Raw genomic sequence first — 57671 nt, 5'->3', positions numbered from 1 at the left:
TTTCGTGTGTACCTGTATCTAGCCATGCAAAACCACGACCAAGCATCTCTACATTGAGTTTACGTTGTTTTAAATACATTTCATTTAAACAGGTGATTTCAAGCTCACCACGGTGCGATGGCTCTACTTGTTTTGCTAAATCAACTACAGAGTTATCATAGAAGTATAAACCTGTTACCGCATAATGTGATTTAGGCTTAGCTGGTTTTTCTTCAATTGAAACTGCCTTTTGGTTTTCATCAAACTCAACTACACCAAAACGTTCAGGGTCTTTTACTTGATAACCAAATACAGTTGCACCATGACCTTCTTTTGCATTTTGTACTGCATGCTTTAATTTAGGAGTAAACCCTTGACCGTAAAAAATGTTATCTCCTAATACAAGGCATACATCATCATTACCAATAAAGTCTTCTCCCAAGATAAACGCTTGCGCTAATCCATCTGGGCTGGGCTGTACAGTGTAACTTAACTCAATACCAAACTGCGAACCATCGCCCAATAAACGTTTAAAAGAATCGCAATCTTCAGGGGTTGTGATAATGAGGATTTCACGAATACCTGCTAGCATTAAAACAGATAGCGGATAATAAACCATCGGCTTATCGTAAATTGGCAATAGCTGTTTTGATACACCCATAGTGATAGGATAAAGACGAGTACCCGAGCCACCGGCTAATATAATTCCTTTCACTCTACTTTCCTTGTGTTTCTGTGTTTATTTCGCCAAGGCGTTCCCGCTGGTATGAACCATCTTGAACGTTTATACACCACTTTTGATTATCTAAATACCATTGCACTGTTTTACGTAAGCCTGTTTCAAACGTTTCTACAGGTGTCCAGCCGAGCTCTTTTTGCATTTTACTCGAATCAATAGCGTAGCGGCGATCATGGCCAGGGCGATCTGTTACATAAGTGATTTGATCTGCATATTTTGTTGCTTTAGGCACTAACTCATCTAAAATGCTGCAAATTGTTTGAACAACTTCAATATTTTGCTTTTCGTTATGACCGCCTATGTTATATGTTTCACCTACTTCGCCTTCGGTCACTATTTTATACAAAGCTCTGGCATGGTCTTCTACATATAACCAATCACGAATTTGGTCACCTTTACCATAAATAGGCAAATCTTTATCATCAAGCGCATTTAAAATAACAAGCGGGATAAGTTTTTCAGGAAAGTGATATGGCCCATAATTATTTGAGCAGTTGGTTATAATTGTAGGAAGTCCATATGTTCTTAACCACGCTCTGACCAAGTGATCACTCGATGCCTTACTCGCTGAATAAGGGCTGCTTGGAGCATATGCAGTTTGTTCAGTAAATAAAGGCAGCTCTTGATTTTCAATACTTCCTTCTTGCTCGCTTGGGTGAGGTAAATCACCATAAACTTCATCAGTAGATATATGATGAAACCTGAAAGCAAGTTTTCCACTATCCGTGAGTGAATTCCAATACCCGCGAGCAGCTTCTAATAGAGTGTAAGTACCTACAATATTAGTTTGAATAAACTCTGCAGGCCCTGTTATCGAACGATCTACATGACTTTCTGCAGCTAAGTGCATAACTCCATCAGGCTTATGCTGTTTGAATATTCGATCAAGCTCTGTGCGATCACAAATATCAACCTGTTCAAATACATAGCGGTCGCTACCTTCAACAGAATCTAGAGACTCTAAGTTACCAGCATAAGTTAACTTATCTAAGTTAATAACAGAGTCATTCGTGTTTTTGATAATATGCCGAATAACTGCTGAGCCGATAAAACCGGCCCCACCTGTAACAATTAATTTCATAGTTAGTTTAATAATCCTTTAAAGTCATAAATAAATTTTTCACTACGAATAGATGTACATATATCAATTAACTCATTATGCCCTACGGCTAATAAAAGTGCGTTAAAACCTTCATCGTTATATTCGTTTATCACGTCGAGATTATACTCGTGTTTTACCTCATCAATATTAGCCCACGGATCCACAATTTGAACTTTTAAACCTAGTTCTGATAATGCCAAATATAAATCATAAACTTTTGTATTACGTATATCTGGACAGTTTTCTTTAAAAGTAAAACCAAGTAACGCTACATTACAGTCTACTGGGTTTATTTTATGTTTAATTAATTGCTTTAAAAAGTCTTGAGCTATATAAGTAGGCATAAAATCGTTGATTTCTCTTGCTTTGCGCATTAAATCAGGCACATAGCCAGAAGTCTGTGATTTATGAAGTAAATAGTATGGGTCAACACCAATACAATGCCCCCCTACAAGTCCTGGCTGTAACTTCATAAAGTTCCATTTTGTACCAGCAGCTTCGATCACTTCTTTTGTATTAATACCCAAGCGTTGAAATATCTGATGTAACTCATTAACCAAGGCTATATTTACATCTCGCTGAACATTTTCAATTACTTTGGAGGCCTCAGCAACTTTAATAGAACTTGCTTTGTGGGTACCTGCGATAATTATTGACTTATAAAGCTGATCAACTAATTCTGCAATTTCAGGGGTTGAGCCGCTTGTAACCTTTAAAATATTTGTAACCCGGCGCTCTTTATCACCCGGATTTATTCGCTCTGGTGAATAACCTGCAAAAAAGTCTTTATTAAAAGTTAAGCCAGATACTTGCTCCACTACTGGTAAACAGGCTTCTTCTGTTGCGCCTGGGTAAACCGTCGACTCATAAATGATAATGTCGCCTTTTTTAACCACTTTACCTAACATTTCACTCGCTTTAACAAGTGGTGTTAAATCAGGTTGTTTATGTTCATCAATTGGTGTTGGTACTGTAACAATATAAACATTACACGATTCTAAATCGGCTACATTATGTGAATAATTTAAACTTGTAGACTCTTTTAATTCTGTATCACTTACCTCAAGTGTTGCATCATGCCCTGCTACCAACTGTGCAACTCGGTTTTGATTAATATCAAATCCTAATGTTTGGTATTTTTTACCAAATTCGACCGCTAATGGGAGACCAACGTAGCCCAAGCCTATTATGCCAATCTTTAGATCCGTTAATGAATCGCGCATTTTAATACTCTCTTAAATTTAAAAAATACTCTATGTCCAGCTAAAACTTGGAATTACTCATTATTAAAATAGAGTAATTAACAAGCCCTATTCAAAAACAATACTGTGAGAAAATTGCTTAGTTACTACCCGATTTATACTCGTAATTGTAATACCCGTAGTAGCCATACGCATTGCTTGCTTTACGTAACACCCCATTAAATACCACGCCTTTAACATCAATACCATTTTGCTCAAAGCGGTTACGCGTTAGCTCTATTTCGCGCGCATGGTTTTGACCAAAACGTGTCACTAGCAATGTTGTACCCGTGTGGGCACTGACTATAGCTGGGTCTGTTACCGCTAAAATTGGAGGGGTATCAATTATTACAATGTCGTATTTGCTTTTAATTTCTTCGACTAGCTTACTAAAGTTACTGTGCATTAATAACTCAGAGGGGTTTGGTGGTATTTGGCCACGTGTAATTACGTCGAGGTCTTGCACTTGCGAGTGCTTTGTTACTTGCTCTAAGTTTAAGCGGCCCGATAGGTAATCACTTAAGCCATCGTCCCACTGCATACCAAACTGGGTTTGCAAATACCCTTTACGCATATCGGCATCGATAATCAGTACCTTTTTACCACTTTGCGCTAATACTGTTGCAAGGTTAACCGATATAAACGACTTACCCACACCTGGGCTTGGGCCCGAAATAGCAATAAGGTTATTTTTAGACTCCATCATAGCAAAGTGCAAACTGGTACGTAGGCTACGTAATGCCTCGATTGATAAGTCAGCTGGGTTATCAACCGCCAGTATGGTTTTAGGCTTGTTACGGCCTTTTTTAGCTTTGCTAAAACCGGTAAGTTTATCTTGGTAGTCTGAATACGGTACGCTTGTATATACAGGCAGGCCTAGTGCCTCAATTTCGTTAGGGTCTTCGACCCCTTTATGTATCGCTTTTTGTATTAATACAATAGCTACGGCTAGCATGCCACCCAGCATAGTTGCCACAACAACAATGAGTGCTTTTTTAGGTTTAACCGGTTTTGAGGTATTAACCTCGGCATAGTCGATTATACGTACATTGCCTACGGTACCTGCACGCACAATATCGAGCTCTTGCGTTTTACTTAGCAGTAGTGTGTAAATTTGGTTGCTTACCTCAACATCGCGCTTTAAACGCAGTAACTCTTGCTGTGTTTCGGGTAGGTTGCCTACTTCGCCCACTAGGTTTTGCTTTTGTTTTTCGACCGCTTCTATTTGTTCAAGCACCCCTTGGTATGTTGGGTGGCTGTCTTTAAATTTACGGCTTAGCTCTAAGCGCTTTAGCTCTAGCTCTTGTAATTTAGTTTCAAGCTCTACTACTTGCTCTAGTACGCCTTGCGTCTCTAAAGTAATGTTGATTGATTGACGCTGAATTTGGTAGTCGTTAAAACGCTGCTCGGCGTATTCAAGCTGCTTTTTAACCTCAGGCAACTGTACTTCTAAAAACTCGAGTGATTTTTGTGCCTCGGCGCTATTGCGCTCTACATTGCGGCGTACATAAATAGCGGCCACTTTATCGAGCACTTTTTCGGCGTAGCCCGCGTTTTCGCTTTGTAAGCTTAAATTAATAATGCCTGAGTCTTTACCTTTTTCGCTTGCACCAATTGCTGCTTGTAAATCTAAAATAGTATTTAAACGATCTTGACGTAAAAGCGTAAACTCGGTGCCAGGGCGGGCGATTAAACTGCGAATTGTTACGTTAAATTTACCATTTGTTAGCTCTTCGCCCACTTTACCTTTTAAAATAACGTCGCCGTCACCATTTAAAAGTGTAAATTGTTTATTATTGCCAGTGCCTTCACCAGCAACTAAGGTAAAACCTGTACCGATTGCTGAACGCGGTACGTCAAACCTAAATACGTTTATGCTCTCGCCACCCCAGGCATAGCTGCTTGCCCCAAAACTAGGCTCCGCTAGGTCACCATTTTCTACTGGAGTAAACTTACGAAACGCTCTGTTACCAATTACAGGAAAGAGCTTTGGTTCGGCAATAATATCGAGCTTTAATGTGTCGACGGCCTCGCCAATAACAGAGCGCGATTTTAGTAACTCTATTTCGGTTACCGCAGCCGAGGTACTTTCGAACATACCGGCCATGTCATCAAAGCCTGGTACCGATGCGCCACCATCTTCAACTTGTATCATGGCCGTTGCTTGGTAAACCGGAGTAGAAAAAACCGCGTAAAACACACCAACAGCCATGAAGGCTGCCGTAATTGCCGCTATAAAGTATTTGCGGTCAATTAATGCACCTAATAACGCCATTAAATCGATTTCTTGGCTTGCTTGTTCTTGTTGGGTTCTATTTTGTTTATTTGCTGCTAATGCAGTGGGCTGAGCATTCATGTACTAGCCTTTCCTTATAAATACTTTTGCCAAGCGCTACACGCGCTATCGATTAATTCGTAAACATGCTTAAAAGCCTCTTGGCTTTGACGGTAAGGATCGGGTATTTCTTTATCGCCTACCCACTTACCAAGCAAAAATGTTTTACCGCGAGCCTGTGGGTAACGCGCGCACAAGTCATTTATGTGGCGCTGTTCCATCACGAGTATTACGCTATTATTTGCAACAAGGTTTGAGGTAATTTGCCTCCCCTGATGCGCGCTCATATCAATATTATGCTCGTTTGCAATTAACTGAGCTTGGGCATCGGCGGGTTTTCCTTCAAGGGCTGTTAACCCCGCCGACGATACAGTTACATTTTTGCCTTGCAGTTTGCTTTTTAATACATATTCGGCGGTTGGGCTGCGGCATATATTGCCGGCACACACAACTAATACAGAATCAAACATACCATTTAACCCTTAGTTTGTGTTTGCTACGTCGTTTACTGCATCTACCGTACTAACAGAAGGCAGTAGTAAGCTTATTACACGGTTCCAACGGGCAAGCGGTGCACTTGTTACATATACTATGTCGTGAGGTTGTAACTTAAACTGCTCGGCCAATACTAAAGCTGCCACATTTTTAGCATGCAGCTGATATACATCGGCAATTACACCGTCGGTTTCTAAATTGCGTTTACGTAGTACAAAAACACCGTTAGCATCTGCCGTGTTTTCGTTTAAACCACCCGCATCACTTAATGCTTGCGCTAAATTTAAACCATAACGATTAACACCCACTGTACCAGCGCGCTTAACATCGCCTAACACAAACACTTTTTGCATATCGTTACGGTTTACGTGGACAATATCGCCATGTTTTAACAAACGATTTTGTGAAATATCACCTTTAGCGTAAAAGTCATCTAATTTAATAACTTCGGTTTTATCACCGCGTGTAAATGTCACTGTTCGCCAATCGGCAGATTCAGTTAAACCACCTGCTTGGTTTAATGCATCAATTAATGTAAGTGGAATTTCGGTTACTGGTAGTACGCCTGGTTTATTTACTTCACCCGTGACATAGGCTTTTTGGCTTCTAAAACCAACTATCTTAATATCGACCTGTGGGTCTTCGATAACGCGGCTTAAGCGCTTAACAAGTTCTGCGTGTACTTCTTGTACTGTTCTGCCAGCCGCTTGAATATTTGGTGCATATGCATACGTAATTGTGCCATCGGCTTGAACACGAAAGCCATCAAATTCGGCAGTACGCTGAACAGCCGCAGGTATTGTAAGCTCTGGGTGATCCCATACACCAATCGTTAGTACATCACCAACGCCTAATCGGTATTGGTAGTCAGAGGTATCAACACCGTCTAAGCTTGTTGGTTTAGTATGTGTAACTTGAGATTGTTTTTGCTGATTAATTAAAGAAGAGTCGATGATTTGAATATTGACTTTATCGAGCTCCTTCTCAAGGTTATCTACTTTTTCACCCGATTCGATTCCTTCAAAATGGCTACCGGGGATGATTGTACAGCCAGTCATTGCAAGTAACGCAAATGACGTCACAATTGTTTTACAGCTAAGCGCCATTGTTATTTCCCAAATAATTTTTTAAAACGTCCAGTTTAAATAAACCCACAACTGTTTATTTTTTTGCTGCCTAATTAAAGCATGGCAACCATTGGTTCGCAAGACTGAGTGTTTAGTAAACGCTCACTTGTGACAGTTTTTTGCAAAATAGTTAATGAATGCATCGAGGTTCTTTTGTACCGATTGCTTTTTCTTTATGTTTAGTGTTCTCGCGCGAAATAAATTTCACGCATACAAAAGACACGCACTACACACGTGGGAGGTGTTTTAACACCGAAAGAGCGAACCTTTTCAGCGACATTAAACAACCAGCTCAATTTAGCTCGTATCTCGCTTCTCGTAACTCGTTGCTATAACCCTTTCACAGCTAAAGCAGTTCCTACAAGTGATACGCTTCACACACATGGGAGGCGTTTTAACGCCGAAAAGGCGAACCCATTCAGCGGTATTAAACAACCAGCTCAATTTAGCTCGTATCTCGCTTTTCGTAACTCGTTACTTATAATCCCTTCACAGCTAAAGCAGTTCCTACAAGTGATATTCATACACCGTAGGGGGGATTAACGCTGAACCACATTTGGCGTTTTCGCGCGAAATAAATTTCACGCCTACAAAAGACACGCACTACACACGTGGGAGGTGCTTTAACACCGAAAGAGCAAACCTTTTCAGCGACATTAAACAACCTGCTCAATTTAGCTCGTATCTCGCTTCTCGTAACTCGTTACTTATAATCCCTTCACAGCTAAAGCAGTTCCTACAAGTGATACGCATCACACACGTGGGAGGCGTTTTAACGCCGAAAAGGCGAACCCATTCAGCGGTATTAAACAACCAGCTCAATTTAGCTCGTATCTCGCTTCTCGTAACTCGTTACTTATAATCCCTTTCACAGCTAAAGCAGTTCCTACATGCGATATTCATACACCGTAGGCGGTGTTTAACGCCGAATTACATTTGGTGTTTTCGCGCGAAATAAATAAGCTCGCATATCGTACTTCGTGGCTCGAAGCTGTTACAAGTCCTTCGGACAGCTTCCGTTCCAGTTCGTCGCAGAGCTCCTCTCGCTCACGCTTGAAAGCAAAACTTTTTGCTTGTCTAGTCCTTCGGACACGCTTCCGCCCCTAGGTTGCAGTTCCTACGTACTGATTTTTTTGCTAATTTTTGTCTTTTTACGCGTTGAAGTATAATGTCTACACAGTAGGAGGCGTTTTAACGCCGAACATTTTTACCCTATTCTCGGCTAAAGCCGTTCCTACGTCACGACTTATAAATTTTTCCACGCCACGCAAGCATCATACCTGCGGCCGTTCCTACAAGATTACTCGTAGAACTTATAAACTAATCTCTTTGTTATCTACACTTACGGTGACTTGTTTGTTCAATAAATTAACTAACAAAATACTGCGCATGTCGCCATCGGGTTCTTGGTATATGGCTTGAACATTTTTAAACGACTCGGTATTTAAATAAACCACATCACCCGTTTTAGGTAAGTCTGATTTTACTTCGCACGCTGTTTCAAAAGAACGGAGTTGAGAAATTAACTGTTCAGGAACAATTTGAAACTTGCTGCCATAAGCTACAAAACCGCTTACGCCCCGCGTATTTTTTACCGCAGAAAAATTACAATTTTGTGTGTTTAACTTAATAAATAAATAGTTCGGAAAAAGAGGAGATGTTTTAATAGAACGGCGTCCCTTTATAATTCGCTCTATTTTATGTTCGGGAAAGAATACCTCAAAACCTTGGTTTTGTAGGTTTGTTTGAGCTCTTAGCTCTTGTTTTGCTTTGCAAAAAAGTAAGTACCAACTTTCCATAGTCACACCTAAAATGCTCATTTTCCTTAAATCCAATCCAAAAGGATTGCTTTTTATGAGTCGGCGATTATACGCATAGAGTTCTGACGTGTCTATTATAATATTTCATGCTTTTTCTGTCATTAACCTAATCATTTCCGAACAGATCTCGTGTATATATTTTTTCTGCAACATCTTGCAACTCTTTAACCATACGATTTGCAATAATTACATCTGCACTTATTTTTAGTTCATTGAGATCTTGTGTCACTTTAGAGTTAAAAAAAGTACTTTCTTGTAGCTCAGGCTCAAATACAATGACTTGAATCCCTTTAGCCTTAATACGCTTCATTACTCCCTGGATAGCAGATGCCCTGAAGTTGTCTGAACCGGTTTTCATAATAAGACGATAAATACCCACAACTTTAGGGTTTTTAGCAATAATTGACTCTGCTATGAAGTCTTTACGTGTTGAGTTTGCATCAACAATCGCACGAATCATGTTATTAGGTACGTTGTGGTAATTAGCTAATAATTGTTTGGTGTCTTTAGGTAAACAATACCCACCATAGCCAAAAGAGGGGTTGTTATAATGACTACCAATGCGTGAATCTAAACACACACCTTCAATTATTTGTTTGGAATTTAACCCATGACTTTCAGCATAACTGTCAAGCTCATTAAAAAAAGCCACACGCATAGCAAGGTAGGTATTCGAAAATAGCTTAATCGCTTCGGCTTCGGTTGAATCGGTAAATAAAATATCAATATTTTCTTTAATGGCCCCTTGAGCTAACAAGTTGGCAAATACCTCGGCACGCTCTGAGCGCTCACCTACAATAATACGCGATGGGTGCAAATTATCGTAAAGCGCTTTTCCTTCACGTAAAAATTCTGGCGAGAAAATAATGTTATCGGTTTTTAGCTTTTGTTTTATGCTTTCGGTAAAGCCAACTGGTACTGTCGACTTTATCACAATAACAGCATGTGGTTTTATAGCTTGCACATCTGCTATAACTGCTTCAACTGACTGGGTATTAAAATAATTAGTTTCAGGGTCGTAGTCTGTCGGTGTTGCTATCACTACAAAATCAGCTGCTTCGTAAGCCAAAAACTTATCTGTTGTTGCCGTAAAGTTTAATTTTTTATTCGCAAGGAAATTTTCTATTTCGGTGTCTGATATGGGTGATTTACTCGCATTCAGTAATGCCACTTTTTCTTCAACAATATCCAAAGCCACTACATTATTGTGCTGAGCCAACAACATAGCATTAGACAAACCAACGTAACCCGTACCCACAATTGTTATGTTCATAATTGCTCGTAAGTAAAAACAACACGCTGCTATATTTACTTACTACGCTAATTTATTTTTGTGACGATTTAATTATCAAGCTACTTTTTTAAAACAACCAGTAAACGTTATTAATTTTAATCGGTAAGTCTATGGTCTTGAAATTGCTGAATGAAACCAGTTTAGAAAAGGTAAAAAGAAAGAAGGTAGATTAAACATTGCGGATTAAGAAAAATGTATTTTACACGCGAGACTTAACTGCGTTCACAACATAACATAGGAAATAATACCAAACACTCAAAGGGCCAACCTTATTACTATTCTTAAGTATCTTAAAGTGCCACGTTGCGGCCTTAAACTTGTTACTTGATAAGCTATTCGTAGCAACTAAGTAATTTGCAACGGGCTCCTCAATACCTATAGAGTCTGTTTTTTCTATTATATTTAACCACATAGCATAGTCTTCATGCCCTATGTGCTGTTGGTAAAATTTACCAAGCAATTTAGCGTTGTATATGCCCGTTAAGTTACCTATACAGTTTTGTTTTAGCATATCCTTAAGAGTTACACGTGACTTTATTTTTTTTATATTAAGAACATCGCCAGACTCGTTTACGCGATAGTATGCACAGTGTGAAGCGTTTACATTATGTATGTTCATCGCTTCAATTTGAGCTTTTAACTTATTAGGTAACCATGTGTCATCACTATCTAAAAAAGCAATGTACTCACCTTGAGCCACTTTTATACTGTTATTTCTAGCTGACCAAGCCCCTGATGCTCCCTTATTCAAGGTATACTTTATACGTTTATCATTGGAGGCAAGCTCTTGTACAATTTTAGCAGTTGAGTCTGTTGAGCTATCATCTGTAACAAGCAGCTCCCAATTTGTATAGGATTGGTTTTGGATTGAGCGAATGCTGTTTTCTATCGTTTTTTCAGCATTAAACGCAGGCATAATAATGGAAACCAACGACATTATTATTTTGCCCCGAAGCCTGTCAGCATAGTTTTTAAAGTCTTGAACACAATATTTACGTCAAGCCAAAAAGACAAATGTTTAATATAATAAAGATCGTAAGCAAGTTTTTCTTTTGTAGAGTCAGTATCATCTGCATAACCATGGACTGTTTGTGCCCACCCAGTAATGCCTGGTTTAACCATATGACGATAACCATAAAATGGGATATCTTGCTCAAATAACCTCACGAAAGACTCTTGCTCGGGTCTTGGACCAATAAGCGCCATATCTCCCTTTAGTACATTAAAAAACTGAGGTAACTCGTCAATTCGAACTTTTCGAATAAATTTTCCAACTTTAGTAATTCGAGCTTGCTCATCCGTTGCAAACTTATCTTTATCACACAACTTTTCAACGGTCATGCTTCGGAACTTATAAATTTTAAAAACTCTACCAGCTTGGCCAACTCGCTCTTGTGTAAATATAATTGGACCGGGACTTTCTAATCTGATCAATATCGCCGTTACTATCATTACAAAAAGTGAAAAAGGCAACGTTAAAATAATAATAGCTGATTCCCATACACGCTTAAAAAGCTGATAAATAGGGTTTGGTTGCAGAGTTCCTATTGAGTTTTCAGAAAGATGATGAACTTGTACTTTCCCCTTGATCATTTCTTTTATACTTTCGGCATGAAAAACTGAGATTTCGTTCAAGCTACAATCTGCAATAAACTTTTCTTGATAAGGCGTTAAGTTCTGGTGTAAATCAACAACTAAACCATGCTTAATCGCAGTTTGATCATAAGGCTCAGATAGTAAGATCGTTTCAATGTTACTATGAGATTCCAAGTCAGAATAATCAAAATTATCAATCACATGCAACATTAACTTTTTATGATTTGTTCTTAAAATCGTTGTTGTAAATAACCAAGCAAAGCTTGATGCAGCACCGACAAAAATTAGAAATAAAGAGTAATCAAAACGCAAAATCAATACTAACGAAAGTGCTATGCTAAACACTGAAAAAATTAACGGGATTATGTAGTATTTTCGATCAACTAAAAGATACTTCGCCACTAAAGGCAAAGTGAAGGCTGTCGCTAGGTAACTTCCCTCAACAAGCATTAAAGAGTTTTTTACAGATTCCGTAGAGTAAGGGAATGCAGAAAAAGCTAACACCAAGCATGCCGTAAACAACAATCCCAGTGTGTGACATACAAATGAATTTGATAATAGTTTATACACGTTACAATCTTTTAGCTTAACTCTGATTACAACCCTCTGAATTAGAGGGACGAAAAGGATGATATTATACTTAGAACCTATATTGAGGGCAATACTGACTCGTAACAATATTGCACGACCAGCAATACCTTTATGCTTTATACATTACTTTTACTTACCTTAACACCATACTTATTGAAAATATCAGATAAAAAAACAGCCATTAATATACAGTTAAAACTAATTACATTTTCAAACATCATTACAAATAAAATTACAAATAACATGTACAATTCTTTTTCTGTAGCTTTTTTAAATGTATTTAATACCAGCATCATAAAAAGCATATACCCCAAAATTCCAAATGAGAAAATGAGATTAAAAAACGCCATATCGACCTTCTCAAAAGTGACTCCTCCAAAAAGTAAGCCTATGAAACTTGTTGCATTAATGTACTCTGTTATCAGAGTCAGCCTACCACTTAAAGCATAATTTAAAAGATCTGTAACTAACTTAAATGATTGAGAGTAAAGCAAACCATACAGAATTAAAGGTATGAGAAGGTACAAGAAAATTAAAAATTTAAATCGGTGCAGCATACCGACAAAGGGAATCAAAACTATAGAAAGAACAGAGGCAAGCATATATGTTCTTGAACCTAACCAAACTGAAAACGCTAAGAAAATTAAAGTTGAAATAAAAAATAATGCTTTTTGATCATACACATAGATTAAAACGGTAATTGAAAGTATGAGCATTGATATAATATTAGGATTTAAGAAACCAAGTGAGTGTTTTATCGAAAAACCATAACTACTAGCCATCATGAAACTTTTAGATTCAATTAACCCATTTAGTGCAAGTAATGAAACTAATACAAACAAAGTTAATAGTATGCATGAAAGAAAAAACAGATTCAGTTTCTTAGACTTCCAGTCGAAAAAGCTTAAAAATAAAGCAAATATAACGACACTCATAACGTCAAAATAAAATAAATTTTTTGTTATTAGTAAATATAAGAGACAAATAAATAAAAAAAGTAAAATTTTTGATATAAACTTTTTCTTTATCAATACATTTGACTTCAATAAAATAAGGAAAGATAAAGCAAAGCAGATAAACCGAATTGCTATAAGAAGGTTTTTGTTATCTTGAAATAAAAGCATGTAACTAAAAAAGTTACTGACGTACATGAAAATGAAAATAAAATATAGCAACATGCTTTCATAGTATTTATTCATTGATTATTTTGCTTTGCCATAGTTCAAGAATGTGTAAATCATCATAGCTTTTTGATGTCTCTAAACCATTACCTATGAGTTCTTTTGCCAGTTTATCATTTTCAGCTATATCAAGCATTGCCCTAGCTAGCTCTTCAATGCTTTGATCTTGAACTAGGATACCATCATAATTATTTGTAATAATATCTGACGGGCCTGTTTTACAGTCAAACGAAATAACTGCAGCACCGCAAACTTGAGCCTCTAAAATCACTAGTCCAAACCCTTCATATCTTGAAGAAAGAATAAATGCTTTGCTCTGTAAGTAATATTTAGATACATCATTTTGAGCACCAAGTAACTCGACTTGACTAGATAAATTAAGCTCAGAAATTTGAGCTTCGAGATTCGCTCTTTCCTTACCTTCACCAATAATTTTAAGCTTCCACTCTGGGCATTTGTGATGTATCAAAGAATATGCTTTTAATAAATTATCGAAACCTTTTTGTGGGTCTAATCTACCGACAGCCAAGAATTGCTTCTGCCTATCCTCATAAGCAGGAATATTTTTCGGCTTAACAAGAGTGATTGGGTTTATTGTCTTTATCGATGTACAAAACTTTTGATATTTCTTTTGATCAGACTCTGTTAAACATAGCACTTTGTGAGCGTATGGATATAACAGTCTTCTTAACACGCGCCACACGATACTCGGCGAGTCAAAGTGAATATGTTCGTAACATATTACTTTTTTTGCTAGAAATAAGGACGCAAGTAATGTGAAACAATTTGTAGATGTCCAATTAGTAACAATGAAGTCTGGGTTTGAGTCTTTAATTATTTTTCTTAATGAAAATAACATCTTAGCATTTGATGAAGAGAAATAGCTTAAACCTGAATTTTCACTGTCATCACTATCAAAACCTAATGAATACCTCTTTACTTCGCTTGGAATTTTAAAGAAATCTTCATCTGGACTTCTAAATGTAACTAGCTCACACTGAATATTTTTATCGTTTAAAAAAATATTTATAAGCTTATTAACTACATTATCAGTACCACCGCAATGCATGGCATGATTAACGAACATAATTTTCATATATTTTCTTCTACTAATGTTGCTAACTCTTCGATTCCTTCAGCTGTTTCTTTATCCGCTAAATTAAGCTTAAATTCGAAGCAAACTTTATGATAGCTAGCGACAAAATTAATATTATAATCTGCCGGCAAGCTATTTTGGGGTCGGCTTTTCATCCACTCTATTGCATCTCTAATCTCACCGAACCCATTCAGTTTTCTTGCTAAGAAATGCTTCTTATAAAATGCATCCCCAAACATCGAAACTGGTTTATTTTTAAGAACCGCCTCATAGCCTACCGTACTAGTTAAAGTGAAGATTCCAGAACATTCATCAATAATCTTTTTTGCATTCAGTTCAGGACGAACCAAAAGAACATTTGGTAAATTAGAGAGCTTTTTATAAAACTGCTTATCCTCAAACGCATGAGCACTTTTATGATCTTTTACTATTAGTAACTCCCCTTTTTTTAAGCTAAAAGCAATATTTTTAATGATATTTAGCTCATCATAAAATCGTCCTAACAAAGAGGTCGACGACTCGGGATGATAATGTAGAGGATATAAAAAGTAAGTTTGGGTATCTAATGGCTCAAATTTAGTAAAATATTTTTTTATTCTATATGAGTTAAGCTTTCTATAAACATTTCGTAATCTATATCGGATTGAAGATACAATAGGCTTACCTAACTGAAACCCTGCACTATTAGACCCCAATGAATATTTGATATGAGTTTTAAGACTGTGTATACCCACTTTTTTTAATGCAGGTAAAGCACTTACTTTGCTTAACCCATTATTCTTCATGTAATCTGGCTCAACTTCGTTAATCTGAGATAAATAATTTTTAGCAAAATCTAAATCATCTGCTCTAAAAGTATTCGATAATAAAGCCTGCTCAATCTTATCTGCTAATTCATTATCATCAGACGAAAAGCAGCACATAGATGGTAATCTTGAAGACGTTAGGCCTAAATATTTACCATTTTCAGATTCGATAGCTTTCCAAGCAATATAAGCAAACCCATTAGACACGTTTTCATAAAAACATGTTGATATTTTATGCTCAAGAATGACTCGTTTAAAAAAGCAATATAATCTTTCGACGACTTGACTTGACTTATGTCCTGAAAACTCGCCAGAAAAACCATAATAGTTGCCTCGGTCAAAATCTGGATGCAAGCACCAAGTATCTAAATTACTTACCAGATCACTGTCTATTGATAGATCATTTTCGAACACCTCAACAGGGATACCACTTTTATCTAGTTGAAATAATTCTTGAGTAAACTTAGAGTCTGTTGCTATGACAACATTGTTGCCTCGCTGTTTAAGCTCAATTGCCAACTTTAGATAGTACTTAGAAAATGCTGCTGTATTAATTAATATTAAAATACTTTTCAAAACCAACTCTTTATTTCAACACTTGGTAACAATAGAAAGCTTTACTCAGGAATGTAATCACTGATGATAAAAGCATAGCCAATACAATATTCATGAACACATTAATATCTGTTGCTACGTAAAGCCCAAAAACACTAACGAAAAAAACTAAAAATTGAAAAAAATGGGTTTTTAGTATCTTTCTGTCTTCATTTGCAGCATAAATTACATAATGGGGTATATATGAAATAACAATGAAAAAATACGCAATAAGCAATCCCCAAAAGTAGTTTATGTAATTCAGGTACTCTTGCTTACCTATATAGCTAAACAAAAACTCTAACAAAACATAGTAACCGGAGATGATCAATATATAAACAAACACTATTGCAACTGCATCTTTCTTCATTTGATTTAAGATTGCGTGCATATTTTTATTTTTAAAATTCTTTATTTGCTTTGGGTAACTAAATTGAAATACAGCAGAATCAGCAAATGTCATAAAAACATTGCATAACCCAACATACACAGCATATATTCCAACTAACTCTTTATGGCCTAAAAGCTCCAGTATCAGTCTATCACCAGTAAAGACAGCCCTAGCTAGCAAAGTGCCAAAAAATAGAATTATAGATATATTTATCCCTCGAAAAATCCACTTTGAATCGATATTGAACTTAAATGGTGCAAGGGAAAATATATCTCTTAAATAATATACACCTATAAAAAGTGCTAACCAACTAGAGAGCAGCCAAAAGCCTAGAATGACTTTTAGAGAAATATAATCTGGGTTAAATACCATTAAGAACACAACAATATATGACCAAAGAGCACTTCGAATAAACAACGTCCAACTTGCTGCAATGACTCTTCCTGATGCAATAAGTAATCTACCTATTTCCTGCCCCAGATATTCGCTAATTACAACCATGCAAAATATAAGCAAAATATCTACTGAGAACACATCTAAAAAGAAAAGCAGTAAGAAAGGAATTGTTACAAGTGATAACGATAATAAATTAAAACTTAACTGCTTAGACGCGATTAAAGCTTGCTCACTTTCACTTTGTATAAAAGCTCGATTCGAAAAAGTATAAAAGTCAAAACCGATCAAATATATTGAATAAGTTACAGAAGCAATAAAAATACCATACTCCCCCATATCTGATAGGGATAGGTATTTCGCAGCAAGAAAAATAAAGAAAAACTTACTTACAAGCACACTCAAGCGTAATGCTATATTTATCACTACCTCTTTATTGCTAATTAATTTTATAAATTGGTTCAAAGCTTTCAAATTTAAAGATCAACCAGTCTATTTGTAAGAGCTGTACCAGACTTAATAGAAGACTTTGCTTGCTTGCCTATTACATCATGTAAATACTTTGGTGCTAAGCCATAGCCTGGCCTAATACTCTTTACATTCTCATGTGTAAACACGTCACCTTCTGCAACATCCTTTACTACATACAATGAACGCCTAAAGATTGCATTCCCTTTCTCGCTCTCTTTTCGCTCATAATTTACTTTTCCTAGCGCCTGCCATGCTATTTTACTATCTCTGCATAACTGCTCTAACTCTGGCTTCTCTAACGAAAAACTATCATCCGGTCCGCCACCATTTCTGTCTAGCGTAACGTGCTTTTCGATTAAACATGCCCCCAACGCGACCGACGTAATAGCTGTTGTATTATCTATTGTGTGGTCAGATAGCCCCGTTAGCACATCAAAACGCGTTGCCATATCTGCAACCGTTGCTAAATTGTAGTCTTCTGCTGGCGCTGGGTAACCGCTCACACAGTGTAAAACAACCAACTCTTTACACCCTGCGTTTCTCGCTGTTTCGACTGCTTCGCGTATTTCTTCTTCGTTTGCCATACCCGTCGAAATTATCATCGGCTTACCCGTTTTCGCCACATACTCGATTAAGGGTAAATCAATGGCTTCGAACGAAGCTATCTTATAAGCTGGCGCACCAAGCTCTTCCAACATATCCACTGCCGTAAAATCAAATGGCGAACTAAAAATTGTAATGCCAAGCTCTTTCGCTTTCTCAAATAAAGGTTTATGCCACTCCCATGGCATGTGCGCCTCTTCATATAGGTCATAAAGCATTTTGCCATCCCATAACCCGCCTTTAATTAAAAACTCAGGGTTATCACTTTTCATCGTGATTGTATCGGGACGGTAAGTTTGCAGCTTAATTGCATCTGCGCCACATTCTTTTGCCATTTCCATTATTTTATAAGCGTTTTCTATGTTGCCATTATGGTTTGCTGACATTTCCGCAATAATATACGGTGCGTAATCTGGGCCTATCTTTCTGTTATCTATCGTAATAAATTTTGTCATTATTCCTCACTCCACAACTGGTCGAGTAAATTGCTCTGAATTGACTCTCTGATACCCTGCGCTACTAAAAAGCGCTTGTGATGCCGCGTTTTCTTTTAATACCGTGGCATTTATTATCACATCAGGGTGTAAGTTATCTATTTGCTGTAAGGCATATTTTCCTATGCCCTTGCCAAAATAATCAGCGTCAATAAAAATTGAAATCGTGTATTGACCTTGCGCGCTATTATCAAGGCGAACCACACCCACAGGTGCCGTTTCTTTGTTATTTTCGTCAACAAGTTCAATAATATAAAAATAGTCGTTGTTTGCTGCGAGCTTCTTTGTCATCCATGCTTGATGCTCTGAAAAACTCGGCACCGCTTTATTTAATGCATATTTTCGTGTTTCTGGCTTACACTGCCACTCGTAAACTTGTTCAATATCTGAGGTGATAGCGGGCCGTAACTTTAACCTAAACTCACTCAGTCGGTTAATGGCTTTCACCACTCGCTGTACTCCCTGTCCATCACACAGCTGTAAATTAATTCTCCGTATCTCTTCATACTGACTGAGTAATTCATGATACGTCGGCACTAAATCTGTCTGTATTCGAGATAGGTCTACTTGTTTTGCAGCACCTACCAATGCCAAATTACGGCTAATTGTTTGCTGATTTTCAGCCAGGGCAATAATAATGCTTGGTAGCCCAACACATGCTCGCTCCCACGAGGTGCTTCCCGGTGCACCTATTGCAAGTGAATGCTCGGCCATTAATGCTGCCATATCACTTACAAAATCAATATGCGTTACCCAATGTGAGTGTTGTAACGAAAATGCCTTTACACTTTCATAATTTGGCGCACGGGGGCTTAATAAAACGGTGACAAGTGGCTTTGTGTCAAGCTGCTGTAAAGCCTGCAGAGCTCGAAGTGTCGCGTTTGGTGCATCAATGCCTCCCATCGAAAGAAGGATGCGAGGCGGCTGTCGCAAAGGCGGCTGTTTTTCTACTTGGCACTGTTGGTGATATGTCGCAAAAACAGGCGCAATTAGTGCGTATTGCGTTCCTGCAAGTACCAATGCATTGGCATTTTTTCGGTTATACTCCGCTGCGTGTCGTTGTAATGTTTGATCGATAATTAATTCAGCGTTATGCGCTCTCACTAAGTCATCAATTACAACCACTTTACAATCATGCGTTTCTTTTACTCGCTTGTGCCATAAAGCACCAATACCATAATGGTCAACAATGACTAAGTCTGTCGATTTAATTAAATCAGCACACTCTGCTGCATCATCAAGCTCTGGGACTTGAAGCCAGCCTTGATAGTCATCTGTACTAACAGGTTCAACTGGGCACGCTAGCGCTGAAAGTGGGCAAACATTGTGACCGCGCTGCTTAATAAATGATATTAAGTCACCAGCTTGTGGACGAGTCAAAAAAACAACTTGGTGGCCATTGATTGACAGCGCATCCGCCAAAACCAAACAGCGCATAACATGACCACTACCAATGTGAATGGATGCGTCAACCCGAAAAGCAATTTTTAGCATTTGATAACCTGAAATAACGCTTCAGCTAAATCCCAATCCTCTGGCGTATCAATATCTTGCACTTGCTTTCGTGGCAAAAGTACAGCTTTTGACTTAACCCCAAATATAGGCCGTTTAGCTTTAAATGCGTCCGCTGTGCCCCAATAAAATTGGCCCGCATCATGGTATGCTTCAATTAAATCTTGCGAACGGGTATTAAAGTGCTCCGGTTGAAACATTTCAACCGTGCCTTCGGCATTCAGTTTTAGCGCTCGCTGAATAGGAAATGCATAACTCGTTGCACTAAATGCATAATCCAACTCACCCGATTGCAATGCTTCATACCCTTGTTTTAGGTTACTTGGCAAAACAAACGGCGCGGTTGCATAAAGACAACAGACATTATCAACAGCATCACCCTGTGCCTCAAGCCATTCAAGCGCATGTTTCATAACATCCAAAGTCGTTGCGTAATCATCCGCAATATCTGCTGGTCGCATAAACGGCACCTGTGCGCCAAACTGCTGTGCAACATCGGCAATTTCAGCATCATCTGTTGACACTATCACCTTGTCAAAACACCCGCTTTTGATAGCCGCTTCTATCGAATAGGCTATCATTGGCTTACCATGAAACAGTTTGATGTTTTTTCGCGGAATGCGCTTACTGCCACCCCTCGCTGGAATGATTGCTATATTCACGACTATTCACTCAAAACAGCTGTTAATTGCTTCACAACGTCATCTTGCTGTTCATGGGTCATCCCGTGAAACATCGGGATAGAAATCGCTTCTGCGTAATAACGCTCAGCTTCTGGGTAGTCACCTACGTTAAAACCCATTCGCTGATAATACGGCTGCAAGTGCACCGGAATATAGTGCAAATTGACTCCGATACCCGCTGCTCTTAGCTCATCAAATACCTGCTTGTGTGATTTGGTGATGGCGCTTAAATTCAAACGGATTACATATAAATGCAAACCAGAATACGTCTCAGGCAACTGATACGGCAAAGTAATCGGTAAATGTGCAAGCTTTTCATTGTAACGATTAGCTAACTGATGGCGAGCAGCGACAAACGACTCTAAGCGTGACATTTGCGACACTCCTAGTGCCGCCTGTAACTCTGTCATACGGTAGTTAAAACCTAGGTCAACTTGCTCATAGTACCAGCCACCGTGTGATGGATTTTCCATCAAGGCTTCATCTCGAGTGATACCATGACTTCTATACAGTGCCATTTTATCGGCCAGCGCTTTATCATTTGTGAGTGCTGCGCCCCCTTCTGCCGTCGTGACAATTTTAACAGGGTGAAAACTAAAGACGGTTATATCACTGTATTCACACGCACCAATCGGTTGTGACTGGTAACGACCACCAATCGCATGCGACGCATCTTCTATTACTTTAAAACCATACTCGCGTGATAGCGCATGGATAGCTTTCATATCACAAGGTTGACCGCACAGGTGAACAGCCACTAACACCTTTGGTAACGTTCCCGAAACTTTAGCGCGTTGTAACTTCGCCTCTAATGCAGTAGGACATAGGTTGTACGTTTGTGGATCAATATCGACAAAATCAACCGTCGCACCACAATAAAGGCCACAATTAGCTGATGCAACAAATGTGACGGGTGTTGTCCAAAGAACATCACCCTGCCCTAGCTCCAAGGCTAAACAGGCAATATGCAATGCTGAGGTGGCACTATTAACTGCTAATGCGTAATGTGCACCGGTGGCATCCATTAACGACTTTTCAAATGCAGGCACTTGTGGCCCTTGAGTTAAAAAGTCTGACTTCAATACCTCAACAACAGCGTTGATATCTTCTGCTGTGATAGATTGCTTTCCGTACGGTATCATTTATGCGTTCTCTTATACTTCAAACGTAGGATCAACGTGCTCTTTGACTAAGTGGCGTAAACTTTCAACGGTTTCCCACTCGGTGTTTGTACCTGAGTTGTATTTGAAACCAAAAGGAACTTTCTTCGCTTTATGGTGCTCAAGAAATTGCGCTTCAGTGTACATGTAAGAAACTGACGGTAGAATCGCGTACTTGTCACCTAAATCAATGGTATTAATTGAGTCGGTTTCAGTGAGCATTTCTTCATGTAACTTTTCACCAGGGCGAATACCAACAACTTCAGTCTTACACTCTGGAGCCACGGCTGTAGCAACATCTAAAATTTTGTATGAAGGAATTTTAGGAATAAAGATTTCACCACCTAAATGATGGCCAATCGCAAACATAACCAAATCTACGCCATCTTGAAGGGAAATATTAAAACGTGTCATTTCTTCGTGCGTAATAGGTAGAATACCGTCTTGACGCTTATTCAAGAAAAATGGAATAACCGAGCCACGTGACCCCATAACATTACCATAACGAACAACGCTAAATTTAATGTCTTTTGAGCCTTTAATATTGTTCGCCGCTGCAAATAACTTATCTGATGCAAGTTTTGTTGCTCCGTATAAGTTAATTGGGGCACATGCTTTGTCTGTTGACAATGCAACAACGTCTTTAACGCCGCATTCTAGTGCCGCATGAATCACATTCTCTGCGCCATCTACATTAGTACGAATACATTCTGTTGGGTTATATTCTGCTGTATCTACTTGCTTAATTGCAGCAGCATGAATAATCACGTCAACACCTTCACACGCTTGCTTTACACGCTCTTTATCACGTACATCACCAATAAAAAAGCGTAACTGGGGAAACTGTTGTGGCGGATAGCTCATACGAAGCTCTGATTGCTTCAATTCGTCACGAGAAAAAACAATAATCTTTTTCACGTCAGGGTAACGCGCTAAAATTGTCTCTATAAATTTCTTACCGAATGAACCCGTGCCACCCGTGATTAATACTGTTTTGTTATTTAACATTTTGTTCTCTCTAAAGTGATTTGGTTAAGTATGGATAGTTAAATAACATTACTTAACCTCAAAGTGTCTAGGGGAAACTGAGTTACCTCTTCTAAGAATGTAGTTCAAGAAAACGAGTGCGACTCCCACTACACCGCCAATTAAAGTCATAAAAATACAGATCAATGCTCTTTTTGGCTTAAACTTTTCTTCTGGTATTACAGCGGGATCAATAGTCCTGAATACATATTCATCTCTAACTTCAGAAAACATTATAGTCTTACTCTGCTCTTCAATGAGTTTATAAAGGATCGCCCGCATGTCAGCTACATTCGTTTGCTCGATCTGTTGCTTAAGGTATTCAATATTTTTAACAGAGCTACTAAGATCTCGTTGTTTCATTTTTTTATTGATATCTTGCACTAGCCATCTAACCCACTTTTCAGCAACATATGGGGAGTAATGCTCTACAGAAAGAGTGATCATTCCTGTTTCTTCTGACACATTTATAGACACAATTTTTGTATACTCTTTGTAAGCTTCTTGCATTGATGGTTTTGCTTTTAATGGCCACTCAACCTTACGAACCCACTTTTGAGTATCTTTATCGTATAGATCCTCATTGTATAAAACTTTATTGCTGGCACTATCCCAAGACTCTGCTGCCATTAAATCAGCTAAAAGCTCATGTGAATTAATAAACTCACTAGCAAACTGCCTCGACTTAATAATCTCAATAGCTAATTGTACCTTATCGCCGCCTTTATTGGCATTAAGGTTAATACCTGCAAAACTAGCGAGACCACTAAATTGGCCTGTTAAAGCTGATAACCCACTTGCTGTATCATTATCAGCTGCAGGAGCTAAAACTGCATATGACTTATATACATTTGGTAATAGGAGTGAAATTAGCACTCCTGATAATGCAAACAAGATTGTTATTATCAATACTTTCAACCGACCTTGCCAAATAATAAGTACAAACTCACTAATATTGAGATACTCATCATCTCGTGGGCTCAATTTTTTTTCTGTCACACTATTGCTACCTAATGTTTTTCTTTCAGTGAAATATCAAACTGCACAAGAGCTTAATTTAAATACTACTAATCGCTGCTACGGCTACACCAAGCTGATAAACAATCTGCGTTGCGGTGCTCCACAAGGTTAAGTTGTCCATGTAATCAGCATTCATTGGTACAACGATAGTGTCGCCCGCTTCTAAGAGCTGTGAATCATTAACTGCAAACCAGCTGCCGCTATTTGGAATTTTTACTGAACCATTTGCTTTAATGATATAGATTCGATCATCAGCGGCACGCTCTTTTAAACCACCACTGAGGCTGATGTAATCTTCAACGTCAATACCGGGTTTAAACAAGTGAGAAGTCGCGTAGTTTACTTCTCCAATAACGCTTATTGAGTCACGTTTGCTTGGGACATAAAGCGTGTCGCCATTTTGTAAAACTAGTTTTTGTTTGTTATCTGCAATAAGAGGTAAATCAATAACTAAACGTCCTACAGCTTCAACATTTGCCAAATCAATAAGTAACTTGTTCATTTCTTCATAAGAAAGGGTGTTACTACTTACGGATTTTTCAAAGCTTTTTGTGGCAATGTCTCGACGTAAGTCTTCTGATAGTTTTGCTAACTGTTGTTGTTCTTGTTTTCGGATTGACTCACGAGTAAAGATAGCAGCATCGGGTTCTGCAAAGTCAGAAAAACCCCCAGCTCTTTCAAGCAGGTTAGTAAGGGTTTCTCCACGTCGAATGGTGTATACACCAGGAAACTTCACTTCACCTTTTAGCTCAACTTTTACGTTTTCTTGCCAATTAGGAATAGAGAAAATATTAATACTATCTTTACTACGCAATATTTTATTTTCAGCTTTTTCACCTAGCATAGCTGCATGTAGGTCAAACTTGATGTGTTCAACTTTTGACGCATCACCCGCAACAATCCGAGTGATTTCAGCTTGTTCTGTATAAGCTGACTCAAGTAAGCCACCGGCTGCTGCAATAAGTTCGTTTACTTCGCTGCCAACCGTTAACGGGTAAACGCCTGGGTACGTAACATGACCATTAATTTCAACAAGTTGCATTGCTGTTGTAACAGAGGCTTGCTGTTTAAGCTTTGCTATAATTGGTTTTAATAAGTTATAGCGACTAAAGACTGCGTAATCTTCAGGTTCTAACTCCTGCTCTTCTTCTTTTGCTTTACGCTTCGATATTTCTGCGATGGTGAGTACTTTTTCTTCCTCAAGCTTGAAAGGGTCTTCTTCTTTTAAAACACCAATATAGCGTTCAAACTCTTTATTTTGATATTCGTGCCATTGCTTCACTTTAAATTGCTGTTGCTGTTGCTCTTCGCTTAACGCCATATTTGCAAGTGCAATTTCTTCAGCTTCTCTTTCTTGATAACGGCTAAAAACAAACAGTTTATCGTTTGCTTTTAACTCTAAATCATGACCTTGAGCTTTCACGATAGCTTGGGCAATATCAAATTGGAAAACCTCAATATCACCGGCAACGTTTATTTCACGTACCAGTAAGCCATAACCAAGATCGGCCTGTGGCAGTAAGTCGCCACGCACTGAAGTGAAAATATCTGAAATGCGTTTACCTTGATGCCATTGGTAATGACCAGGACGCGCAACAGCACCAATTAAGCTAACACTATTTTGATACTGTAAACTGATAGGGTTAAAACGAATACGGTCACCATCACGCGGAATATAGCTAATTTTATTTGAGCTAAAATCAACAGATAATACTTCTTTCATGTTGTGATTGTTAAAGCGCTCAACCAACGCTTTTTTAGCATATGCTTGTGGCTTTAAACCGCCAGCCATTTTTAAAAGCTGCTCTGCCGTTTCGCCTTTTTTTAACTCAAAAATTGCTGGGCGTTTTACAAGTCCCTCAACAGCAACTTGCGAACCAACAGGCGGGATAAAAACAACATCACCTGGCTTTAATATAATATCGTTACTGCTATCACCCTTAATAAGCAGATCGTACAAGTCAAAATTCGCAACAACTTTACCGGCACGTTTAACTTGTATGTTTCGTAATGAGGCTATTTCTGACACCCCGCCGCTCACAAACAAAGCATGCGATACTGTAGTCAGTGATGACACACTGTAACTACCCGGTTTATAAGCTTCACCTAACACTAAAATACGAATACTACGTAGTTTACCGACCGATACAAACGCTTTAATGCCAATAACTTCCTGTTCAACTTTGGCTTTAATGAGCTCTTTTACTTCTGCAAATGTAAGCCCTGCAACTTGGACTGGGCTAAGATTTGGGATACTTATACGGCCTTCACGATCAACCATCACATCGTAGCTTTCACTTTCTTTACCATAAAAGTTAATAGTAAGCTCATCACCACGGCCAATTAGATAAGTATCTGGGACTGCGGCATTTTCGCTGGGCATAAATGTGGTTGGCTCACCAGCAAATAGGTCATAACCAAAAGGTTTTACTTCATCGACTTTCGGCGCAAAACGTTCATCGTCTGTAAGTTCTTCTTGTTCTTTTTCAAAGCGAGGTTGAATTGTTGACTCTTGTTCAACAGATTCTTTATTAGAGGTTTTGCCTGTTATGGTGGATAAATCGACACCATATTGCTTAGCAAGCGCTTCTTGCTGAGCTTTAGGAAGCTTTTTAAATTGCTCAATTTGAGCTGCTGTAGGGGTAAATGCCAATACTGATGCAGAAGTTAATAGCAAAAAAGTAATAAAGAGTCTTTTAAATAACATCACAAGTAGGGATTTCCATAGTTCTACAGTCAAAAAGATTGTCTATTCTACCTGAAATGACAAAAAATAAAAAAGGGACTTTCGTCCCTTTCTGTCATAAAAACATCAATATTCCGGTTTATTTAGTTAAAAACTGTAAACCAACGTTAATGACGTTTCAGTATCTGTATTTTCTTTGTCGTCAGCGACATCAGAGTTGTGAGTAATGTTGTACGCCACTTTCATTTGCAGTGAACCATTAATTTTGGCAAGAATGGCTGATTCAGAACGTGTTTTGGTGTTGGTATCACCGTATTCCACAGAAACGAGCTGAGTGAAACGCGCACTGTCTGAAATTTGCCAATTGTAGTCAAGTTTACCTAACGCAATTACTTCACCTTCGCGTTCACCCGCAAGTGAGTTACCGTTTTCGTCAACTTCTGTGCTTGTATCTGGGTATTGGAAGTATTTATAACCTGGACCCACTTCTGCATTTAACCACATATCAGAACGGTCGATTAGTCGTAAACCATAACCCGCTGAAACTACGGTCTCATTACGGTAAGCACCAAAGTAATCAGATACGTGCGAACCGTAAATGAATAGGTGTGAGTGCTTTTCGTTTAGCTTGTAGTTACCCTGTGCAGAAAAAGAGTACTTTTCGTTAGTACGTTGTGTTTCTTTAACACCGGCATCATTTTCGATCTCGTCTTCTTTATAAAGACCATCAAGCTTATATTCGTTATTCCAGCTCTCAAGGTTATGTAATACCTTTATGCCACCTTTTAGAGTGGTTGTTTCTGTATTACCGCTGGTTATGATGGCACCTAACTCACTCGTAACGTCCCACGTTTTCGTTTCATCGGCTGCGAATGCGCTAGTTGCAGCAGATGCTGCAACTAGAATTGATAAAGCTTTTAATTTCATTAAAAAATAACCTTTACTACTTTTAATTAGACAATTTAGTCTTCTTTGTGCAAATGAACGTCCATTTGCGGGAATGGAATAGTGATGTTTGCATCATCAAGTGCAATCTTAATGTTTTCCATTAAGTCGAAATATGTTGGCCAATAGTCAGCAGAGTTAACCCATGGACGAACCACAAAGTTTACGCTTGAATCGGCAAGTTCAGATACAGCTACTGTGTATGCAGGATCTTTTAATAAACGTGTTTCTTTGTCTAGTACTGACTTAAGCACTGCTTTTGCTTCTTTAAGATCAGCGTCGTAACCAACACCAATTACTAAGTCGATACGACGTGTAGACTCACGTGAATAGTTAACAATTGCATCGCCCATGATTTTTGAGTTAGGCATTACAATTACTTTGTTGTCTGGTGTGCGCATTTCTGTAGAGAAAATTTCAATTTTCTTAACCGTACCCGCTTTACCGCCAGCTTCAACATAGTCACCTGATTTGAACGGACGAAGTAAAATAATTAATACGCCAGAAGCAAAGTTAGATAATGAACCCTGAAGTGCTAAACCAACAGCTAAGCCCGCAGCACCTAAGATAGCAATGAATGATGTTGTCTCGATACCTAGTTGAGATAGAGCCATTAAGATTGTTGCAGCAAAAACGATTGCATAAACAATGCTCGCTACAAATGAACCTACCGCTTTATCTACTTTTTTCTTATCAAATGCTTTTTCAGTTAACCCTTCGCAGAATTTGGCGATGCGGCTACCAATAAAGAAGATAATTAGCGCCAGAACAGCCTGAACGGCGTAATGTATTATTAAATCTGAATTCTCATTGATCCAGTTCATTATTGTATCCATGTTCTCTCCTGAAGTTCATTTTTAGCGTAACGCTGTTGAAATTATATATGATCTTTGGTTAAAAAATCATTAAATAACATGCAGATTAATCAATGAGTGATTGCTTAATTGCAAAAGCGAGAGTCTAGCCCCCGAAACTGAACGCCAGCTGACCAGTGTTAAGTTTCTGAAATTTCTTACTCTTTCAACTTTTTTATCTTTTTTTTATATTTAGGGGTTCACAAGCCCACGTTAATTATGTAATATGCGCGCCACACCAAACATGGTGTATCTCAGTGGCGGCTGTAGCTCAGTTGGTAGAGCCCCGGATTGTGATTCCGGTTGTCGTGGGTTCAAGCCCCATCAGTCGCCCCACTCCCCCCCTTTTGTATTTCTTTTGTTGTTCCTTTATAGATTTGTTCTTAGCTTAGTTACCCTAGCATTATTTTATTTCAATTTTTAGCCTTTGTTTTTAACTCTCTGTTTTTATTCAGCACATCTTATACATTTCACCTTGCTTATTTTTAACCATAAAGCTATTTAAAAAGTTGCTGCGCAAACGCGCCATGCAAGCATAACGCCTACGGTTTAATGTAGGCGTGAAATTTATTTCGCGCGAAGAGGTTATAAGCAACGAGCATCGAAAAGCGAGATACGAGCTAGTACAGCTAAACCGAGGTGGGTGTTTAATGTCGCTGAATAGGTTTGCTTTTCGGCGTTAAAACGCCTCCTACGTGTGTCGTGTGCATTTTTTGTAGGAAGGGCTTTAGCCGTGAAAGGGTTTTAAGCTACGAAGTACGAGCAGCGAGGTGCGAGCTAAATCGAGGTGGGTGTTTAATGTTGCTGAACAGGTTTGCTTTTCGGCGTTAAAACGCCTCCTACGTGGGTCGTGTGCATCTTTTGTAGGAGGGGCTTTAGTCGTGAAGAGGTTATAAGCAACGAGGTACTAGATGCGGGGTGCGAGTTACGAGCTAAATCGAGGTGGTTGTTTAATGTCGCTGAATAGGTTTGCTTTTTCGGCGTTAAAACGCCTCCCACGAGTGTCGTGTGCATCTTTTGTAGGAAGGGCTTTAGCCGTGAAAGGGTTATAAGTAACGAGCATCGAAAAGCGAGATACGAGCTAGCACAGCTAAACCGAGATGGTTGTTTAATGTTGCTGAACAGGTTTGCTTTTCAGCGTTAAAAAGCCCCCCACGTGTGTCGTGTGCATCTTTTGTAGGAGGGGCTTTAGCCGTGAAAGGGTTTTAAGCTACGAAGTACGAGCAGCGAGATGCGAGCTAAACCGAGATGGTTGTTTAATGTTGCTGAACAGGTTTGCTTTTCAGCGTTAAAAAGCCCCCTACGTGTGTCGTGTGCATTTTTTGTAGGAAGGGCTTTAGCCGTGAAAGGGTTTTAAGCAACGAAGTACGAGCAGCGAGGTGCGAGCTAAATCGAGGTGGGTGTTTAATGTTGCTGAACAGGTTTGCTTTTCGGCGTTAAAACGCCTCCTACGTGTGTGATGTGCATCTTTTGTAGGAGGGGCTTTAGCCGCGAAAGGGTTATAAGTAACGAGCATCGAAAAGCGAGATACGAGCTAGTACAGCTAAACCGAGATGGTTGTTTAATGTTGCTGAACAGGTTTGCTTTTTCGGCGTTAAAACGCCTCCTACGTGTGTCGTGTGCATTTTTTGTAGGAAGGCTTTAGCCGTGAAAGGGTTTTAAGCTACGAAGTACGAGCAGCGAGGTGCGAGCTAAATCGAGGTGGGTGTTTAATGTTGCTGAACAGGTTTGCTTTTCGGCGTTAAAACGCCTCCTACGTGTGTCGTGTGCATCTTTTCTAGGAAGGGCTTTAGCCGCGAAAGGGTTATAAGTAACGAGCATCGAAAAGCGAGATACGAGCTAGCACAGCTAAATCGAGGTGGTTGTTTATTGCTGAATAGGTTTGCTTTTTCGGCGTTAAAACGCCTCCCACGAGTGTCGTGTGCATCTTTTGTAGGAAGGGCTTTAGCCGTGAAAGGGTTTTAAGCTACGAAGTACGAGAAGCGAGATGCGAGCTAAACCGAGATGGTTGTTTAATGTTGCTGAACAGGTTTGCTTTTCGGCGTTAAAACGCCTCCTACGTGTGTCGTGTGCATTTTTTGTAGGAAGGGCTTTAGCCGTGAATTTTTAAAGGTAAGTTGCTGCGCAAACGCGCGATGCAAGCATAACGCCAACGGTTTAAATAAGACAAAAAAATGCCACCTTTCGGTGGCATTACACACGGGATTATTTCTATTTACTAGAAATGCTTTACATCAAGTGCAAGGCCGACGATTTACTCGTCTTTACCTCACGCTTTTTAATTACTTCCAACTTTTCATTTTATGCCCTTTCACAGCATAGAAAAGTATGAATAAATAACAAGGCAACATCACAATATAAGCCATTTGTTGCGCCTCGGCACTTTTAACGCCGCCACTTGCCAGGCCCCAAAATAACGGACCAAATGCACCGCCGGCAATACCCATAACAAGCAAGCCCGATCCCACACTGGTAAGCTTACCTAAGCCCGAAAGCGCTAGCGGCCAAACTGCTGGCCAAACAATTGCATTGGCAAAGCCTAGCACAGCAATCAGCAATAAGGTATCAGGAAGTACCGATTTTAGGCCAAGCAATGTAGAAATAAAGACCGATTCATTACTGCCTGTTACTATTGCAAGCGTTAACACACAGCCTAACAGCGCTGAAATAGTCAGTGCTGCCTGCTGAGACAACACACGTGGAATCAATAAGATACCTAAAAAGTAACCAAGTACCATACAACCCATGGTGTATGATGTCATCACACTGTATTGCTCAACACCCAATGACAGAGCAAAGCTACCAATGGTGTCACCAGCAATTACCTCGACAGCCACATACACAAACAACGCCACAATCCCTAACGCAAGGCTCGGATGTGCCAATGCTTTTTTAACTTGCCCAGGCTGCTGTTCATCAGCATCATCAATTAGTTCCGGTAACGGCATTTTGGTCACTGCGAAGCCAAGTATACCAATAAAAAGTGCCATCCCTAAATACGGTAATATTAAGCCATTGGCCATGGCATCGATGTCAGCTTGGCTGAGCTCTTTACCAACAAACCCTTTAAAATCACTCAATATGAGTGCGGTAAACACAATCGGGGCTACAACCCCTGCACCTTTATTTAAAATACCCATAACACTTACGCGGGCTGCGGCTGATTCCTCGGGACCAATTCTTACCACATACGGGTTCACCGCTGTTTGTAGTAATGTTTGACCCGCGCCCATAACGAGTTGCGCAAATAAAAACAGTGCAAACACTTGTGTTTTTGCAGCAGGAATAAATAACAACCCTGCAACCATCATGGTTGCCATGCCAAGGGCCATACCATTTTTGTAACCCACCTTACGAATAATCATCGCTGATGGAATCGCAGTGAATGTTACCGCGATATAAAACGAGAAAATAATCAACGACGCCTGAAACGGCGAAAGCTGCAAAACTTGCTGCAGGAAAGGCATTAAAGAGCCATTTAACCAAGTAGCAAAGCCTAAGATAAAAAACAGCGTGGCAACGATAGCCATAGGTATTAGGCTGCTTTGTTTATTCGTTTCTGACATGGTAATTCCCATTCATAGCATTGACTCAATTTATCAACGCTATTTGTTCAAGATGATTATAAATACGTTTGATGAAATATTTATAACACTAACGCAACAAAAATGACAGCGCTGCCATTAAACTGACATCAAATTGTAGTCATAATACGATGCCTTTCGTTAAAAGCAAGATAATAAAAAAGGGCCAAAGGCCCTTTTAGTTTGCTTGTAATCTATTAATTTACATAGGTTATTCGGCTTGTTTGCTGCGAATTTAAACGGCTACGCAAGGCTACATTCGCATCATTTTCAACACTGATCGGATCAGCATAAAGCTGCCAATTTTTTCCATTATCTAGGCTGTATTCAATGCTTAAATAGTTAAACGCTGTGTTGGCTTTTAACGTCCCATTTTCAATAACAGCTCCCGGCACAGGTAAATGCAAATTGATACCATCTTGGGCCAGCTTTTCGAGCTCTTTTAAACCCACAGCGCTTGAGAATTCAGCCCAGTCTTTCGCTTGCTTTTTGGTATCGACATTTTCACCTTCCCACTCAGCTTTGTGCCACGCACGTTCTGCAACTGACAAAATACGCGGAAAAATCATCGCTAACACCTGATCTTCAGTGCGGATAGTTTCAGACCACACCTGACCTTGCATACCCAGAATATTTTCAGGTTTCTCAAGCTTAGGTAACGGGCGACCAACCAAGGCTTCTAAATTAACAATTGGCTCGCGAGTACGGGTATAGTCTGCGTTCGCGTATACATCGTCTGGCATGTAGTTAAAGGTTTTTTTAGTATCGGTGTAACGGGTTGCCCAATAATAACCACGCTCTTCTGGGCTGGCTTCATAGGGATGATCGAAATATAAGTGCGTACCATGTGATAACACCACTTGGTAGCCGGCATTTGCTAACCGATATGCTCTGTCTGCAACGCCCCACTCCCAAATATTATCCCATGTATTAACCGTAAAGGTTTTATTTGGGAATTCATCACGTTTAAATGAATTCTCACGGTCATACATGATGCCGTCTTCCCAAATTCCCGGGGAAATACCACGCTTTTCTAATAGTGTCGCGACGCGTTGCGTGAAATATGGTTTAAGATCAGCGGGGCCCGACACGCCATTACTCGGCTCGGCAAATAACGCCTGACAAACAGGTGAGCCAATCCATGAACCAGCCCCCACTTCATCACCACCAATGTGTAGGTTTTTCAGCTGTACGCCCGCTTCGCGGTACATTTGTTGTAATTCATACGTTACTTTATCTAAAAATGCATAGGTTGAATCCATACAGACATTCATCGAATTATCTTTGTAATTTTGTACCGTCATATACACTGAGGTATCTTTCGGATCGGTCAGTAGATACTGTGTTGCAGGACCCATATCCACTTGTTGTATTTCTTGCTTGGCCGAGCCAGTTTTTATATTGTTTTTAGCTGCTTTTTCGGCTTGTTCGAGCATATTATGATAACGTGCCTCCATCGCTTTTATTGATGCACGCGCATGCCCGGGTCCCTCTACTTCAGGGATGATCTGAATATGGCGATCTTTTGCGTATTTTAACAGTTCAACAAATTCTTCGCGTTTTAAGTAACCATTGCCCGAACCTGTTTTAAATGGTCCCGTACCTAGCTGCGTTAATAAACAGGTGCGCTCTTCTAAATCAAAACAACGGTATCCACCTACCTCGGTAAGCTCCGGTAGGCCAGGTATTTCGAGTCGCCAGCCTTCATCTTCAGAAAAATGCCAATGTAGCTTATTCATTTTATAGCGCGCCATTTGCTCAACGAGCTTAAACATGGCTTCTTTACCGTGAAAGTTACGGCCATTATCGTAATGCATACCACGCCAGCCATAGCGAGGTGAGTCTTCTAATTCAAGCTGAGGTAAGCTTGCTGAGCCTTGGGTTGCTGCTGGCATCAAATTAAGCACACTTTGCATCGCATAAAACACACCTGCATTATCACTGCCGACGATGTTAATGACTTCATCATCAATTTCGAGGGTGTAGCTTTCAGCTTTACCGGCATTCAGTGCAGGGTCGACTTTAAGACGAATAAGTTTCTCTTTACCAAGGTTAATATGGTCAGGCTGCGCTTTAAGGCTAATACCATAGTCATCTTGTAAGTCTTGCATAAACACCATTACTTCGTGCTTGAGCTGACCTTGATAACTAATTTGCCAATCATTATTGATGGTTGTTGTACCCCGGTTAAAGTCAACTTTGCGTGGTTTTGGAATAATGCGTTTTAGTGCTTCTTCTTTACTTACAGCAACGTTATCGGCATTGTTTCTTTCAAAGCGTACTTTAGGCGTTGCAAGCACAGATAAATCTTTCGGCTCGTTATAGCGGTATAATTGGTTATCGCGCGTAAACGGCATTACAAATTGTTTAAAGTCTTCGGTATCTGTATTTGCAAATACCGCTGGCTTATTTTTTCCTGAAACAAAAAATGCACGCGGCATAAAATCGCTGTAAGCAACAACCCATACTTGTGCATCAAAAGGCAGTTCTAGGCTTTCACCCGCTGCTAACCCTTTAAAGCTGCTCGTTGGTACTATACGGTGTAAGTCACCATTAACATGTTCAATATTTAAGCCTGCGACATGTTCGGTCGAAATTTTACGAACAGAGTGAATATAAAGCTGCCAATCACTTTCACCCGCAGGCAAAGCCACGTCAGAGCGATTATTAAGCGTAATTTGACCTAAGAAACCCGCGTCTTTATTACGGAAATTATCTTCTACCGAAAATAGTAATTCAGTGTCTTTAGCAAAGTGATTAACCTGTGATTGCGTCAGTGTCGCATGTGCGACTACAGGTGATGCTACCAGTATCGCGGCGAGTATTGACCTCTTAAAATCCATTACTTTCTCCTCGTTTAAGCCCTGAGTTTACGGTATTTATTCCGTAATATTTGTCATTTTTGTTTATTATTCATACCTATCATATAAAAACTAAAATGACAGCGCTATCATTTTATTAAAAATAAGCGGGTAGCTTCATCGTAGGAAGCGTTTTAACGCTAATTTTATTAAATAGATGTTGCTGCGCAAACGCGCCATGCAAGCATAACGCCTACGGTTTGTTGTAGGCGTGAAATTTATTTCGCGCGAAGAGGTTGTAAGCAACGAGGTGCGAGATGCGAGATAAATAAGCTTCGAGATACGAGTTGCGAGGTGCGAGCTAAACCGAGAGGGGTGCTTAATGCCAGTTAATAGGTTTGCTTTTCGGCGTTAAAACGCCTCCTACGTGTATCGTGTGCATCTTTTGTATGAGTGGCTTTAGCCGTGAAAGGGTTATAAGCTTCGAGAAGCGAGGTGCGAGATGCGAGCTAATACAGCTAAATCGAGAAGGTTGTTTAATACCACTGAACAGGTTTGCTTTTTCGGCGTTAAAACGCCTCCTACGTGTGTGATGTGCATCTTTTGTAGGAGGGGCTTTAGCCGTGGTTTTATAAAAGAGATGTTGCTGCGCAAACACGCCATGCAAGCATAACGCCTACGGTTTGTTGTAGGCGTTAAATTTATTTCGCGCGAAGAGGTTGTAAGTTACGAGGTGCGAGGTGCGAGCTAAATCGAGATGGCTGTTTAATGCCAGTTAATAGGTTTGCTTTTCGGCGTTAAAACGCCTCCTACGTGTATCGTGTGCATCTTTTGTATGAGTGGCTTTAGCCGCGAAAGGGTTATAAGCAACGAGTTACGAAAAGCGAGATGCGAGCTAATACAGTTATACTGAGAAGGTTGTTTAATGCCAGTTAATAGGTTTGCTTTTCGGCGTTAAAACGCCTCCTACGTGTGTCGTGTGCATCTTTTGTAGGAGGGGCTTTAGCCGCGAAAGGGTTATAAGCTTCGAGAAGCGAGGTGCGAGCTAATACAGCTAAATCGAGAAGGTTGTTTAATACCACTGAACAGGTTTGCTTTTTCGGCGTTAAAACGCCTCCTACGTGTGTGATGTATGTCACTTGTAGGAGTGGCTTTAGCCGTGAATCTTATAAAGGTGTTGCTGCGCAAACGCGCCATGCAAGCATAACGCCTACGGTTTAATGTAGGCGTGAAATTTATTTCGCGCGAAGAGGTTGTAAGCAACGAGATGCGAGATAAATAAGCTTCGAGAAGCGAGGTGCGAGATGCGAGCTAAACCGAGAGGGGTGCTTAATGCCACCGAAAAGGTTTGCTTTTCGGCGTTAAAACGCCTCCTACGTGTGTGATGTGCATCTTTTGTATGAGTTGCTTTTTGTAGGAGGGGCTTTAGCCGCGAATTTTAAAAGAGATGTTGCTGCCTAAATGCGCCATGCAAACATAACGCCTACGGTTTGTTGTAGGCGTTAAATTGATTTCGCGCGCAGAGGTTAAAGCGGCTTTTAAATCTTCATACAAAGATACTTCTCTTCTAGATACTCATCTAAGCCTTGATGACCACCTTCACGACCCAGGCCCGACTGTTTCACACCACCAAATGGGGCAACTGGGTTTGAGATAAGCCCTTCGTTGATGCCTATCATGCCGTATTCAAGTGCTTCACTTACGCGATAAATCTGTTTGATGTTGTCACTGTAAAAATAAGCAGCTAAGCCATAAGGCACATCATTGGCAAGTTTCAGTAGTTCTTGTTCGTTATCAAAGGCAATAATGCTGATTACAGGACCAAACACTTCATCATGGTAAATATCCATCTCTGGGGTGACATCAGTCAAAATGAGTGGCGCTTGAAAACTGCCCTCAAGCTCCTTATTATCGCCAATTAAAGAAGCCCCTTTGTTCACCGCATCTTCGACTAAGCTTTGTACTTTCTCTTTTGCTTTTGGGTAAATTAATGGGCCAATATCCACCCCTTCATCAAGACCATTGCCTACCTTTAACTCTGCTACTTTGTCAGTGAGTTTTTCAAGTACGGTTTCAAGCACTGAGCGCTCTACAAAAATACGGTTTGCGGCGACACAGGTTTGCCCTGCGTTTCTAAACTTCGCGCCCATGAGCCCTGTAACGGCGTCATCTAAATTGGCATTTTCAAAAATAATAAAGGGAGCATTACCACCGAGCTCCATCGATGTGTTCTTAATTGTAGAAGCACACTGAGCGAGTAATTGCTTACCGACCCCAGTTGAACCTGTGAAAGTAAATTTACGTACGCGCTCAGACTCTGTCATGATTTCGCCGACCATTTTTGCGTTTTCAGATACCACCACATTTAAGGCACCTTTCACGAAACCGGCTTTATCAGCGAGATATGCAAGTGCAATTGCACACAATGGCGTATGCTCAGAAGGTTTAATAACAAAGCTACAGCCTGCCGCATATGCGGGGGCAACTTTACGCGTGATCATGGCAATCGGGAAATTCCACGGTGTAATACCTGCCACCACACCCACGGGCTGTTTTATTGTTGATAAACGATGCTGACTATCCGTCGCAGGAATACTATCGCCGTAACTGCGTTTGGCTTCTTCGCTAAACCATTTAATAAACCCGGCGCCGTACTCCACTTCACCCAATGCTTCTTTTAAAGGTTTACCTTGCTCTTTGGTCATTAACTCAGCAAGTTGTTGTTTATGCTCAATGACTAAGTCGTACCAACGTCGCAACGTTTCACTGCGCTCAGTCGCCGTTGTTTGCTTTAGTTTGCTAAAGGCTTCGTCGGCACTTTTTATAGCCAGTTCAACCCCGGCTTTATCAATATTAGAGACATGGGTAATCGCCTCTGCGGTTGCGGGATTATCGACACTAAAACGCTGGCTTGTAGAATAAAAGTCACCGTCGATAAATGAATCAGAAAAAACCAAATCAGACATAGAACCTCCAAGTTAAAGACACTAGAAATCAGAAATCTGACGACTATCATCTGAAATCTACTATCTGACAGCTAAAAAACAAAAAACCGCTGTAGAGACCAAGCAACTACAGCGGTTTTTAGGTATTCAAAGCCGTTAAGAATTAATGCTCTTCATTAACGATATTGAGATTATACTTTGGAATTTCAACCACAAGATCTTCATCTTTAATGATTGCTTGGCAACCAAGACGTGACTCTGGTTCAAGTCCCCATGCTTTATCTAACATGTCGTCTTCTAGCTCATCACTTTCGTCTAAAGAGTCAAACCCTTCGCGAATAATTAAATGACATGTCGTACACGCGCATGATTTTTCACAGGCATGTGGGATGCTAATGCCATTTTTAAGCGCAACATCTAATACAGTTTCGCCTGCAGGTGCTTCAATTGCTGCGCCTTCTGGGCATAACTCTTCGTGTGGAAGAAAAATAATTTGTGGCATACCTTACCTCGTTAAACTTCGTCTACTGACTGCCCTTGCAGCGCTTTTTTAATTGATGCGTCCATTCTACGCGCAGCAAACTCGCTACTTGCATTATCTACAGCTTCAATCGCTGCTTTAATTTCTGCCGGTGTTGTGGCACTTTCGCGTACCGCAATAAGTTTAGCAATTTCTGCTTTTAACACACTTAATTCTTGTTCATCAAGCAATTGGCTATCGGTTGCAAGTGAAGCTTCAAGTGCTTCAACAACACGTAATGCTTCAACTTGCTGCTCTTTGAGCATTCGCGCTTCCATGTCGTCTTTGGCATTTGTCATCGACTCTTTCAGCATATTAGCAACTTGATCATCCGATAAGCCAAATGAAGGTTTTACCTGTATTTCAGCTTGCACACCGGTTGATTTTTCCATTGCTGATACGCTCAATAGACCATCGGCATCAACTTTAAAAGTAACACGAATATGCGCAGCACCTGCCGCCATAGCCGGAATGCCCTTTAAGCTAAATTTAGCCAGCGATCGACAATCATCTACTAATTCACGCTCGCCTTGCAGCACGTGTAATGACATCGCCGTTTGACCATCTTTAAAGGTGGTGAACTCTTGTGCACGTGCCACCGGGATTGTGGTGTTACGTGGAATGATTTTCTCGACCAAACCGCCCATGGTTTCAAGACCAAGCGAAAGTGGTAGTACATCGAGCAATAACATGTCAGAATCAGGCTTATTACCCACTAACACATCTGCTTGCAGTGCAGCACCAAGGGCCACAACACGATCGGGGTCAATTGAGGTCAGTGGTTCTTTATCAAAAAATGCCGCAACTTGAGAGCGTACAATCGGCATGCGGGTAGACCCACCCACCATAACAACTTGCAGTACTTCTTGGTTTTCGATGCCGGCATCTTTTACCGCACGTCGGCACGAACGAAGCGTTTTCTTTACAAGTCCTAGCGCCAATTCATCAAAGGTTTCGCGCGTTACTTCAACTGTGTAGCTTTGGCCATCAAACTCTAAACCAACGTTCACTGTTTGGTATTGGCTTAATGCTTCTTTACAGGCTTTTGCTTTATTGATGAATAAACGTAAAACCGATGCCGATAACTCGTTAACACCCGTTTGCTGCTTAAAGTAGTCAACCAGTAATGAGTCGAAATCGTCACCACCTAGGCTCGAATCACCGCCTGTCGCCATGACTTCGAATACCCCTTGATGCAGGCGTAAAATAGAGATATCGAAAGTACCGCCGCCCAAGTCATAAACGGCAATAATGCCTTCTTGACCTGAGTCTAGGCCATAGGCTACTGCCGCCGCTGTTGGCTCGTTGAGTAAGCGTAAAACATTAATACCCGCAAGTTCAGCTGCGTCTTTAGTGCTTTGACGCTGTGCATCATCAAAGTACGCTGGCACAGTGATCACGGCGCCCATAATATCTTGGCCGGCAAAGCTTTCTTCAGCACGTTGTTTTAAGGTTTTTAATATTTCACTTGATGCCGACACCGGGCTGATTGCGCCAGCAACAGTGCTAATGGCAAGTGAGCCATTATGTTCACAAAACTGATACGGTAATTGACCGTAACTTTGCTCAATTTCGGTTTGTGTTTTGCCTAAGAAGCGCTTCACTGAAATGAGTGTATTTGCTGGGTCTTGTGTAGCCGCTGCAGCCGCTTGTTCACCCACTAATATGCTGTCTGCTTGGTACTGAACAACCGACGGCAGCATTGCATTACCTGCAAGGTCTGTTAGTGTGCGAGCTTCGCCACTTTGGACAGTCGCAACAAGTGAATTTGTTGTACCTAGGTCAATACCCACTGCCAATTTGTGCTCATGTGGTGCCGCGCTTTGCCCCGGCTCAGCAATTTGCAATAATGCCATAATGCTCTTTTAAACTCTTAAATAGCTGTTAAGTTACAACTAACGATTAATCATCAAATAAACTGTCTTCAATTCGCTCAAGTTCTTCGCGTAGCTTATAAACAAACTTTAACTTACGAATATTATCCGCCGCTGCCTGCCATTGCTGTTCATCATTGCTTGCTAGCTGATCAGCCAGTTCGTTGCTGTATTGCGTGTCTAACTGTTTAATTTGCGTTTCAAACTGGGCAATTGCTGCATCAGGATCTGCGGCATTTTCAAGCTCTTCAAGCTCTTCTCGAAGCTCCATTTGCTGCATTAAGAATAGCGGATCTTGTAATGTTTGTTGTTCAGCACGAATATCAACGCCCAACTCACTAAGCATGTATTCAGCACGCTTTACCGGGTGTTTTAACGTTTGTAATGCATCATTGATTTCAGCCGCGTTTTGCACAGCAAGTAGTTTGTCGCGGCTACTAGCACTGGCATGACGATCTGGATGAACTGCACGTTGCAGCTCGAGGTAGTGTTTATTAATAGTCGCTAAATCAATGTTATAGTCTACTGGAATCGCAAATAACTCAAAGTAACGCATTACATAATCCAACTCGGTAAACAGAAAAAGAACAAAGCCCTACACAGGTAGGGCTTCAAGCAAGGAAAACGTGCTAGCTTAAACGGTAAAGCTTTCGCCGCAACCACACTCATCGGCCTGATTCGGGTTATTAAACTTAAACCCTTCGTTCAAACCTTCTTTAGTGTAATCAAGTTCAGTGCCGTCTATGTACACTAAGCTTTTTGCATCAACGATTACTTTCACACCGCGACATTCAAAAACTTCGTCGCCATCTGCTAACTCATCAACAAATTCAAGAACATAAGCAAGACCTGAACAGCCCGTCGTTTTAATGCCTACGCGAAGGCCAATGCCTTTACCGCGATTTGCTAAAAATGATTCTACGCGGTTTGCTGCCGCATCTGTCAATGTCACTGCCATGAATTTATCTCTTACTTCGCTTGTTTGCTTTTGTAATCAGCAATCGCTGCTTGAATCGCGTCTTCTGCTAAAATTGAACAGTGAATTTTCACTGGTGGTAATTCAAGCTCTGCACTGATATCAGTGTTTTTGATTGTTGAAGCTTCGTCTAATGTTTTACCTTTCACCCACTCTGTTACAAGTGAAGAAGAGGCGATTGCGCTACCACAACCATATGTTTTAAATTTTGCATCTTCAATAACACCTTCTGGTGATACTTTAATTTGCAATTTCATTACGTCACCACACGCAGGTGCACCCACCATACCTGTTGCAACAGATGGATCATTTTTGTCTAAAGAACCCACGTTACGTGGATTTTCAACATGATCGATTACTTTATCACTATAAGCCATAATACTATCCTCACTACCTGCTAGCGGCGGCGATCACTGATTAGTGATGCGCCCACTCAACTGAATCTAAATCAATACCTTCTTGATGCATTTCCCATAAAGGAGACATCTCACGTAAACGGCCAATCGAGTTTTTGATTAGTTCGACGGTATAATCAATCTCTTCTTCAGTCGTAAAGCGGCCAATGCTGAAACGAATTGAGCTGTGTGCTAATTCGTCGTTACGGCCTAACGCACGTAGTACATAAGAAGGCTCTAAGCTTGCTGAGGTACAGGCTGAACCTGATGAAACAGCAATGTCTTTAACAGCCATTAATAACGACTCACCTTCAACAAAGTTGAAGCTGATGTTTACAATACCCGGAACTGACTGACTTGGTTCACCATTAAAGTAAACTTCGTCCATATCAGCCATAATGCCATCAACCAAACGCTTACGAAGTGCGCTGATATGTGCATGGTCTTTTTCGAAATCTTCTTTTGCGATTCTAAATGCCGCACCCATACCCACTAATTGGTGAGTAGCCAGTGTGCCTGAACGCATACCACGCTCATGACCACCACCGTGCATTTGTGCTTCTAAACGAGCACGTGGCTTACGACGAACATACAATGCGCCAACACCTTTCGGGCCATAGACTTTGTGGCCAGAGAACGACATAAAATCAACTTTTAACTGTTGCACGTCGATAAGTACTTTACCTGCACTTTGTGCCGCATCAACGTGGAACATAATTTTGCGCTCACGGCACATTTCGCCGATGGTCGCGATATCTTGGATAACACCTAGCTCGTTGTTAACGTGCATGACACTAACAAGTACCGTGTCATCACGCATAGCGGCTTCAAGCTTTTTAAGGTCAAGTAAACCGTTTTCTTCAACGTCCATATAGGTTACTTCGAAACCTTGACGCTCTAATTCACGACATGTATCAAGCACTGCTTTGTGCTCTGTTTTAACCGTGATGACGTGCTTGCCTTTCTTTTTATAGAACTGTGCAGCACCTTTAATGGCGAGGTTATTTGATTCTGTAGCACCTGAAGTGAAAACAATTTCACGTGGATCAGCGTTAATCAGATCAGCAATGTCTGTACGCGCTTGATCAACCGCTTCTTCTGCTTGCCAACCAAAACGGTGTGAGCGTGATGCAGGATTACCAAAATTACCGTCCATAGTCAGGCATTGCATCATTTCTTTTGCCACACGTTCATCAACAGGCGTGGTTGCTGCGTAATCTAAATAAATCGGTAACTTCATTTCTCTCTCCGCTTTCGTCAAGCTACAGTTGACAGCTTACTTGAATGTTTTCCAGTTGCTTAATTGCAGTGTTGATGCTGTTATCTTGGCGCGATGCGACTTCTTTCACATCTGATTTTTCTACCAATTCAGCAAGGGTAATACTATTTAAAAAATCTTCGATACGCGCGCTTAAATCTGACCACAATGTATGAGTCAAACAGCGCATGCCACTTTGGCAGCCACCCGTTGCACCATGGCAGCGAGTTGCATCAACAGACTCATCAACGGCATTGATAACATCGCCAACAGAAATTTCATTCGCGCCACGTCCTAATAAATATCCACCACCTGGGCCACGCACAGAAGTCACAAGGCCATTTTTACGTAAACGGGCGAATAATTGTTCGAGGTAAGACAACGAAATTTCTTGTCGCTCAGAAATATCGGCAAGGGGCACTGCACCCACATTTGTATGGAGTGCAACATCCAACATGGCGGTTACTGCGTATCTGCCTTTTGATGTTAACTTCATGGAGCCCCCGATGTTACTGCACGCTAAGGTGTGCAAATTTTAATTACCAGACCAAAATAGTCAAGTATTATCACGTGATAAAAATTGATACTTGCCATTGATAAAACCGAATACCCGACTAAATTGGTCAAGTACTATGTCTATTGTAATTACCTGAGTAATTTAGTCAAGTATTATGCTTATAACCTGTGATTATTTTATAGACTTATTAATTGAAGTCAGAATGCCGCGTAAGATATTCATTTCGGCTTCTTCTGGGCGCGCACGATTAAACAAACGACGTAATTTAGTCATCACCATACCTGGGTGCTGTTTGATGATAAACCCGGTGTCGTTTAATGTTTGCTCTAAATGCTCATAGAACAACTCAGTTTGTTTTGCGTTAGGGTAAGTAACGTCGTCTTGTTCTTGCTGTTTTGGCTGGGTGTTTAAATACGCCATACGTGTTTCATAGCACAGGGTTTGTACTGCCATAGCAAGGTTTAATGAGCTGTATTCTGGGTTCGCAGGAATGCACACATGATAGTTACACTGTTGTAACTCTTCATTGGTTAAACCGCTATTTTCACGACCAAACACGAGTGCAACCGGGCCATTCGCCGCTTCTGCCACTAATTTTTCACCACATTCACGTGGCTCAACCATCGGCCAAGACAAGGTGCGCGAACGAGCACTGGTGCCAATCGTTAAACTACAATCAGCAATCGCATCAGCAAGGGTATCAACAACCACGGCTTTGCCTAAAACATCGGTTGCACCTGCAGCAAGCGCACTGGCATGACTATCAATTTCACATGCAGGGTCAACAAGATAAAGGTTTGATAAGCCCATCGTTTTCATAGCACGTGCTGCTGAGCCAATATTACCAGAATGAGATGTGTTAACTAATACGATACGAATATCATCAAGTGTCATTGCGTTGTTACTTACTGAATGTCAAAAATTGCGCGAATTCTACCATGAAAGCTATTCTGGAGGCTATACAGATCACGCGATCAATCAGTATTGATCACAGATCATGGGCGGTGCTAGGGGTTTTTCTTTTACTAGTACATCCTTATTTTTAGTATCAGATTTATGTATGAAACGCCCCGTATAATTTTTAGCTTTTAAAAATAGTCAGATAGAAATTTAATTTAAAATCAGTTCAGTACAAAAAACAACCAAAAGTATTTCCGCTTTGTTGTTTACTTTGCAGTAAAAACCGCTAGAATACGCCGGCTTAAATATATTCGTTCTTTTACAACCCAAAGGTAATGCTATGCATCCAATGTTAAACATTGCGGTTCGCGCTGCGCGTAACGCAGGCAAAATTTTACTTCGCGCAAGTGAAGACTTATCAAAAGTTGATGTACAACAAAAAGGCACTAACGATTTAGTGACTAACATCGATAAAGAAGCTGAAGCCGCAATCCGTGACACTATTTTAAGATCTTACCCTGATCACTGTATCGTTGGTGAAGAACTAGGTGAGCACAAAGGCAAAGATGCAGATTACCAATGGATTGTTGACCCACTTGATGGCACAACAAACTTCATCAAGGGTATCCCTCATTACGCAGTATCAATCGCACTTAAAGTAAAAGGTCGTTTAGACCAAGCTGTTATCTATGATCCAATTCGTGGTGAATTATTCACAGCGTCTCGCGGTCAAGGCGCACAGCTTAACAGCAAGCGTTTACGTGTATCAAAAACTAACGAGTTAGCAGGTTCTATTCTTGCTACAGGTTTCCCGTTTAAACAAAAGCATCACTTAGACGCATACTCTGAGGCATTCAAAGCTTTATTTATTCACACGGCTGATATTCGTCGTGCAGGTTCTGCTGCTCTTGATATGGCGTATGTTGCAGCTGGCCGTGTTGATGGCTTTTTCGAAATTGGCCTTAAGCCTTGGGATACAGCCGCTGGTGAGCTTTTAGTTAAAGAAGCGGGCGGTATGGTTGTTGATTTCGCAGGCGGTATTAACTACAACCAAAGCGGCAACATTATCTGTGGCGCGCCAAAATTAACACAAGCAATCATTCGTGAAATTCGTCCAGTATTAACTGAGTCACTACTTCGCTAATGACCCATTAATTCTAACGCGTGATTAGCATGACAAAAAGGAGCTACGGCTCCTTTTTTTGTGGCTGAAAATAGTCATTCTCCAACTTTATTTCTATGGCACTCTTTTCTGTAAACGGCAGACCGGCTAAGTCTTCAGCAAAGTAACTGTTGAACAGCTGATCAAACTCACCTGAGCTTTTCATCGCGTTTAAGCCTATTAATAATACCTCGGCTAGCTCTGGCTTGTTATTGCTAACAAAAAAATAAAAAGCGCTCGGGTAGCTAATATAGACATTGGGCACAATCGCCAGTTGCTCACTATTTATTTGCTTAAGCTCTGAAGTCACCTCGATAAATGAACGCGGGAAGTAATCAACCCGGCCACTTATAACTAAGTTAAACATTGCTTGATAATTCGCCAGTGGCCGAACCGCTAAGCCATTTTGCGCCAATATTTTTGTATCAGGCCAGTCATGACCTTGTATAGCGGTAAACGCCATTAAGTCTTGTTTAGTTTTTACCTCTTTAAACCGCGGTAAAAATTCACGTTTTGTAAGCAGTGCGCGTTTACCGATAAACCCTTTAAATAAAGGGACTGGAACAGCAATCGCTAGATGCTCTCGCTCTGGGCTGGTCATACTCCAATAGACATCGGCTTGGTTTTCGTCGAGCATGAGTAATGTGCGCTGTTGATGAGGGTGCACCAGTACTTCGTTTATAACGGTGGGATACTTTGCGGCACGAAACGCTGCAGCTAACAGCGCGTGTAAATAATGATCGCGCTGATACAAGGGACGTTGCTCTATGGCTAAGTTCACCACATTTTTGGCATCAATAGGCAGGCTGCATCCTAGGCTTAGCACAACAAGGATTGCACTACATAGTCGCTTCATTATTATTATTCTTAACGTGTTTTTTTTAACCTACACTGGCTTAGAGTGAGACACAAGTGAAATTGGCCGAACTCAAATTTTCTTCATAACCCGATTTGCAGGGTGTCATCGCTGGCGACACTTAGCCTCACCACTGCCGGGGCCGGACAACGACGCTTACAAACAAATAAGTGACTCGTTTTAAAGCGTTTGGCCTCTTTTTTCGCATCGGTTGCGAGTGCTGCAACTTGGTGGCTATTAATGCATTGCTCAAGGTCAGGTTTAACGAGACCAATCGACAGCGTTAGCAAAGGTACAAACTGTTTTTTACCTTCGCGGTTACTCGCCCAATACCCACCTTGCGAGATGTGTTCTGGGGTAAAAAAGGCGCGTGATTTTTCTTCAAATTCTGAAATGATCGCATGGCACCTATGCTCTGCATCGTCTTTATCGAATACCACCATAAAATCATCGCCACCAATGTGACCAACAAAGCCTTTGCTTTTGCTACAAACATCAACGATCACTTCAGCTAATAATTTGATCACACTGTCGCCACTGGCGTATCCATATAAATCATTAAATTGCTTAAAGTGATTTAAATCGACATACGCTAACGAAAACGCATAACTGTTGCGCAGCCTTAATTCGATAGCTTCATTTATTGCCACATTACCGGGTAGCATGGTCAATGGATTTGCGTGTTGAGCGTGGCGTATTTTTTCTTCGGTGATGTGTTTGAGAATATTACGCAAAGGTGCCAATCCTAAGTAGTCGCCGTTGCGTGTTATGACGATATGGCGGCGAATATCGAATTCAAATTCGGTGATTTGTTGACTAACCGTATCAAGCAATTCGTTTTCATCGACCACTAGCGGTTGCTTATCCATTAGTGCGGTAACAGGCTGCTTATCATAAAGCGCGTGACCATAAGGAGCTGCAAACACCTCGGTAAGTTGATCTCTGTGTAATAAGCCTACGGGACTATTTTGTTCAAGGACAGCAAGACTAGTGAGTGTTTTATCTTGCTCAAAAATACTGTGCGCATCTTTACAACGGGTATTCGCCTCAATACTGGCATGCTCAACAGCAAGCCAACCGATAGCCATTGATTGTTCAAAGCTGCTGCTGTTGTCTGATGATTCAAGGTGTTTTAAGCAATGCAGATTAATTTGGTAACTGGGCTGTAAACTCGGTCTTTCTAATAAAAAGCCCTGTGCATGCTGCACTCCTAAACTTTCGAGTAAACGTAACTCTTCTACGCGCTCGATACCTTCGGCAATCACTTGGGTATTCGTGGCTTTAGCCAATACAATGATTGATTTTAGAAACTCTTTTTTCACCACACTTTGGTCACAGTGATCAATAAAGTATCGGTCAATCTTTACAAACTCAGGGCATAACTCAGACCACTGCTTTAACCCCGAATAACCTGCCCCTAAATCATCAATGGCAATTGAAAAGCCTAATTGACGATAATGCGCGATGGTCTTTAACAGTAAACATCCGTCGTCTACTTTTTCTTGTTCAGTTACTTCAATGACAACGCGATTAGCCGCCAGCCCAAAATGTTCAACTAGGTGTAATGTTTCGCCTTTAGGATGACATGGGTCGAGCAGTGTTTTAGGGCTGACATTTAAGAACAACTTACCTTGCAGGTTGAGCTTAACAAAGTTTTCAATGGCTTTACTGCGACACAAAAGCTCAAGTTCTGAAATTTTATTGCAGGCAATTGCAGCAGAAAATAAAGCGCTGGGCATCTCAAGTTCAGAGCTTTTTGGCCCCCGACTTAAAGCCTCGTAACCCAAAATATGTTGATTAGAAACATCAAAGATGGGCTGAAACAGCGTTTTAATGTCACTGTTTTCTAATATTCGCTGTAGTTGTGCACTCACCTTTCACCTAGTTTCTGTCATACAAATAGATGGCTAAATTAGCAATCTAGTATGACAATTTTATGGCAAGCGCTGCGCTTCATTCACCTCTTGTTCATTTATTCCCACTAATTCCAATTGCTTAATGCGCGCTAAGCTATCGATCATTTTTAGTTCAGCCTGTTCAATATCAACATGATTCATTTGTTGTTGTGTCGTCATCGCCAAAACGGCTAACGGATTAAGTAACAGCTGTTGTATGTGATAACAGTTAGGCCCTGTAAAATCGGGTAACTCAGGTTGTAAATTAAGGGGCTCATTGTCACTAGAGATTGCCGTAAGCGGTGTGCTTTCAACATATTCAGTAATAGCGTCTAATGTCTGCTTACACTCTGGAAACACCTGATTAAACGCTAAAAATAATCCCTGTGATGAATGAACCAACGACAACAGCATGGATTTAACTTGCTGCGTATCTGACTGCCCTTGCAGTGCTGTCACAACCTGCCACGCCAAACTTTGGTACTCACCTAATTGTTGTTCTGGCGTTATTGTGGGTGGCTTTGGTGCTGACTCAGCTTGCTTGGCAACCTGTTGCTCTTTGCAACCGAGCAGTAAAAAAATAATAAATACATTACTTATTAGATACTTCATAATTTCTTCCATAAAAAAACCGCCCAAACAGGGCGGTTCTTTTTTAAGCATGGCTTATTAAGGCATAGGATCGAGATCCGCACCTTCTTTTTCGATTACTTCTGGAATTAAGTCTTCTTTACTTACACCCATTGCAATCGCCACTGCTGATGCAACATACACAGATGAGTAAGTACCGATAAACACACCAAATAGTAATGCTGTCGCAAAGCCGTGAATAGTTTGACCACCCCATACAAACAACGCAATCAATACTAAAATTGTGGTGATTGATGTTACAAGGGTACGATTCAATGTTTGCGTAAGTGAAATATCAATGATTTCTATGGTGTCATCGATACGCACTTTACGGAAGTTTTCACGAATACGGTCAGATACAACGATGGTATCGTTGAGTGAGTAACCTATCACCGCCAAAATCGCTGCTAAAATCGTTAAGTCAAACTCAAGATCCAGTATTGAGAATAAACCTAATGTGATAATAACATCGTGTAATAGTGCTGATACCGCGCCAACCGCAAAACGCCATTCAAAGCGAAATGCCACGTAGATCAAGATACAAATAAGTGCAGTTAACATGGCCAAGCCACCCTGCTCTTTTAAATCTTCACCTACACTTGGGCCCACAAACTCAATACGGCGCATTTCAACACTTGAATCAGTTTGTTTTAAGGCATCAATGATTTGGTTACCAATGACTTCTGCTTTCACGCCATCACCTTGCGGTGCAAGGCGCACAAGAATTTCTTTACTTGAGCCAAATAGCTGAACAGAGAAATCTTCAAAGCCACTTGCCGTAATTGCTTCACGTACTTTTTTCAGATCTGCAGGTTGTGCAAAGCCAACTTCAACCGCTGTACCACCGGTAAAGTCTAAACCGAAGTTTAAGCCTTTTGTAAAAAACGATACGAAAGAAGCCAAAATCAACAACGTTGATAATGTCATGGCAAACTTGCGGAACTTCATAAACGGGAGTGTTTTACCACCGAGTTTTAAGATTTGCATGCTGACTCCTAAATCGACAACTTATCAATACGCTTACCGCCAATAAACAAGTTGATTACCGCACGGGTACCAACAATGGCTGTAAACATAGAGGTGATAATACCAATCGCAAGTGTCACGGCGAAACCAGCAATTGGACCCGTGCCCACTGCAAACAGAATCACTGCTGCGATTAACGTGGTGATATTTGCATCGAAAATTGTGCTAAATGCGCTGTCGTAACCGAAATGAACGGCTTGTTGCGGACTACGGCCGTCGGCAAGCTCTTCGCGGATACGCTCAAATATAAGCACGTTTGCATCAACGGCCATACCCACGGTCAGTACGATACCTGCAATACCCGGTAAGGTTAATGCCGCACCTGGAATTAATGACATAACACCCACGATTAATACTAAGTTCGCACCAAGGGCAATATTTGCCACCATGCCAAACCCTTTGTAATAAACCAGCATAAATACAAGCACAAATGCAAAGCCTAGTACCACTGCCGTCATACCTGCTTCGATATTTTCTTGACCTAGGCTTGGGCCTACCGTGCGCTCTTCTACAATTTGAATAGGAGCAACAAGTGCACCTGCACGTAGTAATAAGCTCAGATTATGGGCTTCAGCAGGGTTATCAATACCCGTGATTCGGAACGAACGGTCAAGACGTGCTTGAATTGTCGCCACGTTAATCACTTCTTCTACCTTAATTGGAGGAAGTGCTTTACCGTTTTCATCTGTTTTACCCGATGGCTTGTACTCAATGAATACAGTTGCCATACGCTTACCAATCGCGCGCTTAGTGAACGCATTCATTTTTGCGCCACCTTTGCTATCAAGGCTAATGCTTACTTGCGGACGTTGATACTCATCCATTCCTGATTGCGCACCAGTGATGTGGCTACCTTCAAGAATAATGCGTTTTTTTAGTACCACAGGGTAACCGTCACGTGCCATGATCACTTCGGTGCCTGGTGGTACACGCCCTTGTAAGGCTGCACTTGGGTCAGCATCTTCGTCTACTTCACGGAACTCAAGCGTTGCTGTAGCCCCTAAAATTTCTTTGGCACGGGCTGTGTCTTGTACACCAGGAAGCTGTACGATGATACGCTCAGCACCTTGACGCTGAACGTTTGGCTCAGCAACACCGATTTGGTTGATACGGTTACGGATAATCGTTTCGTTTTGCTTGATAGCGTAATCACGAATTTCTTTAAGCTTTTGTTCGCTCATACTGGCGTAAAAAGCGTTATCACTGCTGCTATCATCAATGTACACATTGAGCGGGTAACGGGTTGATAAAAAGCGCTCTGCTGCGTCTTTATCTTCTTCGTTACGCATTTCAACACGTAAACGCTCGCTGCCAGCTACACGACGAATCGTGCGGTAACGCAGCTTTTCTTCACGTAAATCACTTTTAAAATCTTGTTCCATTTGCTCAAGCTGTGTATCAACCGCCGTCGCCATGTCGATTTCCATAGTAAAGTGAACACCACCACTTAAATCCAGACCCAGCTTCATCGGGTTACCACCCAATGCTTTTAACCACTCAGGTTGTGCTGGAGCCATGTTGATGGCAGAGATGTAATCTTCACTAAGGGAATCACGCAGTAGGTCTTGCGCTTTAAGTTGATCTTCAACATTCTTAAAACGTACAAGGATTTGTCCGTCTTCAAGTTTGCTTGATTTAACAGTAACGTTATGTTCTTTGAGGGTCGCATTTACTTTATCGAGTACGCTTAGGTCAGCATCAGTACCTTTAGTGCCCGATACTTGTATGGCCGGGTCACGACCATACAAGTTAGGAGAGGCATATAAAATACCAACGACTAACACAACAAGAACAAGTAAATACTTCCATAATGGAAACTTGTTTAACACGTGTGAGTCCTTATTTTTATTGTTATAGCGACTTCATAGTGCCTTTTGGCAATACTGCAGAAACAGCTGATTTTTGTACTGTTACTTCTGCTTGGTCGTTTAATGAGATAACGATGAAGTCTTTGTCATCAGCGATTTTAGCAATTTTACCAACTAAACCACCTTGCGTAAGCACTTCGTCACCTTTTGCCATCGCGCTCATAAGGGCTTTATGCTCTTTTACACGCTTAGCTTGCGGACGGTAAATTAAGAAATAAAATACCAGACCAAAAATACCCAACATGATTAGCATTTCCATGCCACCACCTGCTGGTGCTGCACCTGCCGCACTTGCGTGCGCGTTTGAGATGAATAAACTCATTACACTTCCTCTTTAATTTTTCTAAAAATTTAATCTGATGTATCTGCAAGCTCTGGCACTTCTTGGCCGCGGCGTGCATAAAAATCTGCAACAAATTCGTCTAGTTTGCCATGACTAATGGCATTACGTAAGCCTTCCATTACACGTTGATAATAACGTAAGTTATGAATCGTGTTTAGACGTGCGCCTAAGATTTCATTACATTTATCAAGATGATGCAAGTACGCACGTGAATAGTTTTTACATGTATGGCAATCACACTCTGGATCAAGTGGACCGGTGTCTGTTTTATGTACTGCGTTACGGATTTTAACAATGCCACCTGTCACGAATAAGTGACCATTACGTGCATTACGGGTTGGCATTACACAGTCGAACATATCGATACCACGACGCACCGCTTCAACCAAGTCTTCTGGTTTACCAACGCCCATTAAGTAACGTGGTTTGTCGGCTGGCATTTTATACGCACAATGATCAAGAATATTGATCATTTCGTTTTTAGGTTCACCCACTGATAAACCGCCCAGTGCATAACCATCAAAACCAATGTCTTCTAGGCCTTTTTGTGATTGTGCACGAAGCTCAGGGTACATACCCCCTTGGATAATACCAAACAGTGCTGCTGGATTATCACCATGCCCTTCTTTTGAACGTTTAGCCCAACGCAGCGAGAGCTCCATTGAGTCTTTGGCTTCTTTTTCAGTGGCAGGATATGGCGTACATTCGTCGAAAATCATCACAATATCAGAGCCTAAGTCGCGCTGAACTTGCATGGCTTTTTCTGGTGAAAGCATGATTTTTTCACCATTCACAGGCGAGCTAAACATGACGCCCTCTTCGGTGATTTTACGCATTGCACCTAAGCTGAATACTTGGAAACCGCCTGAATCAGTTAAGATAGGACGATCCCAATTCATGAAGTCGTGTAAATCACCGTGTTGCTTAATGATTTCTGTGCCAGGACGCAGCATAAGGTGAAAAGTATTACCAAGGCAGATTTGTGCCCCCGTGTCTTTTACTTCATCGGGAGTCATCCCTTTTACCGTGCCGTAAGTACCTACAGGCATAAATGCAGGCGTTTCTATAACACCACGCTCAAAAATCAAGCGGCCGCGGCGCGCTTTACCGTCAGTGCGGTCTAATTCAAATTTCATATTATCCTCTAGTGTCGGAAAAACAGTCCAACAAGCTATAATTTAACCGCTCGATTCTAACCTGTTTGCGCATTTATTACTATTAATTGGGCTAAATTCAAAAATAAAAAGCCCGCTAGCTAAACTCTCCCCACCATGCAGAATTCAGCGTTGCACAGAGGCTTCATATCAACGCATAGCTTAGTAAGAATGGCTGAAAATAAAAAACCCAGTGAAATGCTGGGCTTTTTACGGGGTGATATAAAAGATGACTAACGCTTATTTACGCGTTAAGAACATGGCATCACCATAACTGAAAAAGCGATACTGTTGCTCAATCGCTGTGTGATAAGCACCCATAATATTTTCTTGGCCTGCGAACGCGCTCACCAACATAATCAACGTTGATTCAGGTAAGTGGAAGTTAGTGACCATGGCATCCACCACATTGAACTGATAACCCGGGTAAATAAAGATGTCAGTATCACCAAAGTAAGTATCAAGCTTGCCACCATGTACTTTTGCAGCCGACTCTAAAGAACGTACTGAAGTGGTGCCCACCGCAACAACACGCCCGCCTTTTGCTTTGGTTTCGGCTACGGCTTTTACAACCTCATCAGGAACTTCGATATATTCTGAGTGCATAACATGTTCATCAACTGAATCAACACGCACAGGTTGGAATGTACCCGCACCCACGTGCAAAGTAACAAACGCCATGTTAATGCCTTTGTCTTTTAAAGCCGCCATTAATTTATCGTCAAAGTGAAGCCCTGCTGTTGGCGCTGCAACAGCACCGGGTTTCTCACCATACACCGTTTGATAACGCTCACGATCAGCCTCATTATCTGGGCGGTCTATGTATGGCGGTAATGGCATGTGGCCAATATCGTTTAAGATATCTAATACATTTTCGTCTTTAGCAAACTCAAGTTCAAATAGCTCACCGTGACGCGCTACCATGGTTGCTTCGGCTTTGCCTTCAAGGATAATTTTAGAGCCCGGTTTTGGTGATTTACTCGCACGTACGTGAGCCAGTACACGGTGCTCGTCCAATACGCGCTCAACGAGTACTTCAAGCTTACCACCAGACTCTTTTTGGCCAAACATGCGTGCTGGTATCACTTTCGTGTTATTAAACACTAATAAGTCATTTTCATTTACCAGAGATAAAATATCACTAAACACTTTGTGTTCAACCTGCCCTGTTGGGCCGTCGAGCGTTAATAAACGACTGCTTGTTCGATCTGCTTTTGGAAAACGAGCAATTAATTCATCAGGAAGGTCAAAGCTAAAATCAGCCACGCGCATAGAGCATATCTCTCATTAATAAAAACGCGCCAAGTTTACTCTGATACGCTTGCCACCTCAAGCAAAGCACCTCGGTTCAAGAACAAACAACCTAACCGTGTAAGCTGGTACAGGCTAATAACCGTTTTTAGGTAAAGTTTGCTTGTAGAATAATAGAAATGTCATTATTCTAACCCATTCACTAAGCATGGGTTCAGTTAAGAGGTAGTAGCGCCATGGCAAAGCAGTTGCAACTGCTAATTTTAAACGCTAGCGTTGCTGAGCGTGAAACAATTAAGTTAACACTCAACAAACTTAATGTTTTTACGTTTATTGAAGCCAACGACTCGCAAGAGGCGTTAAAAATACTTAAAAGCCAGCCGGTGGATATTATTATTACGGGCCTTGAAGTCGGCAAAATTGACGGCTGGCGCTTCTCGCGCATGATTCGCTCGGGGTTATTAAAAACCCCAAAAAATACACCTATACTGCTAACTCCCCCTATTTATTGTGAGCGTATCGCTGAAACAACAGCCCGCAGTTATGGTATTGATGCTGTTTTGCCTTTTGAACGCCAAGATATGCTGCCGCAAGTCCTTGCTAATGTCCTGTCGACACACCTAGAAAAAAGCAGCCGCCTTAATTTACTCCTGCTTGAAACGAATAACAGCAAAGCAAATAACATCAACGAACAACTCAAACTCAGTTTTGCTGTTACACACACGACATCGACAAAAGCAGCACTGGCGACGTATCTACAACAAAAGTTTGCAATTGTATTGATTGATGCAACGCAATCGCAATCAGATCCCGCAGGCGCGCTGATTAGCGAAATATTGCAGCATAATCCTAAACAAGCCATTGTTACCATCATTGATAACAACGATGCTGATTATGCCGAGCAACTGTTGCTCTCTGGTGTCACCGATTTTATACGCGCCCCTTATGATCAGTCTTTACTGAGCAAAGTATGTGACCATGCAGCACGCCGTGAAGATTTTATGGTGAGTTATGCAGAGTTTGCACAAAAAGTTGAGCAACTAAGCCAAAGCCAAAGCCGCTATAAAGAACTGTTTTCGGCTCACCAACGTATTTTATTGCATTTAAACACCGTGGTATTGGAGTTTGATCAGCAAGGAAATATTCGCTTTATTAACCCTGCATGGGAAAACCTCACGGGATACGGCATTAAATCAAGTTTATCTAAGTCGTTAACTGATTTTTGTTTGCCTGAGTGTCAGCCCAAGTTACAAGATACGATTCAAAGTATTTTGCACGGGGGGGAGCTACAACAGCAAGTTGAGATACAACTGAGTCATAAAAACGGCAATGCCATTTGGGTTGAATGCCGAATGCAGCTAATAAAAAACAGCCGTAACTCTGCAACGATTACAGCCACTATCGATAACATTCACGAACGTAAGCAAGCTGAGTTACAGCTTCGTCATTTAGCATTGCATGACACGCTAACTGAATTACATAACCGCTATTATTTTGATCAACAATTGCAACGTATTTGCCAAGCCAAATACACCAATGGCGATATAGAACATGCGCTTATTTATATCGATTTAGATCATTTTAAAATCATCAATGACAGTAAAGGTCATCAACAAGGTGATATTGTGCTTAAAGAAGTCGCTCAACTCTTTACTGCCAATATTAGCGACGAGCACTTAATTTGCCGTATTGGCGGTGATGAATTTGCGGTTATTCTGAAAAACACCAATTTGCTTGATGCCCATTTAGTCGCAGAAAGTATTTGTATGGCCATTGAAAAACATCAATTTCATTCTGAAGGCCAAGAATATTCAATTAGCTGCTCAATTGGCCTAACACAAATTACCGCACAAAATAATGATCCCAACGAATGCCTTAAGCAAGCTGATATTGCGCTGTATGTTGCAAAAAGCTTAGGCCGTAATCTGGTTCATTGTTATTCAAAAGAAGACACTCACCACAATAGCCTACAAGCAGGGTTAGAGTGGGGCCACAGCATTCGCCAAGCGCTGCAACACGATGCAATTGAATTACATTACCAACCAATTTGGGACTTTAAACGTGGCCATGTGGCTTACTTTGAAACCTTACTGCGTTTAAAGCTTGATAATGAGCTCATTTACCCGAATCAATTTATTCCCGCATTAGAATTACTAAACGACACATACCTGATGGACCAATGTGTTATTCGTAATGCGATTAAAAGTGTTGCTGATTTTCCTGAGCTCAACCAAGTGGCTATTAATTTATCGGCACAGTCATTTTTAGATGAACGATTATTACCGCATATAGAATCGAGCCTACAAGAGTATAACGTTGAACCCACGCGTATTATTTTTGAAATAACCGAGTCAGCCAGTATCAATAATTTAGTGGCCACCCGCGCAATGATAGAGCGCCTCAATGGCTTAGGCTGCCATTTCTCGATTGACGACTTTGGCACTGGCTTTAGTACATTTAACTACCTTAAACAGCTGCCAGCACAACATGTAAAAATTGATGGCTCGTTTGTTCGCGATATGTTGAACGACCCTATCGACCTTGCGCTCGTGAAGGCGATAAACGATATTAGCCGCTCTTTAGACAAGCGTTCTGTTGCTGAATACGTTGAAAATAAAGAAATATTTTTAGCACTAAAAGAGATAGGCGTCGATTACGGGCAAGGTTACTTTATTGCACGCCCCATGCCTGTTGAAAAAATTAGCAGTGAGCTTGAAAGAATCTCTAACAATAAACTTTTTAGCTAACAACTGACTAGCTAATTCGCCCCGAATATTGATACATTTTTAAACAATTTTATTAACTTTTTATCTACCATCCTGAGAATACTCATCTATAATTAATTCACGCCAAGAGATAATGTCGCGTATTTATAGTGATAATCTAAAAAAAACATGACATTACCTTTTACATTATACATACTGAAAATGACTTAACATCTATACGTTTTTGTATGAGCGGTATTTAGGAGAAAAGTGATGACACAACTAATCGTATTGTTACTGATCGTTAATCTAGGGATAGCATATCAATGTTACCGTAATGCGACCTACAAAGGGTACCCGGTAAAAGTATTTACAGGGTTGGGCTTAGTGCCTTATTTTAATCTGGTTGTTTGGGTTTACTTATTGTTTTTACCCAGCTTAAAGCCTTTTTCAATGGATGAAAAGCAGCCCTTATAGGCTAATGCCGATCAGTTAAGACTTTAATCGGCGGATCAGTTGAATGATCCCCTCTATATGTAAAAATCCGATAGACCCTGTTTATCGGATTTTTTTATGCACGTATCTCAAGCCCTCAACATTATTAACAGTTACAAACCAAATCAAGTTGAAACACTCGCAGACCTTTTGCCCATTGAACTTATCAATAGTGCTTACGAACTCACTGATACGGTTACTCTAAGAAAGCGAAAGCTCACTTTAGAGTCGATGGCATGGCTACTGGTTGGAATGGCAATCTATAACGATAAGTCCATGGCT

General features: G+C 40.7%; 46 protein-coding genes and 1 tRNA gene (1 of these 47 running past the window's edge). 5 read left to right on the top strand and 42 right to left on the bottom strand.

Annotated features, from left to right (window positions below):
- From rfbA to BWD47_RS10185, 23 genes are all read right to left on the bottom strand, one after another.
- On the bottom strand, nucleotides 1-694 hold the 5' portion of the coding sequence (gene rfbA / locus BWD47_RS10295) for a glucose-1-phosphate thymidylyltransferase RfbA (RefSeq protein ID WP_075593925.1). Its footprint begins 182 nt before the window's first position; 694 of the gene's 876 nt are visible here — the first part of the coding sequence; it begins with the start codon at nucleotides 692-694; its stop codon lies off the left edge, out of view.
- A gap of 1 nt (nucleotide 695) precedes the next feature.
- Nucleotides 696-1799 (bottom strand): dTDP-glucose 4,6-dehydratase, encoded by a 1104-nt coding sequence (rfbB, locus tag BWD47_RS10290; protein WP_075593924.1) that lies wholly within the window; start codon nucleotides 1797-1799, stop codon nucleotides 696-698.
- 2 nt (nucleotides 1800-1801) lie between these two features.
- Nucleotides 1802-3043: a nucleotide sugar dehydrogenase gene (locus BWD47_RS10285; RefSeq protein WP_075593923.1), complete on the bottom strand. Its 1242-nt coding sequence runs from the start codon at nucleotides 3041-3043 to the stop codon at nucleotides 1802-1804.
- Nucleotides 3044-3161: 118 nt separating this feature from the next.
- The gene (locus BWD47_RS10280) at nucleotides 3162-5417 is read right to left on the bottom strand and encodes a polysaccharide biosynthesis tyrosine autokinase (RefSeq protein ID WP_075593922.1); all 2256 of its coding nucleotides are present in this window, start codon (nucleotides 5415-5417) and stop codon (nucleotides 3162-3164) included.
- 14 nt (nucleotides 5418-5431) lie between these two features.
- The gene (locus BWD47_RS10275; RefSeq protein ID WP_075593921.1) at nucleotides 5432-5866 is read right to left on the bottom strand and encodes a low molecular weight protein-tyrosine-phosphatase; all 435 of its coding nucleotides are present in this window, start codon (nucleotides 5864-5866) and stop codon (nucleotides 5432-5434) included.
- A gap of 12 nt (nucleotides 5867-5878) precedes the next feature.
- Complete coding sequence (locus BWD47_RS10270) at nucleotides 5879-6997, bottom strand: polysaccharide export protein (protein ID WP_075593920.1); 1119 nt, start codon at nucleotides 6995-6997, stop codon at nucleotides 5879-5881.
- A 1334-nt stretch (nucleotides 6998-8331) separates the two neighbouring features.
- A complete protein-coding gene (rfaH, locus tag BWD47_RS10265) occupies nucleotides 8332-8817 on the bottom strand; it encodes a transcription/translation regulatory transformer protein RfaH (protein WP_075593919.1) in 486 nt (161 codons plus the stop codon).
- A gap of 127 nt (nucleotides 8818-8944) precedes the next feature.
- On the bottom strand, nucleotides 8945-10111 hold the full coding sequence (locus BWD47_RS10260) for a nucleotide sugar dehydrogenase (protein ID WP_075593918.1): 1167 nt from the start codon (nucleotides 10109-10111) through the stop codon (nucleotides 8945-8947).
- Nucleotides 10112-10331: 220 nt separating this feature from the next.
- On the bottom strand, nucleotides 10332-11069 hold the full coding sequence (locus BWD47_RS10255; RefSeq protein ID WP_075593917.1) for a glycosyltransferase family 2 protein: 738 nt from the start codon (nucleotides 11067-11069) through the stop codon (nucleotides 10332-10334).
- A 2-nt stretch (nucleotides 11070-11071) separates the two neighbouring features.
- Nucleotides 11072-12298: an exopolysaccharide biosynthesis polyprenyl glycosylphosphotransferase gene (locus BWD47_RS10250; protein ID WP_075593916.1), complete on the bottom strand. Its 1227-nt coding sequence runs from the start codon at nucleotides 12296-12298 to the stop codon at nucleotides 11072-11074.
- Between the two features lie 137 nt (nucleotides 12299-12435).
- A complete protein-coding gene (locus tag BWD47_RS20025; RefSeq protein ID WP_143474487.1) occupies nucleotides 12436-13104 on the bottom strand; it encodes a hypothetical protein in 669 nt (222 codons plus the stop codon).
- Nucleotides 13105-13510: 406 nt separating this feature from the next.
- Nucleotides 13511-14596: a glycosyltransferase family 4 protein gene (locus BWD47_RS10240; RefSeq protein WP_075593914.1), complete on the bottom strand. Its 1086-nt coding sequence runs from the start codon at nucleotides 14594-14596 to the stop codon at nucleotides 13511-13513.
- Nucleotides 14593-15978, bottom strand: a complete 1386-nt coding sequence (locus tag BWD47_RS10235) for a hypothetical protein (protein WP_075593913.1) — start codon at nucleotides 15976-15978, stop codon at nucleotides 14593-14595. Before BWD47_RS10235 ends, BWD47_RS10240 begins: the two co-directional genes overlap by 4 nt.
- Nucleotides 15979-15988: 10 nt before the next feature.
- Nucleotides 15989-17206 carry a lipopolysaccharide biosynthesis protein gene (locus BWD47_RS10230; protein WP_143474486.1) on the bottom strand — a complete coding sequence of 406 codons (1218 nt, stop codon included), beginning with the start codon at nucleotides 17204-17206 and terminating at the stop codon, nucleotides 15989-15991.
- A gap of 50 nt (nucleotides 17207-17256) precedes the next feature.
- A complete protein-coding gene (pseI, locus tag BWD47_RS10225; protein WP_075593911.1) occupies nucleotides 17257-18309 on the bottom strand; it encodes a pseudaminic acid synthase in 1053 nt (350 codons plus the stop codon).
- A 6-nt stretch (nucleotides 18310-18315) separates the two neighbouring features.
- Nucleotides 18316-19842: a UDP-2,4-diacetamido-2,4,6-trideoxy-beta-L-altropyranose hydrolase gene (pseG, locus tag BWD47_RS10220; protein WP_075593910.1), complete on the bottom strand. Its 1527-nt coding sequence runs from the start codon at nucleotides 19840-19842 to the stop codon at nucleotides 18316-18318.
- Nucleotides 19836-20522, bottom strand: coding sequence for a pseudaminic acid cytidylyltransferase (pseF, locus tag BWD47_RS10215; protein ID WP_075593909.1), 687 nt, complete (start codon nucleotides 20520-20522; stop codon nucleotides 19836-19838). Before pseF ends, pseG begins: the two co-directional genes overlap by 7 nt.
- A gap of 2 nt (nucleotides 20523-20524) precedes the next feature.
- Complete coding sequence (pseC, locus tag BWD47_RS10210) at nucleotides 20525-21685, bottom strand: UDP-4-amino-4,6-dideoxy-N-acetyl-beta-L-altrosamine transaminase (RefSeq protein WP_075593908.1); 1161 nt, start codon at nucleotides 21683-21685, stop codon at nucleotides 20525-20527.
- 12 nt (nucleotides 21686-21697) lie between these two features.
- Nucleotides 21698-22711, bottom strand: a complete 1014-nt coding sequence (gene pseB / locus BWD47_RS10205) for a UDP-N-acetylglucosamine 4,6-dehydratase (inverting) (protein ID WP_075593907.1) — start codon at nucleotides 22709-22711, stop codon at nucleotides 21698-21700.
- A 48-nt stretch (nucleotides 22712-22759) separates the two neighbouring features.
- A complete protein-coding gene (locus BWD47_RS10200; protein ID WP_075593906.1) occupies nucleotides 22760-23728 on the bottom strand; it encodes a Wzz/FepE/Etk N-terminal domain-containing protein in 969 nt (322 codons plus the stop codon).
- A 58-nt stretch (nucleotides 23729-23786) separates the two neighbouring features.
- On the bottom strand, nucleotides 23787-26456 hold the full coding sequence (locus BWD47_RS10195) for an SLBB domain-containing protein (protein ID WP_143474488.1): 2670 nt from the start codon (nucleotides 26454-26456) through the stop codon (nucleotides 23787-23789).
- A gap of 126 nt (nucleotides 26457-26582) precedes the next feature.
- On the bottom strand, nucleotides 26583-27362 hold the full coding sequence (locus tag BWD47_RS10190; RefSeq protein ID WP_036973284.1) for a YdiY family protein: 780 nt from the start codon (nucleotides 27360-27362) through the stop codon (nucleotides 26583-26585).
- 35 nt (nucleotides 27363-27397) lie between these two features.
- A complete protein-coding gene (locus BWD47_RS10185) occupies nucleotides 27398-28216 on the bottom strand; it encodes a mechanosensitive ion channel family protein (protein ID WP_036973285.1) in 819 nt (272 codons plus the stop codon).
- A 278-nt stretch (nucleotides 28217-28494) separates the two neighbouring features.
- Here BWD47_RS10185 and BWD47_RS10180 point away from each other — a divergent pair.
- Nucleotides 28495-28570 (top strand) — tRNA-His (locus tag BWD47_RS10180).
- Nucleotides 28571-30516: 1946 nt separating this feature from the next.
- Here the strand turns inward: BWD47_RS10180 and nagP are convergent.
- The 11 genes from nagP to trmJ all read right to left on the bottom strand — a co-directional run bounded on the left by nagP (nucleotide 30517) and on the right by trmJ (nucleotide 43998).
- Entirely contained in the window at nucleotides 30517-31800 is a 1284-nt protein-coding gene (gene nagP / locus BWD47_RS10175) for an N-acetylglucosamine MFS transporter NagP (protein WP_371915643.1), read from the bottom strand.
- Nucleotides 31801-32015: 215 nt separating this feature from the next.
- The gene (locus tag BWD47_RS10170; RefSeq protein ID WP_075593904.1) at nucleotides 32016-34661 is read right to left on the bottom strand and encodes a family 20 glycosylhydrolase; all 2646 of its coding nucleotides are present in this window, start codon (nucleotides 34659-34661) and stop codon (nucleotides 32016-32018) included.
- Between the two features lie 1496 nt (nucleotides 34662-36157).
- Nucleotides 36158-37585: an NAD-dependent succinate-semialdehyde dehydrogenase gene (locus BWD47_RS10165; protein ID WP_075593903.1), complete on the bottom strand. Its 1428-nt coding sequence runs from the start codon at nucleotides 37583-37585 to the stop codon at nucleotides 36158-36160.
- Between the two features lie 142 nt (nucleotides 37586-37727).
- Complete coding sequence (fdx, locus tag BWD47_RS10160) at nucleotides 37728-38066, bottom strand: ISC system 2Fe-2S type ferredoxin (RefSeq protein WP_036973288.1); 339 nt, start codon at nucleotides 38064-38066, stop codon at nucleotides 37728-37730.
- A gap of 11 nt (nucleotides 38067-38077) precedes the next feature.
- The gene (gene hscA / locus BWD47_RS10155) at nucleotides 38078-39940 is read right to left on the bottom strand and encodes a Fe-S protein assembly chaperone HscA (protein WP_036973289.1); all 1863 of its coding nucleotides are present in this window, start codon (nucleotides 39938-39940) and stop codon (nucleotides 38078-38080) included.
- Nucleotides 39941-39986: 46 nt separating this feature from the next.
- Entirely contained in the window at nucleotides 39987-40514 is a 528-nt protein-coding gene (gene hscB / locus BWD47_RS10150; RefSeq protein ID WP_075593902.1) for a co-chaperone HscB, read from the bottom strand.
- 78 nt (nucleotides 40515-40592) lie between these two features.
- A complete protein-coding gene (gene iscA / locus BWD47_RS10145; RefSeq protein WP_036973291.1) occupies nucleotides 40593-40916 on the bottom strand; it encodes an iron-sulfur cluster assembly protein IscA in 324 nt (107 codons plus the stop codon).
- Nucleotides 40917-40927: 11 nt separating this feature from the next.
- A complete protein-coding gene (gene iscU / locus BWD47_RS10140; protein WP_036973292.1) occupies nucleotides 40928-41311 on the bottom strand; it encodes a Fe-S cluster assembly scaffold IscU in 384 nt (127 codons plus the stop codon).
- A 40-nt stretch (nucleotides 41312-41351) separates the two neighbouring features.
- The gene (locus tag BWD47_RS10135) at nucleotides 41352-42569 is read right to left on the bottom strand and encodes an IscS subfamily cysteine desulfurase (protein WP_036973293.1); all 1218 of its coding nucleotides are present in this window, start codon (nucleotides 42567-42569) and stop codon (nucleotides 41352-41354) included.
- A 22-nt stretch (nucleotides 42570-42591) separates the two neighbouring features.
- The gene (iscR, locus tag BWD47_RS10130; RefSeq protein WP_036973294.1) at nucleotides 42592-43083 is read right to left on the bottom strand and encodes a Fe-S cluster assembly transcriptional regulator IscR; all 492 of its coding nucleotides are present in this window, start codon (nucleotides 43081-43083) and stop codon (nucleotides 42592-42594) included.
- A 192-nt stretch (nucleotides 43084-43275) separates the two neighbouring features.
- The gene (trmJ, locus tag BWD47_RS10125) at nucleotides 43276-43998 is read right to left on the bottom strand and encodes a tRNA (cytosine(32)/uridine(32)-2'-O)-methyltransferase TrmJ (RefSeq protein WP_074989227.1); all 723 of its coding nucleotides are present in this window, start codon (nucleotides 43996-43998) and stop codon (nucleotides 43276-43278) included.
- Nucleotides 43999-44344: 346 nt separating this feature from the next.
- Between trmJ and suhB the strand changes: the two genes are divergently transcribed.
- A complete protein-coding gene (suhB, locus tag BWD47_RS10120; RefSeq protein WP_036973296.1) occupies nucleotides 44345-45148 on the top strand; it encodes an inositol-1-monophosphatase in 804 nt (267 codons plus the stop codon).
- A 43-nt stretch (nucleotides 45149-45191) separates the two neighbouring features.
- Here suhB and BWD47_RS10115 read toward each other — a convergent pair whose 3' ends face one another.
- From BWD47_RS10115 to queA, 8 genes are all read right to left on the bottom strand, one after another.
- Nucleotides 45192-46022 carry an ABC transporter substrate-binding protein gene (locus tag BWD47_RS10115; protein ID WP_074989226.1) on the bottom strand — a complete coding sequence of 277 codons (831 nt, stop codon included), beginning with the start codon at nucleotides 46020-46022 and terminating at the stop codon, nucleotides 45192-45194.
- Nucleotides 46023-46105: 83 nt separating this feature from the next.
- Nucleotides 46106-47896: a bifunctional diguanylate cyclase/phosphodiesterase gene (locus tag BWD47_RS10110; protein WP_036973298.1), complete on the bottom strand. Its 1791-nt coding sequence runs from the start codon at nucleotides 47894-47896 to the stop codon at nucleotides 46106-46108.
- Between the two features lie 60 nt (nucleotides 47897-47956).
- On the bottom strand, nucleotides 47957-48529 hold the full coding sequence (locus tag BWD47_RS10105; protein WP_141687265.1) for a hypothetical protein: 573 nt from the start codon (nucleotides 48527-48529) through the stop codon (nucleotides 47957-47959).
- Nucleotides 48530-48586: 57 nt separating this feature from the next.
- Complete coding sequence (secF, locus tag BWD47_RS10100; protein ID WP_036973300.1) at nucleotides 48587-49534, bottom strand: protein translocase subunit SecF; 948 nt, start codon at nucleotides 49532-49534, stop codon at nucleotides 48587-48589.
- Nucleotides 49535-49542: 8 nt separating this feature from the next.
- Nucleotides 49543-51402, bottom strand: coding sequence for a protein translocase subunit SecD (gene secD / locus BWD47_RS10095; protein ID WP_036973301.1), 1860 nt, complete (start codon nucleotides 51400-51402; stop codon nucleotides 49543-49545).
- Nucleotides 51403-51424: 22 nt separating this feature from the next.
- Entirely contained in the window at nucleotides 51425-51763 is a 339-nt protein-coding gene (gene yajC / locus BWD47_RS10090) for a preprotein translocase subunit YajC (RefSeq protein ID WP_036973302.1), read from the bottom strand.
- A 29-nt stretch (nucleotides 51764-51792) separates the two neighbouring features.
- Nucleotides 51793-52920, bottom strand: a complete 1128-nt coding sequence (tgt, locus tag BWD47_RS10085) for a tRNA guanosine(34) transglycosylase Tgt (protein ID WP_075593901.1) — start codon at nucleotides 52918-52920, stop codon at nucleotides 51793-51795.
- 258 nt (nucleotides 52921-53178) lie between these two features.
- Nucleotides 53179-54210 (bottom strand): tRNA preQ1(34) S-adenosylmethionine ribosyltransferase-isomerase QueA, encoded by a 1032-nt coding sequence (gene queA / locus BWD47_RS10080; RefSeq protein WP_036973304.1) that lies wholly within the window; start codon nucleotides 54208-54210, stop codon nucleotides 53179-53181.
- Between the two features lie 215 nt (nucleotides 54211-54425).
- Between queA and BWD47_RS10075 the strand changes: the two genes are divergently transcribed.
- From BWD47_RS10075 to BWD47_RS10065, 3 genes are all read left to right on the top strand, one after another.
- On the top strand, nucleotides 54426-56936 hold the full coding sequence (locus tag BWD47_RS10075) for an EAL domain-containing protein (protein ID WP_036973305.1): 2511 nt from the start codon (nucleotides 54426-54428) through the stop codon (nucleotides 56934-56936).
- A 231-nt stretch (nucleotides 56937-57167) separates the two neighbouring features.
- The gene (locus BWD47_RS10070; RefSeq protein ID WP_036973306.1) at nucleotides 57168-57371 is read left to right on the top strand and encodes a hypothetical protein; all 204 of its coding nucleotides are present in this window, start codon (nucleotides 57168-57170) and stop codon (nucleotides 57369-57371) included.
- 96 nt (nucleotides 57372-57467) lie between these two features.
- On the top strand, nucleotides 57468-57671 hold a 204-nt coding region (locus BWD47_RS10065; protein ID WP_178387078.1), incomplete at its 3' end, for a transposase domain-containing protein.

This window comes from Pseudoalteromonas sp. PAB 2.2, assembly GCF_001938575.1.
GTDB lineage: Bacteria > Pseudomonadota > Gammaproteobacteria > Enterobacterales > Alteromonadaceae > Pseudoalteromonas > Pseudoalteromonas lipolytica.
This window is presented reverse-complemented; position numbering and strand designations above follow the sequence as displayed.

Coding starts and splice junctions, on each gene's coding strand:
- rfbB (WP_075593924.1), bottom strand. CDS start 1,799: ATGAAATTAATTGTTACAGGTGGGGCCGGTTTTATCGGCTCAGCAGTT.
- BWD47_RS10285 (WP_075593923.1), bottom strand. CDS start 3,043: ATGCGCGATTCATTAACGGATCTAAAGATTGGCATAATAGGCTTGGGC.
- BWD47_RS10280 (WP_075593922.1), bottom strand. CDS start 5,417: ATGAATGCTCAGCCCACTGCATTAGCAGCAAATAAACAAAATAGAACC.
- BWD47_RS10275 (WP_075593921.1), bottom strand. CDS start 5,866: ATGTTTGATTCTGTATTAGTTGTGTGTGCCGGCAATATATGCCGCAGC.
- BWD47_RS10270 (WP_075593920.1), bottom strand. CDS start 6,997: ATGGCGCTTAGCTGTAAAACAATTGTGACGTCATTTGCGTTACTTGCA.
- rfaH (WP_075593919.1), bottom strand. CDS start 8,817: ATGGAAAGTTGGTACTTACTTTTTTGCAAAGCAAAACAAGAGCTAAGA.
- BWD47_RS10260 (WP_075593918.1), bottom strand. CDS start 10,111: ATGAACATAACAATTGTGGGTACGGGTTACGTTGGTTTGTCTAATGCT.
- BWD47_RS10255 (WP_075593917.1), bottom strand. CDS start 11,069: ATGTCGTTGGTTTCCATTATTATGCCTGCGTTTAATGCTGAAAAAACG.
- BWD47_RS20025 (WP_143474487.1), bottom strand. CDS start 13,104: ATGATGGCTAGTAGTTATGGTTTTTCGATAAAACACTCACTTGGTTTC.
- BWD47_RS10240 (WP_075593914.1), bottom strand. CDS start 14,596: ATGAAAATTATGTTCGTTAATCATGCCATGCATTGCGGTGGTACTGAT.
- pseI (WP_075593911.1), bottom strand. CDS start 18,309: ATGACAAAATTTATTACGATAGATAACAGAAAGATAGGCCCAGATTAC.
- pseG (WP_075593910.1), bottom strand. CDS start 19,842: ATGCTAAAAATTGCTTTTCGGGTTGACGCATCCATTCACATTGGTAGT.
- pseC (WP_075593908.1), bottom strand. CDS start 21,685: ATGATACCGTACGGAAAGCAATCTATCACAGCAGAAGATATCAACGCT.
- pseB (WP_075593907.1), bottom strand. CDS start 22,711: ATGTTAAATAACAAAACAGTATTAATCACGGGTGGCACGGGTTCATTC.
- BWD47_RS10195 (WP_143474488.1), bottom strand. CDS start 26,456: ATGTTATTTAAAAGACTCTTTATTACTTTTTTGCTATTAACTTCTGCA.
- BWD47_RS10190 (WP_036973284.1), bottom strand. CDS start 27,362: ATGAAATTAAAAGCTTTATCAATTCTAGTTGCAGCATCTGCTGCAACT.
- BWD47_RS10185 (WP_036973285.1), bottom strand. CDS start 28,216: ATGGATACAATAATGAACTGGATCAATGAGAATTCAGATTTAATAATA.
- nagP (WP_371915643.1), bottom strand. CDS start 31,800: ATGTCAGAAACGAATAAACAAAGCAGCCTAATACCTATGGCTATCGTT.
- BWD47_RS10170 (WP_075593904.1), bottom strand. CDS start 34,661: ATGGATTTTAAGAGGTCAATACTCGCCGCGATACTGGTAGCATCACCT.
- BWD47_RS10165 (WP_075593903.1), bottom strand. CDS start 37,585: ATGTCTGATTTGGTTTTTTCTGATTCATTTATCGACGGTGACTTTTAT.
- fdx (WP_036973288.1), bottom strand. CDS start 38,066: ATGCCACAAATTATTTTTCTTCCACACGAAGAGTTATGCCCAGAAGGC.
- hscA (WP_036973289.1), bottom strand. CDS start 39,940: ATGGCATTATTGCAAATTGCTGAGCCGGGGCAAAGCGCGGCACCACAT.
- hscB (WP_075593902.1), bottom strand. CDS start 40,514: ATGCGTTACTTTGAGTTATTTGCGATTCCAGTAGACTATAACATTGAT.
- iscA (WP_036973291.1), bottom strand. CDS start 40,916: ATGGCAGTGACATTGACAGATGCGGCAGCAAACCGCGTAGAATCATTT.
- iscU (WP_036973292.1), bottom strand. CDS start 41,311: ATGGCTTATAGTGATAAAGTAATCGATCATGTTGAAAATCCACGTAAC.
- BWD47_RS10135 (WP_036973293.1), bottom strand. CDS start 42,569: ATGAAGTTACCGATTTATTTAGATTACGCAGCAACCACGCCTGTTGAT.
- iscR (WP_036973294.1), bottom strand. CDS start 43,083: ATGAAGTTAACATCAAAAGGCAGATACGCAGTAACCGCCATGTTGGAT.
- trmJ (WP_074989227.1), bottom strand. CDS start 43,998: ATGACACTTGATGATATTCGTATCGTATTAGTTAACACATCTCATTCT.
- suhB (WP_036973296.1), top strand. CDS start 44,345: ATGCATCCAATGTTAAACATTGCGGTTCGCGCTGCGCGTAACGCAGGC.
- BWD47_RS10115 (WP_074989226.1), bottom strand. CDS start 46,022: ATGAAGCGACTATGTAGTGCAATCCTTGTTGTGCTAAGCCTAGGATGC.
- BWD47_RS10105 (WP_141687265.1), bottom strand. CDS start 48,529: ATGAAGTATCTAATAAGTAATGTATTTATTATTTTTTTACTGCTCGGT.
- secF (WP_036973300.1), bottom strand. CDS start 49,534: ATGCAAATCTTAAAACTCGGTGGTAAAACACTCCCGTTTATGAAGTTC.
- yajC (WP_036973302.1), bottom strand. CDS start 51,763: ATGAGTTTATTCATCTCAAACGCGCACGCAAGTGCGGCAGGTGCAGCA.
- tgt (WP_075593901.1), bottom strand. CDS start 52,920: ATGAAATTTGAATTAGACCGCACTGACGGTAAAGCGCGCCGCGGCCGC.
- queA (WP_036973304.1), bottom strand. CDS start 54,210: ATGCGCGTGGCTGATTTTAGCTTTGACCTTCCTGATGAATTAATTGCT.
- BWD47_RS10075 (WP_036973305.1), top strand. CDS start 54,426: ATGGCAAAGCAGTTGCAACTGCTAATTTTAAACGCTAGCGTTGCTGAG.
- BWD47_RS10070 (WP_036973306.1), top strand. CDS start 57,168: ATGACACAACTAATCGTATTGTTACTGATCGTTAATCTAGGGATAGCA.